This is a genomic window from Skermanella stibiiresistens SB22 (genome assembly GCF_000576635.1).
Taxonomy (GTDB): domain Bacteria; phylum Pseudomonadota; class Alphaproteobacteria; order Azospirillales; family Azospirillaceae; genus Skermanella; species Skermanella stibiiresistens.
Window position 1 is genome coordinate 171,029 of record NZ_AVFL01000005.1, and the last position, 55,675, is coordinate 226,703.

At 66.2% G+C, this 55,675-nt stretch carries 57 protein-coding genes (2 of these 57 cut by a window edge); 30 read left to right on the forward strand and 27 right to left on the reverse strand.

Annotated elements, in window-relative coordinates; translation table 11 throughout:
* The 5 genes from N825_RS08945 to N825_RS08965 all read left to right on the forward strand — a co-directional run.
* Positions 1–802, forward strand: the 3' portion of a protein-coding gene (locus N825_RS08945; RefSeq protein ID WP_037449883.1) for a zinc-binding dehydrogenase. Its footprint begins 215 nt before the window's first position; only the last 802 of its 1,017 coding nucleotides appear in the window; its start codon lies beyond the left edge, outside the window; its stop codon occupies positions 800–802.
* A 46-nt stretch (positions 803–848) separates the two neighbouring features.
* Positions 849–1,256 (forward strand): PaaI family thioesterase, encoded by a 408-nt coding sequence (locus N825_RS08950; protein ID WP_037449885.1) that lies wholly within the window; start codon positions 849–851, stop codon positions 1,254–1,256.
* 10 nt (positions 1,257–1,266) lie between these two features.
* Complete coding sequence (locus N825_RS08955; RefSeq protein ID WP_037449888.1) at positions 1,267–2,049, forward strand: VOC family protein; 783 nt, start codon at positions 1,267–1,269, stop codon at positions 2,047–2,049.
* Positions 2,046–3,545: a class I adenylate-forming enzyme family protein gene (locus tag N825_RS08960; protein ID WP_037449890.1), complete on the forward strand. Its 1,500-nt coding sequence runs from the start codon at positions 2,046–2,048 to the stop codon at positions 3,543–3,545. Before N825_RS08955 ends, N825_RS08960 begins: the two co-directional genes overlap by 4 nt.
* Positions 3,546–3,634: 89 nt before the next feature.
* Positions 3,635–4,762, forward strand: coding sequence for a PLP-dependent cysteine synthase family protein (locus N825_RS08965; RefSeq protein ID WP_051511780.1), 1,128 nt, complete (start codon positions 3,635–3,637; stop codon positions 4,760–4,762).
* A 1-nt stretch (position 4,763) separates the two neighbouring features.
* Here the strand turns inward: N825_RS08965 and aguA are convergent, their stop codons facing one another.
* From aguA to N825_RS08990, 6 genes are all read right to left on the reverse strand, one after another.
* The gene (gene aguA / locus N825_RS08970) at positions 4,764–5,777 is read right to left on the reverse strand and encodes an agmatine deiminase (RefSeq protein ID WP_037449895.1); all 1,014 of its coding nucleotides are present in this window, start codon (positions 5,775–5,777) and stop codon (positions 4,764–4,766) included.
* Between the two features lie 155 nt (positions 5,778–5,932).
* Positions 5,933–6,070 (reverse strand): hypothetical protein, encoded by a 138-nt coding sequence (locus N825_RS38765; RefSeq protein ID WP_157619064.1) that lies wholly within the window; start codon positions 6,068–6,070, stop codon positions 5,933–5,935.
* Positions 6,071–6,202: 132 nt separating this feature from the next.
* Positions 6,203–7,039, reverse strand: coding sequence for an ABC transporter permease subunit (locus N825_RS08975; RefSeq protein WP_037450299.1), 837 nt, complete (start codon positions 7,037–7,039; stop codon positions 6,203–6,205).
* Positions 7,039–8,025 carry an ABC transporter permease subunit gene (locus tag N825_RS08980; RefSeq protein ID WP_084164567.1) on the reverse strand — a complete coding sequence of 329 codons (987 nt, stop codon included), beginning with the start codon at positions 8,023–8,025 and terminating at the stop codon, positions 7,039–7,041. Before N825_RS08980 ends, N825_RS08975 begins: the two co-directional genes overlap by 1 nt.
* Positions 8,022–9,167 carry an ABC transporter ATP-binding protein gene (locus N825_RS08985; protein WP_037449897.1) on the reverse strand — a complete coding sequence of 382 codons (1,146 nt, stop codon included), beginning with the start codon at positions 9,165–9,167 and terminating at the stop codon, positions 8,022–8,024. Before N825_RS08985 ends, N825_RS08980 begins: the two co-directional genes overlap by 4 nt.
* Before the next feature lie 100 nt (positions 9,168–9,267).
* Positions 9,268–10,368, reverse strand: coding sequence for a polyamine ABC transporter substrate-binding protein (locus tag N825_RS08990; RefSeq protein WP_037449900.1), 1,101 nt, complete (start codon positions 10,366–10,368; stop codon positions 9,268–9,270).
* 556 nt (positions 10,369–10,924) lie between these two features.
* Between N825_RS08990 and N825_RS08995 the strand changes: the two genes are divergently transcribed.
* Both N825_RS08995 and N825_RS09000 read left to right on the forward strand, forming a co-directional pair.
* Positions 10,925–11,137 (forward strand): hypothetical protein, encoded by a 213-nt coding sequence (locus N825_RS08995; RefSeq protein ID WP_037449902.1) that lies wholly within the window; start codon positions 10,925–10,927, stop codon positions 11,135–11,137.
* The gene (locus N825_RS09000; RefSeq protein ID WP_157619065.1) at positions 11,134–11,610 is read left to right on the forward strand and encodes a hypothetical protein; all 477 of its coding nucleotides are present in this window, start codon (positions 11,134–11,136) and stop codon (positions 11,608–11,610) included. The genes N825_RS08995 and N825_RS09000 overlap by 4 nt, the downstream gene beginning before the upstream one ends.
* Positions 11,611–11,677: 67 nt before the next feature.
* Here N825_RS09000 and N825_RS09005 read toward each other — a convergent pair whose 3' ends face one another.
* On the reverse strand, positions 11,678–13,021 hold the full coding sequence (locus N825_RS09005) for a glutamine synthetase family protein (RefSeq protein WP_037450305.1): 1,344 nt from the start codon (positions 13,019–13,021) through the stop codon (positions 11,678–11,680).
* Positions 13,022–13,258: 237 nt separating this feature from the next.
* On the opposite strand from N825_RS09005, the gene N825_RS09010 reads away from it, so the two are divergent.
* From N825_RS09010 to N825_RS09025, 4 genes are all read left to right on the forward strand, one after another.
* On the forward strand, positions 13,259–13,612 hold the full coding sequence (locus N825_RS09010; RefSeq protein ID WP_037449908.1) for a hypothetical protein: 354 nt from the start codon (positions 13,259–13,261) through the stop codon (positions 13,610–13,612).
* Between the two features lie 98 nt (positions 13,613–13,710).
* The gene (locus N825_RS36320; RefSeq protein ID WP_051511781.1) at positions 13,711–14,541 is read left to right on the forward strand and encodes a phosphatase PAP2 family protein; all 831 of its coding nucleotides are present in this window, start codon (positions 13,711–13,713) and stop codon (positions 14,539–14,541) included.
* The gene (locus tag N825_RS09020) at positions 14,514–15,830 is read left to right on the forward strand and encodes an NAD(P)/FAD-dependent oxidoreductase (protein ID WP_051511784.1); all 1,317 of its coding nucleotides are present in this window, start codon (positions 14,514–14,516) and stop codon (positions 15,828–15,830) included. Before N825_RS36320 ends, N825_RS09020 begins: the two co-directional genes overlap by 28 nt.
* Before the next feature lie 70 nt (positions 15,831–15,900).
* Complete coding sequence (locus tag N825_RS09025; protein WP_037449910.1) at positions 15,901–16,683, forward strand: hypothetical protein; 783 nt, start codon at positions 15,901–15,903, stop codon at positions 16,681–16,683.
* 33 nt (positions 16,684–16,716) lie between these two features.
* Here the strand turns inward: N825_RS09025 and aptA are convergent, their stop codons facing one another.
* A complete protein-coding gene (aptA, locus tag N825_RS09030; RefSeq protein WP_037449913.1) occupies positions 16,717–18,048 on the reverse strand; it encodes an omega-aminotransferase AptA in 1,332 nt (443 codons plus the stop codon).
* A 239-nt stretch (positions 18,049–18,287) separates the two neighbouring features.
* Here aptA and N825_RS09035 point away from each other — a divergent pair, with 239 nt between their 5' ends.
* Entirely contained in the window at positions 18,288–18,836 is a 549-nt protein-coding gene (locus tag N825_RS09035) for a cupin domain-containing protein (protein ID WP_037450311.1), read from the forward strand.
* A 19-nt stretch (positions 18,837–18,855) separates the two neighbouring features.
* Here the strand turns inward: N825_RS09035 and N825_RS09040 are convergent, their stop codons facing one another.
* The 3 genes from N825_RS09040 to N825_RS09050 form a co-directional block, all read right to left on the reverse strand.
* A complete protein-coding gene (locus tag N825_RS09040) occupies positions 18,856–19,224 on the reverse strand; it encodes a DUF6481 family protein (RefSeq protein ID WP_037449916.1) in 369 nt (122 codons plus the stop codon).
* A 262-nt stretch (positions 19,225–19,486) separates the two neighbouring features.
* Positions 19,487–20,602 carry a SpbR family protein gene (gene spbR, locus N825_RS09045; RefSeq protein WP_037449919.1) on the reverse strand — a complete coding sequence of 372 codons (1,116 nt, stop codon included), beginning with the start codon at positions 20,600–20,602 and terminating at the stop codon, positions 19,487–19,489.
* A gap of 159 nt (positions 20,603–20,761) precedes the next feature.
* The gene (locus N825_RS09050) at positions 20,762–21,502 is read right to left on the reverse strand and encodes a DUF6969 family protein (protein ID WP_037449922.1); all 741 of its coding nucleotides are present in this window, start codon (positions 21,500–21,502) and stop codon (positions 20,762–20,764) included.
* Positions 21,503–21,748: 246 nt separating this feature from the next.
* Between N825_RS09050 and N825_RS09055 the strand changes: the two genes are divergently transcribed.
* Positions 21,749–22,531, forward strand: a complete 783-nt coding sequence (locus tag N825_RS09055; protein ID WP_198038242.1) for a DUF2927 domain-containing protein — start codon at positions 21,749–21,751, stop codon at positions 22,529–22,531.
* 17 nt (positions 22,532–22,548) lie between these two features.
* Here N825_RS09055 and N825_RS09060 read toward each other — a convergent pair whose 3' ends face one another.
* The 5 genes from N825_RS09060 to N825_RS09080 are packed head-to-tail and all read right to left on the reverse strand — an operon-like array spanning position 22,549 to position 27,079.
* Positions 22,549–23,532 (reverse strand): TAXI family TRAP transporter solute-binding subunit, encoded by a 984-nt coding sequence (locus N825_RS09060; RefSeq protein WP_245613059.1) that lies wholly within the window; start codon positions 23,530–23,532, stop codon positions 22,549–22,551.
* Positions 23,529–24,173 (reverse strand): ABC-type transport auxiliary lipoprotein family protein, encoded by a 645-nt coding sequence (locus N825_RS09065; protein ID WP_037449931.1) that lies wholly within the window; start codon positions 24,171–24,173, stop codon positions 23,529–23,531. The genes N825_RS09060 and N825_RS09065 overlap by 4 nt, the downstream gene beginning before the upstream one ends.
* A 7-nt stretch (positions 24,174–24,180) precedes the next feature.
* On the reverse strand, positions 24,181–25,134 hold the full coding sequence (locus N825_RS09070; protein WP_037449933.1) for an MlaD family protein: 954 nt from the start codon (positions 25,132–25,134) through the stop codon (positions 24,181–24,183).
* Positions 25,135–25,137: 3 nt separating this feature from the next.
* Positions 25,138–25,971 carry an ABC transporter ATP-binding protein gene (locus N825_RS09075; RefSeq protein ID WP_051511786.1) on the reverse strand — a complete coding sequence of 278 codons (834 nt, stop codon included), beginning with the start codon at positions 25,969–25,971 and terminating at the stop codon, positions 25,138–25,140.
* Complete coding sequence (locus N825_RS09080; RefSeq protein ID WP_084164571.1) at positions 25,931–27,079, reverse strand: MlaE family ABC transporter permease; 1,149 nt, start codon at positions 27,077–27,079, stop codon at positions 25,931–25,933. The genes N825_RS09075 and N825_RS09080 overlap by 41 nt, the downstream gene beginning before the upstream one ends.
* Positions 27,080–27,205: 126 nt before the next feature.
* Between N825_RS09080 and N825_RS09085 the strand changes: the two genes are divergently transcribed.
* The gene (locus N825_RS09085) at positions 27,206–27,721 is read left to right on the forward strand and encodes an adenine phosphoribosyltransferase (RefSeq protein ID WP_037449939.1); all 516 of its coding nucleotides are present in this window, start codon (positions 27,206–27,208) and stop codon (positions 27,719–27,721) included.
* Here N825_RS09085 and N825_RS09090 read toward each other — a convergent pair.
* Positions 27,718–28,932: an amidase gene (locus tag N825_RS09090; protein WP_037449942.1), complete on the reverse strand. Its 1,215-nt coding sequence runs from the start codon at positions 28,930–28,932 to the stop codon at positions 27,718–27,720. The genes N825_RS09085 and N825_RS09090 overlap by 4 nt on opposite strands.
* A 257-nt stretch (positions 28,933–29,189) precedes the next feature.
* Here N825_RS09090 and N825_RS09095 point away from each other — a divergent pair, with 257 nt between their 5' ends.
* The 5 genes from N825_RS09095 (at position 29,190) to N825_RS09115 (ending at position 33,186) form a co-directional block, all read left to right on the forward strand.
* Complete coding sequence (locus tag N825_RS09095; protein ID WP_037449945.1) at positions 29,190–29,972, forward strand: cysteine hydrolase family protein; 783 nt, start codon at positions 29,190–29,192, stop codon at positions 29,970–29,972.
* Between the two features lie 5 nt (positions 29,973–29,977).
* Entirely contained in the window at positions 29,978–30,430 is a 453-nt protein-coding gene (locus N825_RS09100) for a cupin domain-containing protein (RefSeq protein WP_037450317.1), read from the forward strand.
* A complete protein-coding gene (locus N825_RS09105; RefSeq protein WP_198038243.1) occupies positions 30,427–32,097 on the forward strand; it encodes a CocE/NonD family hydrolase in 1,671 nt (556 codons plus the stop codon). Before N825_RS09100 ends, N825_RS09105 begins: the two co-directional genes overlap by 4 nt.
* Positions 32,094–32,684, forward strand: coding sequence for an NAD(P)H-dependent oxidoreductase (locus N825_RS09110; protein WP_037449948.1), 591 nt, complete (start codon positions 32,094–32,096; stop codon positions 32,682–32,684). The genes N825_RS09105 and N825_RS09110 overlap by 4 nt, the downstream gene beginning before the upstream one ends.
* A 127-nt stretch (positions 32,685–32,811) precedes the next feature.
* Positions 32,812–33,186, forward strand: a complete 375-nt coding sequence (locus tag N825_RS09115) for a response regulator (protein ID WP_051511788.1) — start codon at positions 32,812–32,814, stop codon at positions 33,184–33,186.
* A 155-nt stretch (positions 33,187–33,341) separates the two neighbouring features.
* Here N825_RS09115 and N825_RS09120 read toward each other — a convergent pair whose 3' ends face one another.
* The 4 genes from N825_RS09120 to N825_RS09135 all read right to left on the reverse strand — a co-directional run bounded on the left by N825_RS09120 (position 33,342) and on the right by N825_RS09135 (position 40,287).
* On the reverse strand, positions 33,342–36,419 hold the full coding sequence (locus tag N825_RS09120; protein ID WP_037449950.1) for an efflux RND transporter permease subunit: 3,078 nt from the start codon (positions 36,417–36,419) through the stop codon (positions 33,342–33,344).
* 4 nt (positions 36,420–36,423) lie between these two features.
* Positions 36,424–37,533 (reverse strand): efflux RND transporter periplasmic adaptor subunit, encoded by a 1,110-nt coding sequence (locus tag N825_RS09125; RefSeq protein WP_037449952.1) that lies wholly within the window; start codon positions 37,531–37,533, stop codon positions 36,424–36,426.
* A 186-nt stretch (positions 37,534–37,719) separates the two neighbouring features.
* Positions 37,720–39,054 (reverse strand): cytosine deaminase, encoded by a 1,335-nt coding sequence (locus N825_RS09130; protein WP_051511789.1) that lies wholly within the window; start codon positions 39,052–39,054, stop codon positions 37,720–37,722.
* Positions 39,055–39,480: 426 nt separating this feature from the next.
* Positions 39,481–40,287, reverse strand: a complete 807-nt coding sequence (locus N825_RS09135; RefSeq protein WP_037450327.1) for a creatininase family protein — start codon at positions 40,285–40,287, stop codon at positions 39,481–39,483.
* Positions 40,288–40,565: 278 nt separating this feature from the next.
* Here N825_RS09135 and N825_RS09140 point away from each other — a divergent pair, with 278 nt between their 5' ends.
* The 8 genes from N825_RS09140 (at position 40,566) to N825_RS09175 (ending at position 47,427) form a co-directional block, all read left to right on the forward strand.
* Positions 40,566–40,892 carry a hypothetical protein gene (locus N825_RS09140; RefSeq protein ID WP_037449955.1) on the forward strand — a complete coding sequence of 109 codons (327 nt, stop codon included), beginning with the start codon at positions 40,566–40,568 and terminating at the stop codon, positions 40,890–40,892.
* Positions 40,893–41,081: 189 nt separating this feature from the next.
* A complete protein-coding gene (locus N825_RS09145) occupies positions 41,082–41,855 on the forward strand; it encodes a phosphodiesterase (RefSeq protein WP_037449958.1) in 774 nt (257 codons plus the stop codon).
* 40 nt (positions 41,856–41,895) lie between these two features.
* A complete protein-coding gene (locus N825_RS09150; RefSeq protein ID WP_037449960.1) occupies positions 41,896–42,666 on the forward strand; it encodes an SDR family oxidoreductase in 771 nt (256 codons plus the stop codon).
* A 386-nt stretch (positions 42,667–43,052) separates the two neighbouring features.
* On the forward strand, positions 43,053–45,008 hold the full coding sequence (uvrC, locus tag N825_RS09155) for an excinuclease ABC subunit UvrC (RefSeq protein ID WP_084164573.1): 1,956 nt from the start codon (positions 43,053–43,055) through the stop codon (positions 45,006–45,008).
* 66 nt (positions 45,009–45,074) lie between these two features.
* Positions 45,075–45,704, forward strand: coding sequence for a CDP-diacylglycerol--glycerol-3-phosphate 3-phosphatidyltransferase (gene pgsA / locus N825_RS09160; protein WP_037449963.1), 630 nt, complete (start codon positions 45,075–45,077; stop codon positions 45,702–45,704).
* A gap of 45 nt (positions 45,705–45,749) precedes the next feature.
* Complete coding sequence (gene moaD / locus N825_RS09165; protein WP_037449964.1) at positions 45,750–46,001, forward strand: molybdopterin converting factor subunit 1; 252 nt, start codon at positions 45,750–45,752, stop codon at positions 45,999–46,001.
* 4 nt (positions 46,002–46,005) lie between these two features.
* Positions 46,006–46,473 carry a molybdenum cofactor biosynthesis protein MoaE gene (locus N825_RS09170; RefSeq protein WP_037449967.1) on the forward strand — a complete coding sequence of 156 codons (468 nt, stop codon included), beginning with the start codon at positions 46,006–46,008 and terminating at the stop codon, positions 46,471–46,473.
* A 180-nt stretch (positions 46,474–46,653) separates the two neighbouring features.
* Positions 46,654–47,427 (forward strand): substrate-binding periplasmic protein, encoded by a 774-nt coding sequence (locus tag N825_RS09175; protein WP_037449970.1) that lies wholly within the window; start codon positions 46,654–46,656, stop codon positions 47,425–47,427.
* A gap of 72 nt (positions 47,428–47,499) precedes the next feature.
* Here N825_RS09175 and N825_RS09180 read toward each other — a convergent pair whose 3' ends face one another.
* From N825_RS09180 to N825_RS09200, 5 genes are all read right to left on the reverse strand, one after another.
* Positions 47,500–48,042, reverse strand: a complete 543-nt coding sequence (locus tag N825_RS09180) for a biotin transporter BioY (protein WP_037449973.1) — start codon at positions 48,040–48,042, stop codon at positions 47,500–47,502.
* Between the two features lie 17 nt (positions 48,043–48,059).
* Positions 48,060–48,701, reverse strand: a complete 642-nt coding sequence (locus N825_RS09185; protein WP_037449975.1) for an energy-coupling factor transporter transmembrane component T family protein — start codon at positions 48,699–48,701, stop codon at positions 48,060–48,062.
* On the reverse strand, positions 48,698–49,372 hold the full coding sequence (locus N825_RS09190; RefSeq protein WP_037450331.1) for an energy-coupling factor ABC transporter ATP-binding protein: 675 nt from the start codon (positions 49,370–49,372) through the stop codon (positions 48,698–48,700). Before N825_RS09190 ends, N825_RS09185 begins: the two co-directional genes overlap by 4 nt.
* A gap of 232 nt (positions 49,373–49,604) precedes the next feature.
* Entirely contained in the window at positions 49,605–51,278 is a 1,674-nt protein-coding gene (locus N825_RS09195; RefSeq protein ID WP_051511791.1) for a methyl-accepting chemotaxis protein, read from the reverse strand.
* A gap of 370 nt (positions 51,279–51,648) precedes the next feature.
* Positions 51,649–52,548: a branched-chain amino acid aminotransferase gene (locus tag N825_RS09200; RefSeq protein ID WP_037449978.1), complete on the reverse strand. Its 900-nt coding sequence runs from the start codon at positions 52,546–52,548 to the stop codon at positions 51,649–51,651.
* Between the two features lie 77 nt (positions 52,549–52,625).
* Between N825_RS09200 and N825_RS09205 the strand changes: the two genes are divergently transcribed.
* The 3 genes from N825_RS09205 (at position 52,626) to N825_RS09215 (ending at position 55,350) form a co-directional block, all read left to right on the forward strand.
* The gene (locus tag N825_RS09205) at positions 52,626–53,132 is read left to right on the forward strand and encodes a MarR family winged helix-turn-helix transcriptional regulator (RefSeq protein WP_037449981.1); all 507 of its coding nucleotides are present in this window, start codon (positions 52,626–52,628) and stop codon (positions 53,130–53,132) included.
* Positions 53,133–53,192: 60 nt separating this feature from the next.
* On the forward strand, positions 53,193–53,876 hold the full coding sequence (locus N825_RS09210; protein ID WP_037449984.1) for a response regulator: 684 nt from the start codon (positions 53,193–53,195) through the stop codon (positions 53,874–53,876).
* 106 nt (positions 53,877–53,982) lie between these two features.
* Complete coding sequence (locus N825_RS09215) at positions 53,983–55,350, forward strand: ATP-binding protein (RefSeq protein ID WP_051511794.1); 1,368 nt, start codon at positions 53,983–53,985, stop codon at positions 55,348–55,350.
* A 12-nt stretch (positions 55,351–55,362) separates the two neighbouring features.
* On the opposite strand, the gene N825_RS09220 is transcribed toward N825_RS09215, so the two are convergent.
* Positions 55,363–55,675 carry the 3' portion of a tRNA-binding protein gene (locus tag N825_RS09220; RefSeq protein WP_037449987.1) on the reverse strand. 41 nt of this gene lie beyond the right edge of the window, so the window shows 313 of its 354 coding nt (coding positions 42–354); its start codon lies off the right edge, out of view; its stop codon occupies positions 55,363–55,365.

A 55,675-nucleotide genomic window follows, 5' to 3' on the forward strand; every position in this document is an offset into this window, starting at 1 on the left:
TGAGATCACCGAACTCGGCGAGGGTGTCGAGGGCTGGAGGATCGGCGACCGGGTGCTGGTCAACCCACTGAACAAGAAGGTCGGTTTGATGGGCGAGATGCTGGACGGCGGCATGGCGGAATACTGCCAAGTGTCGGTGGGGCAGCTGATCGCGATGCCCGCCGACGTCAGCTTCGTCGACGCCGCCTCGCTGCCGGTCGCCTATGGCACGGCGCATCGCATGCTGGTCACCCACGAAACCATCAAACCGGGCGACCGCGTCCTGATCCTGGGCGCCAGCGGCGGTGTCGGAACCGGCTGCGTCATGCTGGCCAAGCATCTCGGGGCCGAGGTCATCGCCTGCGCCGGCAGCGAGGACAAGATGAGCCGCCTGCGGGATATCGGCGCCGACCACGTCATCAACTACCGGGAAACCGATTTTTCCAAATGGGCGATCCAGACCTTCGGCAAGCCCCAACGCCGGACCTATGAGGGCGGTGTCGACGTCGTCATCAACTTCACCGGCGGCGACACCTGGGTGCCTTCGCTGAAGTGCCTGAAGCGGGGCGGCCGCCTGCTGGTGTGCGGCGCCACCGCCGGTTTCGACCCGAAGGAGGACCTTCGGTACATCTGGAGCTTCGAGCTGAAGATCATCGGCTCCAATAGCTTCTACGACGACAACCTGTCGGCCTTAATGGATCTCATCCAGAAGGGCGACCTGAAGCCGGCGGTCGACAAGGTGCTGCCGCTGGAGGAGGCGGCGGCCGGCCTCAAGATGATCCAGGACCGCTCCGTCATGGGCAAGATCGTCGTCACCCCCTGAAATCCCCCCACACAGCCCTTCCCCAACAGCCCTGAGGAACCGAACGATGCTGGACAAAAGCGAAGTCGAGGCGATGCTGCTGAAGGGACCGTTCCACCAGTGGCTCGGTCTGCAGGTGATCTCGGTCGGCGAGGGCGAGATCGAGTTGAAGGCGACCTGGCGTCCCGAATGGGTCGTGAACGCCGCCGTCGGCTATACCCACGGCGGCATCCTGGCGACGCTGGTCGACCTGACCGCCGACTGGGCCCTGGTCTCGGAGACCGGCAAGGGGGTGCCGACGGTCGACCTGCGGGTCGACTATCACCGGGCGGCCATGCAGGGCGATTTGAAGTGCGTCGGGAAGGTCGTCAAATCGGGACGCACCGTCTCGGTCTCGGAAGCCCAGATCTTCGACGGGGACGGCAAGCTGCTCGCCAGCGGGCGCGGCGTGTACATGACACCCGTCGCGAAGTGACACCCCCGACATGGAGACGCTCGACCATATCGTCGTGAACACGCTGACCGGGATGGATGACGCGGCGGCGCTGTTCGAGGGCCTTGGCTTCACCCTGACGCCACGGGGGCATCACTCGCTCGGGTCCGTCAATCACCTGATGATGACGCCCGGCGCCTATCTGGAACTGGTGGGCGTCCCGCCCACCGGCCTCCAGCGGGCCGATGTCCTCGACAGCCCACTTGGTCTCAACGGCTTGGTGCTGAGGAGCGGCGACGCGGACGAGACCTTCGACACCCTCGCGCGCCGTGGATTGTCCCCCTCGGCACCAGTGTCGTTCTCCCGTCCGGTCACCGTCGATGGCCGGCGATCGGAGGCGCGCTTCCGCACCGTCCGGGTGCCGGCCGGGCTGTTCCCGGCGGGGCGGGTCTACTTCTGCCAGCACCTGACGCCGGACTTGGTTTGGCGCGAGGAGTGGATGGACCATCCGAACGGCTTCGACGGCTTCGGCGTCCTGACCGTCACCAGCCCCGACCCCGCCGCCCAAGTCGCCCGCTACGAGGGCCTGTGCGGCGGGACGGCCGCCGCGAGCGGAAGCGGCTGGCGCCTGGGGACGGACGGCTGTGAAATCGATCTCGTGCCGGGCGGTGGCGACGCCTTCGCCAAGATCGGCGTGACCTTCCGCGATCTGGATGCCCTCCGTAGCCGGGCTCTGGCGCTGGATGGGGTGGAGTGGCGGGACGAGACCCCCGATCGGGCCAGCCTGTGGATCCCCTCGCTGCGCCTTCACCTGGAGTGCGGGAGACGTCCATGAGTTCCGCCGACAATCTGGGCATGATCATCGATCCCACGATGGATCCGGCCAAGCCGCTGCTGATCGGCTATGGTTTCGATGGCAGCGAGACGATCCTGACCGCGGGCGACTTGGACCGGATGGCGGCGGCGGTCGCGCGCGGCTTGCGCCGGTGCGGGCTGCGGCGGGGCGACCGGATCGGCATCCTGGCGGCCAACTCCCCCGCGTATTTCACGGTGTTCCTGGGTGCGATGCGGGCCGGCATCGTCCCGGTGCCGATCAACCACAAGTTCCCGCCGGCGACCATCGCGTTCATCCTGGGCGACAGCCAAATCCAGCTGTTGTTCTGTGACGGCGAGCGCGCGCGGGAGCTTCCGCCCGAGGCGGGCGGCATCCCGGCCGTCGCGCTGGATGGGATTGGCCTGGATGCGCTGCTGGATTTCGGCTCCTTCGACGCGGTCAGCCCTGATCCCGACGAAGCGGCCATGATCCTCTACACGTCGGGATCGACGGGACGGCCCAAGGGCGTTCTGCTGTCCCACGCTGCGCACCGCTGGGTCGCCGAAACGCGGGTCGGCGAGTACAATCTCCGCGACGAGCGCGTGCTGATCGCGGCGCCGCTCTATCACATGAACGCACTGGCCCTGTCGCTGCTGGTCTGCGCCAGTGGCTCGACGGCGGTGCTGCTGCCCCAGTTCCAGGCGAGGCATTACATCGCCGCCATCCAGCGTTACCGCTGCGGCTGGTTGACGGCGGTGCCGCCGATGATCGCGATGATGCTTCGGGAGACCGACGCGCTGGCGGACGCCGACCTCTCCCATGTCGGGACGATCCGCATGGGATCGGCGCCGCTCAACGAAAAGCTCGTGGCGCAAACCCACCGTGTCCTGCCGAACGCCCGCGTCATCAACGCCTATGGCACGACCGAGGGCGGGCCGGTCGTCTTCGGGGAGCACCCCCAGGGCCTGCCGATCCCGGTCGGCGCGATCGGCTATCCGCATCCCGAGGTGCGGGTCCGGCTGGTTGGGCCGGGGGCTCCCAACCAGGGCGTCCTGCAGATCAGCAGCCCCGGGATGATGCTGGGCTACCTGAACCGCGCCGGCGCGAGCCCCATCACCGAGGACGGCTTCTACGACACGGGCGACGTGTTCCACCGAGACGGCGACGGATTCCACAGCTTCGTCGGCCGGGTAGACGACATGTTCGTCTCGGGCGGCGAGAACATCTTCCCAAGCGAGGTCGAGGCGGTCCTTGAATCCCATGGCGATGTCCTGCAAGCCTGCGTCGTTCCGGTCGATGACGAGATCAAGGGAACCAAGCCTATGGCCTTGGTCGTTCCCAAGCAGGCGCGCCCGAACCTCGAACAGGAATTGAAGCGGTATGTCCTCGCCAACGCGCCGGCCTACCAGCATCCACGCAGGATCTGGATCGTGGACAGGCTGCCGTTGGCTGCCACCAACAAGATCGATCGCGCGGCCGTGCGCCGCATCGTCCAGGAACGGCTGGCCGAGACTTGATTGGCATTTGGCCATTACACCGGGACATTACACTGGTATGACTCGGCGATGATCGCGCCTTAGGTTTGGCCCAGGTTTGGAGTGTGGTGATGACGGGATTTTCATCCTGTTCGACGTGCCCGCCGGTGATCCGGCTGCCCGAGGATCGGGACCGCGACTGGGCGCGGCAGGCGATCGGCGTCCTGCGCGGCGATGGACGGCGATCCGCCGACACCCATCTGGTCAAGCCGGTCTTCCCCGGCCTCGCCGGCATCTCGATCTACCTCAAGGATGAATCGACCCATCCGACCGGCAGCCTCAAGCATCGGCTGGCCCGATCGCTGTTCCTCTATGGCATCTGCAACGGCAAGATCAGGAAGGGGACGACCCTGGTCGAGGCGTCGTCCGGTTCGACCGCCGTCAGCGAGGCGTATTTCGCGCATCTGCTGGACCTGCCCTTCATCGCGGTGATGACCCGGTCGATCAGCCGGCAGAAGGTCGAGGCGATCGAACGGTTTGGCGGGCGCTGCCACTTCGTCGACAACCCCGGCGAGGTCTATGGCGTCGCGGCCGGGATCGCGGCTGAGACCGGCGGTCACTACCTCGATCAGTTCACCAACGCGGAACGGGCGACCGACTGGCGCGGCAACAACAACATCGCCGAGTCCATCTTTGACCAGATGCGCGACGAACGGCATCCGGAGCCAACCTGGGTCGTGATGGGAGCGGGCACGGGCGGCACCTCGGCGACCATCGGGCGCTATATCCGCTACCGCAACCTGCCCACCCGGCTCTGCGTGGTCGATGTCGAGCATTCCGCCTTCTACGAGGCCTATCGGAACGGCGACCCGAACGTCGTGTGCGAGCGGCCGTCGCGCATCGAGGGCGTCGGGCGTCCCCGTGTCGAACCGTCCTTCATCCCCGGCGTCATCGACCACATGATCAAGATCCCCGACGCCGCCTCGATCGCGGCCATGCACGTGCTGTCGGACCGGCTGTCCCGCCGGATCGGTGGCTCGACCGGCACCAACTTCTTCGGCCTGTGCTGGATCGCCAGCTGCATGATCGCGGCGGGCGAGGAGGGATCGCTGGTGTCGCTGATCTGCGACAGCGGCGACCGCTATACCTCGACCTATTACGATCCGGCCTGGCTGGAGCGGAACGACATCGACGTGGAGCCCTGGCGCAGGATGCTGGAAACCTTCCTGGACACCGGCGCCTGGTCGCCGATTGCCTGACTCAACCCGTCGGCTGCTGCTGGGTGATGCAGTGGATGCCGCCGCCGCCTTTGACGATGTCCAACGCCAGCACCTGGAGCACCTCGCGGTCGGGGAACACCTTGCGCAGGGTGCGGAAGGCCTCGTCGTCGGCGGCGTCCTCGTAGGCCGGCATCACGATGCCGCCGTTGGCGATGTAGAAATTGGTGTAGGACAGGGTCAAGCGGACGCCGTTGTGGTCGCGCCGCTCGGGCTGGCGGAGCGGGATCACCTCCAGCTCGCGGCCCTGGGCGTCGCGGGCGGACTTCAGTCGGTCAAGGTTGTCCTGGAAGATCTTGAAGTTGGCGTCGCCGGTGTCGTCGGTGGTCAGCGCCAGCACAACGCCGGGCCGGGCGAAGCAGGCGATCTCGTCGATGTGCCCATCGGTCTCGTCCAGCTCGTAGCCTTGGCCGAGCCAGATGACCTGACGGACGCCGAGGTATTCCTTCAGGTATTCCTCGATCTCGGCCTTGCCCAGGTTGGGGTTCCGGTTGGGATTGAGCAGGCATTCCTCGGTCGTGATCAGGGTGCCCTCCCCGTCCACGTGGAACGAGCCGCCCTCCAGGATCAGGGGCGCCTGATAGCGGGGCAGGCCCAGGTGCTCGAGCATGCGCTTGGCGAGGTCGGCGTCGACCTGATGGTCTGGGTAGTTGTTGCCCCAGGCGTTGAAGCCCCAATCGACACCCGCCACCTGTCCGGGTCCGCCGACGACGAAGGTCGGCCCGGTGTCGCGCACCCAGCTGTCGCTGATCGGCATCGGAAGCACCTCGATCCCCGGCCCGCAGGCCAGCGAGACCTCCGCGACATCGGCTTGGTTGCACACCATGGCGACCGGTTCGAACTGGGCGATCGTCTGGGCCACCTCGGCATAGGCGGCGCAGGCGGCGTCGATGCCGCCGGTGAAGGTCTCGGGGCGGCAGGGCCACGCCATCCAGCAACGGCTGTGGCGCTCCCATTCCGCCGGCATGCGGAACCCGTCAGCGGCTGGAGTGGACATGGTCTGGTAACCCCTTCAATGAATACGCCCCGGTGACATAACCACCGGGGCGCTATCTTGGCAACCTCTCGGAACGGGAGCGAACCCGGCCGCGATAATCGGGAAATGTTTCTTTGAATAACGAAAGGCGGAAAAAGAAGGGCGGCCGAAGCGCTCTAATCGCGGCGCTTGGTCGGAGCGGGCTGGGCCGGGAACCACTCGGACGTGGTCGCGGGATGATGGAAGCGGGTCTGGGCGGCGGGGCCGAGACGGAGCAGGCCAAGGAACACCAGGAAATTCACGATAAGCCTCATCAGCTGTTTCTACTGAGGAGGAAGATATTCAAACGCCGATCGAAAGACAACCCCCTCCGCCACTCCGCCGGGGCCGCCATGCGCGCCGCGCATGAAGACGAACCCCGGCTTCGCGAAGAAAAGCGGAAAAACTCAGCCGTTCGACGAGGCGGCCATTTGCTCGTCGATCCGCCTGATCCTTTCCTGCCGCGCCATCATGACTCCGGCGACGATGATGCCGGTGGTCACGAGTGCCACGATGATCGTCGCCAACGCGTTGATTTCCGGCGTCACGCCCAGCCGCACGCTGGAGAAGATCACCATCGGCAGCGTCGTGGAGGCGGGCCCCGACACGAAGCTGGCGATTACCAGGTCGTCCAGCGACAGCGTGAAGGCCAGCAGCCAGCCGGAGACGATCGCGGGCGAGATGATCGGCAGTGTGATGACGAAGAAGATCTTGGCCGGGCGGGCACCGAGGTCCATCGCCGCCTCCTCGATCGATTCATCCAGGCTGACCAGCCTGGACTGCACGATGACCGCGACGAAGGCCATGGTGAAGGTGACGTGGGCGATCGTGATGGTGGTGATGCCGCGTCCCTCCGGCCAGCCGATCAGCTGTTCCAGCGAGACGAACAGCAACAGCAGCGACAGGCCGGTGATCACCTCGGGCATGACCAGCGGAGCGGTGATCATGCCGCCGAACAGCACGCGCCCGCGGAACCGGCCGAAGCGGGCCATCGCCATGCCGGCCAAGGTGCCAAGCGCCACCGAGAAGGTGGCGCTGATCGCCGCGATGCGCAGTGACAGCCAAGCCGCCGACAGCATCTGCTGGTTATGCAGCAATCCCACATACCACTTGGTCGACCAGCCGCCCCAGACGGTGACCAGACGGCTCTCGTTGAAGGAATAGATGATCAGCAGGATGATCGGCACGTAGAGGAAGGCGTAGCCGAACGCCATCACGCCAAGGACGAAGCTGGAGCGCCGCATCATTGTTTCGCCGCCTCCTGTTGTTTGCCTTGGTAATACTGGAACAGCATGATCGGGACGACCAGGAACAGCAGCAGCGCTATCGCCACGGCCGAGGCGACCGGCCAGTCACGGTTGGCGAAGAACTCGTTCCACAGCACGGCGCCGATCATCAGCGTGTTAGGTCCGCCCAGCAGCGATGGGATGACGAACTCCCCGACCGCCGGGATGAAGACCAGCAGGGAGCCGGCGACGATGCCGGGCACCGACAGCGGCAGCGTCACGCGCAGGAAGGCGCCAAACGGCTTGGCCCCGAGATCGGCCGCCGCCTCCAGCAACGTGTCGTCCAGCTTCTCCAGGGTCGCGTAGAGCGGCAGGATCATGAAGGGCAGGTAGGAATAGACGATCCCGATATAGATCGAGACATCGGTGTAGAGGATCTGGAGCGGGGTATCGATCACCCCCAGCCACAACAACAGATTGTTGAGCAATCCCTCCTGCTTCAGGATGCCGATCCAGGCGTAGACCCGGATCAGGAACGAGGTCCAGAACGGCAGGATGATCAGCATCAGCAACGGTCCCCGCCATGAGGTGGGGGACTTGGCGATGCCGTAGGCCATGGGATAGCCCAGCAGCAGGCACAGCACCGTCGAGACGAAGGCTATCTTCAGCGAATTGAGATAGGCCACCGCGTAGAGGCTGTCGGTCAGCAGGAAGATGTAGCTGCCGAAATTCAGCTTGATGGTGAGGAAGGCCTCCTCGGTCCATTCCAGCAATGCGGTATAGGGCGGAATGGCGATGGCGGCTTCGGAGAAGCTGATCTTCAGGACGATCGCGAAGGGGATCAGGAAGAACAGCAGCAGCCAGACATAGGGGACCAGGATGACCAAGCCACGCCCCGTCAGCCCCAGCCGGCGCAGCAGGCCGATGGTCAGGCGGACCGGAAGCGGGCGGCCGGCGCCGGATCCGGGGGCCTGGATCTCCTTGCCGATCGGTGTGGCGGTCATTGGGTCAACACCACGCCGGCGAACGGATGCCAAGTGACGTACACGCGGTCCTCCCAGGTGATCGGCATCTCGGTCAGCCGGCTGAAGTTCGGCTGGGTGACGCGGACCATCTTACCGGAGTCCAGTTCGATCAGGTAGATCGACAGGTTGCCGAGATACGCGATCTCCCGCACGGTGCCCTGGCTCAGGTTGCGGCCGGTCGCCGTCGCCGGGGGCTCCTTGGACAGCGCCATCTTCTCCGGCCGGACGGCGACCGACACGGGCGTGCCGAGCGGCACCGGGACGCCGTGGTTGATGTAGAGGTCGCAGCCGGCCTCCTCCGACTGGATCAGCACGTGGTCGGGTTCGTCCTCCAGGATGCGTCCGGCGAACATGTTGACCGAGCCGACGAACTCGGCGACGAACTTGGTGGCGGGATATTCGTAGACCTCGGCCGGCGTGCCGACCTGGGTGATCCAGCCATTGTTCATCACGGCGATCCGCGACGACATGGTCATGGCCTCCTCCTGGTCGTGGGTGACGATCACGAAGGTGATGCCGACCTGCTCCTGGATGTTGACCAGTTCGAACTGGGTCCGCTCGCGCAGGCGGCGGTCCAGGGCTCCAAGCGGTTCGTCCAGAAGCAGCAGCTTGGGCCGCTTGACGAGGCTGCGCGCCAAGGCCACGCGCTGCCGCTGGCCGCCGGAAAGCTGGTGCGGCCTGCGTTTGGCGAACCCGCCGAGCTGGACCAGTTCCAGCACCTCCGCGACCCTCCGCTTGATCTCGTCGCGCGCCACGCGGTCCTGCTTGAGACCGAAGGCGATGTTCTGCTCGACCGACATGTGCGGGAACAGGGCGTAACTCTGGAACATCATGTTGACCGGACGGTCGTACGGCGGAATGTTCGACATGTCGACGCCGTCGATGAAGATCTTTCCCGAGGTCGGCATCTCGAAGCCGGCCAGCATGCGCAGCAGCGTGGTCTTGCCGCTGCCCGACCCCCCCAGCAGCGAGAACAGCTCCCCCCGGTAGATCGACAGGGAGACATCGTCGACCGCCGTGAAGTCGCCGAACTTCTTGGTGACCTTCTCGATCCTCACATAGGGCTGTTCCTTGGGGTCCTGCCAAGGTTGCAGCGTAATCTTGCGGTTTGGCTGGGCCATATCCGGTGTTCCCCCTGCGATCACGGCTTCCGGCAAAGAGAGGCCCCGGCGGTCCGCGACCGGCCGGGGCCTTGGTGGTTCGTGTCGCGATCCCTAAGGCTTACTGGCCGGTCTTGACCCGGGTCCAGGAGCGGGTCCGCAGCCGTTCCGCCGCCGGCGCCACGGCCGAGACGGTGAACATCTTCTGCTTGGCCTCCTCCGACGGGAAGACCGCCGGGTTGGACTTGACCGCCTCGTCGATGGCGTTCATCGACGCCGGGACGGCGTTGGCGTAGTTGGTGAAGTTGGTGATGCCGGCCATCACCTCCGGCTTCAGGACGTAGTCGATGAACTTGTGCGCGGCGTCGACATTGGGCGCGTCCGCCGTGACCGTCATCATGTCGAACCAGAGCTGCACGCCCTCCTTCGGCACGACGTAGTCGACCGTGACGCCGGCGTCGGCCTCGGCCGCGCGGGCCTGGGCCTGGATGACGTCGCCGGAATAGGCCAGCGCCACGCAGGCGTCGCCCGCCGCGAGGTTGTTGATGTTCTGTCCGGTCACGAAATTCTTCACATAGGGGCGGATCTTCATCAGCACCTCCTCGGCCTTCTTCAGGTCGTCCGCCTTGTCCGAGTTCGGATCAAGGCCGAGGTAGTGGAGCACGGTCGGGAAGGTGTCGGTCGCCGAATCGAGGATCGTGATGCCGCAGGGCGCCAGCTTCTGGGCGACCGCCGGATCGAAGATCAGCTTGAAGCTGTCGAGCGGCGCGTCGGGCATCAGGGCCTTGATCTTCTCGGCGTTGATGCCGATGCCGATGGTGCCCCACTGGTAGATGACGCCGTACTGGTTGCCGGGGTCCGACCGCTCGACCTGCTTCATCAGGGTCGGATCGAGGTTCTTGAGGTTCGGAATCTTCGACTTGTCCAGCTTTTGGAGCGCCCCGGCCTTGATCAGCCGGCTCATGGTCGGCTCGGCGGTCGGCACCGTGATGTCGTATCCCGAGCGGCCGACCAGCAGCTTCTGCTCCAGGATCTCGAGGTTGTCGTAGATGTCGTAGTTGTACGACACACCGGTCTCGGCCTTGAAGTCCTCAAGGGTCGTCTCGCCGATGTAGTCGTTCCAGTTGTAGATGTTGACCGTTTGTGCCGATGCCAAACCTGGCGCCGCGATGGCGACGGCTGCGACGGCGCCGATCAGGCTGCTTACGATCCTCTGCTTCATCCCGCTGAACCCCGACCTTTAGGAAATTTCATCAAGCCAGCCAAGCTGACACCCGGCCAAGCGTGCGCGCCCACCGCGCCGACCGGTTTGGGTATCGCCGCGTCGGAGGCTATTGCACCCATGGGCAGGGTGGTTGTCAACGTTGGCAACGGCGGTGCGGAAACTTTGGCGTCAAAGGCCCGGCGAAGCTCTCCGGGTGTGACCGAACGATGACGCCGACGGGGCGCCAGGGTGGAAAATCGGCTAGGATGAGGCGTGCGTCGGCACGGGGTGCCGGCGCGTATTGCATGAACGGAACGGCGGTGTCGGATCGAAGGATTATTTCCATCCTCATGCGGCGAGCGGATTTCCCAATGCCAATCCACATTGCGACATTCGAAGAGTTAACCATGAATCAACAGATATTTATCTCGAAAAAGAGGTACCTCCGCGCTATGGTCCCATGAGGCCAAAGCGTCTTCCAGGTCCAATAGGATTTGGGAGCTACGTTTGCTTAACTTTTCGCTAGACGCGCGCCCGGTCCCAAGTCGCGATTCAAGACACACGAGGTTACTCCATGCCAAACGTCGCCGTCATCGCCGAGAATGCCGAGGAGTTCCGGAAATCGATCGAGCGAATGAACGGCACCGTTTACAGCCGCGATGCCGTCAGCTTCAACCATGGCATTCGGACGGCCACGGAACTGGAGGATCTGGTTTGCCAGGAACCTTTTGTACCGACGAATCTCGACGGCATCGCCGCCCTCCTGCGGGAATCGAATGACGAATGAGCGACGGCGTTTTAGTGGATCGTGTCCTGTCGTCACATAGCAGGGAAAAATTGCTTGAGGCGTACACGCGATCGCTGATCAACGCCTGCAGAACAGTCGGTCTCGAGTTCAGGCTCGCCTCATTTTCGGAACGCGAGTTGCGACTGGCGCTCGATGAGTCCGACCTGGACCTGACCGCGTTGTTCAAGCGACGGTGCCCAAGCGATGGCTTATCGGCGGGAAAGATCGCGGGCATCATCGCGTTCCGCTTGGGACGCTTCAAGATCGTCCACATCGCCGAGGACGGACAAAGCCACGGCAAGATTCATCTGATCCAGGATTTGGCGGCCATTTATGCCGTGCAGTCGGCGCTTCTGCGCGCCGACATCCCAGCTACGCGGGTTCTCGAGATCGCTTACCAGATGTCGAGGCGCCACGCCAATCAAGAGACCCTGGGCATCGTCTTCGACACGATCACCAGCAAGGCCGCGTGACCCCCGTCAAGGTGAGGGAACCGGCGTCCGCCGGCTCCTCCCCAACAAGCCTCAGACACATTGAGCCTCAAACGTTGAGCAGCAGGTTCTCCCGTTCCCAGGAGCTGATCACGCGCTGGTAGGCGTCGTATTCGGCCTGCTTGACATAGGTGACGGCGGAGACGAAGCGGTCGCCGAAGATCTCGCGGAGCGGCTTGCAGGCGTTGAACTTGGCGATGGCGTCGGACTGGTGGCGCGGCAGGGTATAGGCCAGCCGGTGGGCGCTTCCCTTGACCGGATCGGTCGGCTCCAGGTTCTGGATCATGCCGATATAGCCGCAGGCCAAGGACGCGGCCAACGCCAGATAGGGGTTGGCGTCGGCGCCCGCGACGCGGTTCTCGACCCGGCGCGACTCGGGCGTGGAAACCGGGACGCGGAAGCCGGTCGTGCGGTTGTCGCGGCCCCAGTGGACGTTGATCGGCGCGTCGGAGCCCGCGATCAGGCGGCGGTAGGAATTGACGTTGGGCGCCAGCAGCGGCATCGCCGACGGCAGGAACTTCTGGAGCCCGGCGATGTGGCTGAGGAACAGCGGGGTATCCTCGCCCTCCTCGGTCGCGAAGAGGTTCTTGCCGGTGTCCTTGTCGATCACGCTCTGGTGGACGTGCATGGCGCTGCCCGGCTCGCCCTGCATCGGCTTCGACATGAAGGTGGCGTAGACATTATGCCGGATCGCGGTCTCGCGCACCGTCCGCTTGAACAGGAAGACCTGGTCGGCCAATTCCAGCGCGTCGCCATGGTTGAAGTTGATCTCGATCTGCGCGGCGCCGGCCTCGTGGGTCAGCGTGTCGATGTCGATCCGCTGCGCCTCGCAGTAGTCGTAGACATCCTCGAAGATCGGGTCGAATTCGTTGACGGCGTCGATGCCATATGCTTGGCGTCCGCTCTCGGTGCGGCCCGAGCGGCCGACCGGCGGCACCAGCGGATAGTCCGGATCCTTGTTGATCTGGACCAGGAAGAATTCCAACTCCGGCGCCACGATCGGCTGCCAGCCGCGCTCGTCGTAAAGCTCCAGCACGCGCTTCAGGACCCAGCGGGGCGAAATGTCGACCGGGCTGCCGTCGGCGTAGTCGCAGTCGCTGATCACCTGGGCCGTCGCCTCGGTGTACCACGGCACCAGACGGATGGTGTTGGCGTCCGGCCGCATGTAGATGTCGGAGTTGGCCGGGCTGGTGACGTCCTCGTCATCCGGATATTCGCCCGTCACCGTCTGGATGAAGATCGCCTCCGGCATGCGGAGACCTCGTTCACGCAGGATGCGGAGGAACTTCTCGGCCGGCAGGATCTTGCCCCGCGCGATCCCGGACATGTCCGGAACGAGGCATTCCACCTCGGTGATCTGGTGGCCTTTGATGAAATCGCTGAGGGCGTTCATGAATGTCACGGCGCGGGCGCACCCGGCCGGCTCCGCGTAGTTGCGCATTTGGGGGCATTATGGGTGCGAGGCGCTTGGGATGCCAGTGGGGCCGTGAGTGCCGGGTGAAAATACGCCCTGGTAAATACGCCCTGTCCGGATGCTCCCCGTGCGTCGGAGGGGGGCTACGGGTATTTGATGCTTGCGCCCGGCGCGCGAAGGCTTTAGCGCAGGGCCGTCAAGACTGAGGGATGATCCATGCGTATCGCGTTGCTGACCCTGCCCCTGATCCTGTCCGGGTTCCTGTCCGGCTGCGGTGTGGTCGAGATGATCGCCAGCGGCGTCGCCGACGGCACCAAGTTCGTCATCAACCAAGTCGAGAACGAACCCCAGGTGCGGGAGACCCGACGGCAGCAGGGGTATCCGTCGGCCCAGGAGACTGATCCGGCGGCGGTTGGCGCCACGACCCCCGCTCAAGGCTATCCGACCCAGACCAATCCAGCACAGACCTACTCCGGCCAGCCCGCTGGCCAATCCGGCGGAGCCACCGGCGCGCCGGCACCGCTGGCGGCGCCGGTCACGCCGGTGACCAAGGGCGAGCCGATCAACTGACCGCGACAAATCGTCCGCTCCTCCGGATCGATATCCCTGCCGGCGCTCTTCATGAGAGTGTCCACGCACTTTCCCCGACCTGACCGCGGAACGCGACGATGGACCTAGAGGAATCGATCCGGGCGAACGACGAGGTGGCGACCCCGCGGTCGCTCCGGGCACGCTGGAGCGCGCGGGCGTGTGGCGCCGTCCTGATCCTGCTGGTGCTGGTCCCGGCGATCGATCTTGGCATTTCCGCGATATTCTACAGTCACGGCCTTGGCTTCGTCTGGCGCAACCAGCCGGTGCCGGAGGCGATCCACGAGGCGATCCAGGTGCTCGCCCGCCTCATCGGCGTCGCGACACTGCTGGGACTGGTCCATACCAGCGGCCTTACCCTGTGGGACCGATGGAAGTCGCGCCCTAGCCCCGATCCTGTCGACATCCGCGCCGCGACACTGCTGACACTGGGGCCTAGAAGCTGGGCCTTCCTGTTCCTCGGCTTGGTGCTGGGACCGGGGCTGATCGCCAACGTCGTCCTCAAGGATATGTGGAGCCGTGCCCGCCCGGTCCATGTGGAGGAGTTCGGTGGTCATCAGTATTTCAGCCCGCCCATGGTGATCAGCAACCAATGTGAGAAGAACTGCTCGTTCGTCGCGGGCGACGCGGCGATGGGCTTCTACCTGCAGATTTTCGCCTATGTGGTGGCGCGGCGGCTGGCCGGTCCGTTGCTGATCGTCGGCATGGCAGCCGGGCTGTCGGCGGGGCTTCTCAGGATCGGCATGGGCGCCCATTTCTTCAGCGACGTCATCTATGCCGGAGTTTTCATGACCGTGACCATCGCCGGACTGCATGCGGCCATGTTCGCCCCCAAACAAACGCTCGACCTGTGGCGGCGTTGGACGCCCTGGTGCGACCGCCAATGGCCATCGCGCGGGGGACGACCCTAGTGGCGCCCCGCCACCATCCCCGTTCCTGGTATTCCGAAACCGCCCTGCCCCAACCCGACCATCCGCCGCTGGCGGGCGATCTCCGCTGCGATGTCTGCGTGGTCGGCAGCGGTTACACCGGGCTCTCGACCGCGCTTCACTTGGCGGAACGCGGCTATGACGTCGTGCTGCTGGAGGCCGAGCGGATCGGCTGGGGAGCGTCGGGCCGGAACGGCGGGCAGATCGTCACCGCCTTCAACCCGTCGATGGGAACCATGGCCGGCTGGGTCGGCCAGGACGACGCGCGCCTGCTCTGGGACATGGGCGAGGAGTCGAAGCGGATCCTGATCGACCGGGTGGAGCGCCACGCCATCGATTGCGACCTGCGCTGGGGCTATGTGATGGCCGCCCTGAAGAACCGGCAAATGACCGGCCTGCGCGACATGGAGGCCGAGTGGCGGGACGCCCACGGCTATCGGGACGCGCGTGTGCTGGACCGTTCGGAGATCCGCTCGATGGTCGCCTGCGATCGCTATGTCGGCGGCCTGTTCGATGGCGGCAGCGGACAACTCCATCCCCTGAACTACGCGATCGGGCTGGGACGCGCGGCGGCGGAGGCGGGTGTCAGGATCTTCGAGGGCACCCGGGTCGAGCGGGTCGACACCGGGTCCCATCCCGCCGCCCACACCACCTCGCGCGAGGGCGCCGGAATCGTGCGCGCCAAGCATCTTGTTCTGGCCGGCAACGCCTATCTGGGACGCTTGGTGCCGGAGATCGCGGCCAAGATCATGCCGGTGGCGACCTACATGATCGCGACGGAACCTCTGGGCGCCGAGCGGGCGACCGCCCTGATCCCCAGCGGCCACGCCGTCGCCGATGTCAATTTCGTGCTGAACTACTATCGGCTGTCGCCCGACCACAGGATGCTGTTCGGCGGCGGCGTCAGCTATTCAGGGCTCGATCGGCCCGACCTTCAGCGTATCCTGCGCCGGACGATGCTGCGCTATTTCCCGCGACTGGCCGATGCCAGGATCGATCATTGCTGGGGCGGGCACGTGGCGATCACCCTGAACAGGACACCGCATTTCGGACGGATCGGCGCCAACACCTGGTTCGCCCACGGCTATTCGGGGCATGGCGTCGCGCTGACCGGGCTTGCCGGCAAGCTGATCGCCGAGGCGATCTCGGGAATGGAGGAACGGTTCGACGTCTTCGCCCGATTGCCGCACCAGGGCTTTCCCGGTGGGCTCGCCCGCAAGCCCCTGCTGGTGCTCGCGATGGCCTGGTTCCGTCTGCGCGACCTCCTGTGAGGTTTGAAGAGCCTCATACCGTCGAGTTTACTCGGATGGATCGCGAAGATGCCCTATGGTGGGAGGCGGAATGCCAACCCGCCCCCTCACAGCCAAGTCCGTGTCCGTGCACCCCAGAACCCTTCTCCCGACGATCCTGCCGCCTCTGGCGTTCTGCCTGCTGATCGCCGTGGCACCGACAGCCGCCCTGGCGCAGTCCTGCGCCACGCGCCCACCGCCGCCGAAGGTGGAGGTCAAGACGGCCCAATCCGACGTGCTGGCGAGCGAGGAACTGAGCTTCAGCGAACTGACCCGCATGTTCAGGAAGCCCGGCGCCCATCCCGCCGGTCTCTACATCGGCGCCATCTCGGTCGCCCAGGCGATCCAGTATCGATGGGTCAACGATGGCCGCGAGATCTGCGTCTCGATCGACAAGATAGAGGTGACGCTGACGCTGACCGATCCGAAGATCTTCATCGGGCGCGAGCTGGAGGATGACGGGTGCAGCCGCGAATCCGTCTGGCGGCACGAGATCGTCCATTACCGGATCGATCAGGACGTGCTGGCGCGCTTCACGCCGGTGATCCAGCGGGCCGTCGAGTTCGCCGCCAAGCAGGCCGGCGGCCAAGTCGCCAAGCGCGAGAACGACGTGAACCGGATCGGCGAGAGGATGGCCCGGACGGTCCGCCAACACTTGGACCGGGCATCCCGCGACATGCAGGCCGACCGGGACAGTCTGCACGATCGCCTGGATTCTCGGGAGGAATACGCCCGGACGGGCAAGGTATGCACCGGGGGCGCGGCGTTGGGCAACTCCATGCCCGTGCTGTGCGCGTCCGAACCGCGCCTTTGCACGAACCTGGAGAAGCCCTGAAGCCCCGCCTTGGATCGAGAGTCCGCCGACGGCTTATTCGATGCTTTCCAGGACCTCGCGGATGGTCGTGAACAAGTGGTCGATCTCGGACTTCTCGATGATCAGCGGCGGTGACAAGGCGATGATGTCGCCGGTCGTCCGGATCATCACGCCGCGCTCGAAGCATTTCAGGAAGGCGTCGAACGCGCGCTTGGTCGGCTGGCCTTGCAGCGGCTCCAGCTCAATGCCGGCGATCAGGCCCAGGTTGCGCAGGTCGATGACGTGGCGCGCACCCTTCAGGCTGTGGACCGCGTCCTCCCAATAGGGCGCCAGATCGGCGGCCCGCTGGAACAGGCCGTCCTCCTGGTAGGTCTCCAGGGTCGCCAGGGCGGCGGCGCAGGCGACCGGATGGCCGGAATAGGTGTAGCCGTGGAACAGCTCGATGGCGCCCTCGGGACCGTTCATGAAGGCGTCGTAAATATGCTTCCGGACGAACACGGCGCCCATCGGGATCGTGCCGTTGGTGATGCCCTTGGCGGTGCAGATGATGTCCGGCATGACGCCGAAATACTCGGTCGCGAAGCTGGCGCCGAGACGGCCGAACCCGGTGATGACCTCATCGAAGATCAGGAGGATGCCGTGCTTGTCGCAGATCTCGCGCAGCCGCTGGAGATAGCCTTGCGGCGGGATCAGGACGCCGGTCGAGCCCGCCACCGGCTCGACGATGACGGCGGCGATGTTGGAGGCGTCGTGCAGGGTGACGATCCGCTCCAACTCGTCGGCCAGATGGCCGCCCCACTCCGGCTGGCCCCGGCTGAACGCCTGATGTGCCTTGTCATGGGTGTGCGGCATGTGATCGACACCGGTCAGCAGGCTGCCGAAGAACTTGCGGTTGGTGACGATGCCGCCGACCGAGATGCCGCCGAAGCCGACGCCGTGATAGCCGCGCTCGCGCCCGATCAACCGCTGGCGGGTGCCCTCGCCCTTGGCGCGCTGATAGGCCAGCGCGATCTTCAGGGCGGTATCGACCGATTCGGATCCGGAATTGGTGAAGAAGACGTGGTCCAGATCGCCCGGCATCAGGGTGACCAGACGCGATGCCAGTTCGAACGCGGCCGGGTGGCCCATCTGGAAGGCCGGCGCGTAGTCCAGCTCGAAGATCTGGCGCTGGACCGCCTCGACGATCTTGGGTCGCCGGTGGCCGGCGTTGACGCACCACAGCCCGGCGGCGCCGTCCAGGATCTTTCGGCCGTCCTGCGCGGTGTAATACATCCCCTCGGCCGAGACCAGCATGCGCGGAGCCTTCTTGAATTGCCGGTTCATGGTGAACGGCATCCAGAAAGCTTCGAGGTTGTTCGGCTGGCTGGGCGTCGTGATGCCGTCCATGACGGGCTCTCCTGTGGCGGTGACTGGCGATGGCGCGGGGGGATCGGGCGCTCTATTGGACAGAACTGTCCGGTCCAGATCCTGGATCAGCCTAAGCCACGCTCAAGAAAATCGACAAGTCCTTTCAGTGGCCGAGTCGGCCCAATATCGGCTCTTGCGGACCCACAGCGTTCCTGTTGAATATATTCAACAGGTTTAACAGCCTGATGACGTGGGGACGGCGATTGGAAGGGATGCCGATGGACTTCGATGTGGGCGCCAGACTGCGGGCGATCCGCGAGATGCATGGCCTGTCACAGCGCGAACTGGCGAAGCGGTCCGGCGTGAGCAACGCGTCGGTCTCGCTGATCGAGCAGAACCGGTCCAGCCCATCGGTCGGGTCGCTGAAGAAGGTGCTGGACGGCATCCCAATGAGCCTCGCCGACTTCTTCTCGATGGAACAGGCCCCGCGCGAGCAGGTCTTTTTCAAGGCGGACGATCTGGCGGTGATCAGCGACGGCCCGATCCGCTACGCCCAGGTCGGCCAGGACTTGACGGCCAGGGCGCTCCAGATCCTGCATGAACGCTACGAACCCGGCGCGGACACCGGGCAGAACATGCTGCGTCACGCCTCGGAGGAAGGCGGCGTGGTGCTGCGGGGCCGGCTGGAGGTCACGGTGGGCGACCAGCGCCGCGTGTTGGGGCCGGGCGACGCCTACTACTTCAACAGCAGGCTGCCCCATCGCTTCCGCACGGTCGGCGACGAGGTCTGCGAGGTCGTCAGCGCCTGCACGCCGCCCAGCTTCTAGACGCGGCTGCGTGGTCCCGTCACCGTTTCCGCGCCTTGCGGGCGGCGTAGCGGGCGTCACGGGCGGCTTTTTGCTCCGCCAGCGCGGCGGCGTCGCGCGCCTCCGAATCAGCGGCTTCCTGCAACATATTCTCGTCCCGCAGGGCCTTCTCGGCGCGCTCGGCGGCTTGCCGTTCGGCCTCTTCTACGGCCGCCCGCTCCTTCGCGGCCTTCCGCTCGGCAGCCCGGGCCTCCCGGGCGATACCCGCCTCCCGGCGGGCGGCCTCGCGTTCGGCAACCGCCGGATCGTCCGGGCCGGGCCTGGCGCGGAATTTTTCCAACTGGGCCTTCCGGGCTTCCGCGGCGGCACCCAGCCGGTCGTTGAAGCCCTTTTCCTTGAAACCGCTCATCGATAGTCCAATCCACGTTCCCTGGCTCCACCGTCGTCGCGGAGGACCTCGGCGCCTTTCGGTCGCCGTCGGCCCGCGCCGTACTCGGGGTGAAAACCATCTCTGCTTGGTCTCTTAGCGCTTTTCCCCGGCTCCCGTAAACGGTTTGTCGCGGAAAGCAGACCAGCCTCCCCCATGCCGCGGGACTGGAATCCGTCCCGGTCGTGGCGCGATGAACACGATGGTCATCAGCTTCCGGACCCGATTCCCAAAACGCGGCGAGCTACGCCGCCGCCGGCTCGACCAGATCGCCCAGCTTGTTGAGCAGATAATCGAGATCGTCGGAGGCGAGATCCTCGTACTGGGTCAGGATACGCTCGATCATGCGGCGGCGGTGGCGGTCCAGGTCGCCGGGTTCGCCATCGAACAGCGTCTCATGCGAGACATCGACCGCGACGCGGAACGCCGGCAGCAACCGCGCCGGCAAACCGGCCCGCTCGTAGAGCGACTTCAAACCCAGCCTGCCGGCGTCGTGGATCAGCAAGCGGGCATTGGTCAGTGGCACTTTGCCGAGCAGCGACAGGCTCGCCTCCAGGAAGGCCACGTCGCCCATGCACAGCGCCCTAAGCATCAGCGAGGGGGTCAGGCGCCCGGTGACGCGGAGCTGTTCGACCAGCCGCTCGACATCGGCGCCGTCCTTGCCATCGGTGAACAGCGAGACGGTCGCCCGCTCCCGGCTCTGGAGCACGAGGTCGCCGGCGATCCCGGCCGGCAGTTCATGATGGGAGACCAGGTAGTCGCGCAGCGTGTCCGAGACCAGCGCCACCAGACGCTCGGCGACGGTGACCGGCAACTGATCGCGGTGGACCAGCGGCTCGTGGATGGCGGGGCTGTCGCCGAAGCGGTCCAGCACGCGGCCCAGGCTCTCATCCGCGATGTCGGCGCCCGGATTGGCGATCAGCCGAGCCACCGCCTGTTCGGGAGCCGTCTCGACCAGCACGCCGGACACTTCGGCGCTGACCTCCGACCGGCCGGCGATGGCGGTCTGCTTAGCGACGGTGCCGCTCCGAACCAGTTCGATCAGGTCGTCGTCGGTCAGGACAGACGACGCGCCCAGGACCGGCAAGGCCACCGCCTCGACATCGCGCGCCAGCGTCAGCGCCACATCCCGAGGCAGGCTCAGCGATGATTTGAGGTTCTCGGCGAGGGCTTGGCGCACGCGCTCGGCCGCGTCGCGGGCCATCACCCTGACGATGCCCTCGGCTAGCTTCCGCTCGCCCTCCGTCAGTCTGACGCTTTCGAGGCTCGCCGCCACTTTGGCGGCCATCTCGGCCCTGGTCTGCGGGGAAGGGTCCGCCAGCAGCCGTTCGACATCCCGTTGAGTCAGGTGTTCGGTCATGATTCCAGTCGCGTTACGGCGCCGCTGGACGGTGCGGCGACAAGCCGGGTCCGCCTTTTCGTAGGTGTCCCATGATCCGTAAAAATGCTTAATCTTTGGTGAAGGGAATGGTCGGGGCGATCAAATCCAGCCTCGGCGACCCGCGCGCACGGGGCCACCCTAACGCGCGACAACCCCCTCGCGGCGGCGGGCCCGGGTCAGGGCCAGTTCGATGCGGGCGATCTGGTCCTCGATGGAGACCCAGCGCTCCGAAACCACCTCCAGCTCGCGATCCTCATGGATGTTGGTACCGGGGCGCATGTCGCGCCAGCGGGCGATCTCGGCGTCGCGGGCCTCCAGCAATTCGACGATCTGAAGGCGGAACAGGCGGATCAGCGCGGTGATCCAGCGATTGACCACCCAGGATGGCCGGGCGTGATCGATCACGAAGCAGTCCAGCATTCGGGCGACATCGCCCGACGCGTACCAGGTTTCGCCGGTGACCCAGCGGTTGGTGGTGAACAGGCGGATCGGCAGCCCGGCGCGGTCCATCGAGATGCCGACGAGATGGCATAGCGCGTCATTCTCGCCGCCACTCTCCACGACATCGAACAGCCGCGCGGGAACTATGCCGGGCGGCATGCCAAGGGGGCGCAGGAAGGTGTGGAAATGCCCATGCTCACCGGAGACGCGCTCCTCCTCGGGATGGGCGTGGTAATAGTACTGCGCGTGGAACTCGGCGTCGTAGACATCGCCGGACGGGTAATGCCGCCATTCATAGAAGGTGCCGGCACCCCGCAGGATCTCGCCCACGATGTTGTCGCCGGTCTTGGCCAGCACGCGCTGGCAGTTCATCACCTCACGCGCCGCCTCGGCCATCGCCTGCAACTCGCCCCGTGACAGCGAACCGAAATCGGACATCCCCGAACCATCCCGTTGCCCCGCCCGGCCCGTTCCCTGGACACCCCGGCCGGTGGTTCCGTCAGTTTAACCGACAAACCATGGAGGGGCATTCGAGATTTTCAGCCTATACCCGCGTGGCGGGACCGTGCCGGATTCCGCCCATCGGACGTGAAGTGGAACATGGGGCCGCGGCGATCGGTTACCGTGGTGGAGCCGAAAATCATCCGGCTCGGCCGGACGTCGGCCGGACAAAGGAGCCAACGCATGTCGGGGCGCTTCCTGGTACCACGGTCAACCATCGTGTCGTTGACCTTGCTGGCATACATCTGCCTTGGGCCGGCGGCGGCGGCGCGCGAGGCCCAAGCCAGCCCGATCGGCCTGCCGTCCCAAGTTCTCGGGGCACCTCCCGATCCGGCGGGAGACCGTCCGGACTGGCTGGGCCGCGCGGTGGCGCTGTTCGACCGGGGTGCGCTTTCCAACGAGAGGAATGGCGGCCGTCCGCTGACCAAGTGGACTGCGGAGATCGACATCGCGGTGCGCGGCGACGCCGCCGCCACGTGGCTTCCCAGGGTCGAGGAGATCGCGGCGGAACTGGCCGAACTGACCGGGCGGGTGATCACGGTTCACGACGATCCCCTATGGGCCGGCGACATCGACGTCCATGTGACCAACCACGCCGGTTATTGGCCCTTCCTGGTCGATCCCGTCGATGGCAGGCGTGACCAGCCCTTCACCTGCGTGGCGCTGCCCTCCGCGCTGGACGGCGAGATGCGGGGATCGAGGATCCACATCAACGCGGGCGTCCTGCCGCCCCGGACGGTCCGCGCCTGCCTGATGGAGGAGATATTCCAGAGCATGGGCTTCTTTGGGGAATCGTCAGATGAGCCGTCCTCCCTGCTGGATGACGACATCGGCTACCAGGAACTCGGCAGCCTGGATCGGTTGCTGCTGCGCACCCTCTACGATCCACGGCTGTCGGCGGGGATGGAACGGACCCAGGCGCTGACGGTGGCGCGGCGGATCATGGCGGAGCAGCTTTCCCGGTGAAGCCGCTTCGGTTGGGTTCAGCGGGTGCCGGACTCATCGAAGTAGCGCGCCGCGCCATCATGCGGCGGAACCGCCAGCCCCTCCGTGACGATCGACCGCTTGTCGAGCGCCCGGAGGGCGGGATGCAGGCTCTTGAAGGCGTCGAAGTCCTCGAACACCGTCTTGACGACCTCGTAGACCACGTCGTCGTCGACGGCGGCCGAGCTGACCAGCACCGCCCGGACCCCGAAGGTCTCGACGTCGTCGGGATTGCCGGTATACAGGCCGCCGGGGATGATCGCGCGCGCGTAGAACGGGTTGTCGTCGATCAGCTTGTCGACCCTTGGTCCATCGACGCCGATCAGCTTGACCGAACAGGTCGAGGCCGCCTGCTGGATAAGCCCATTGGGGTGACCGCCGGCGTAGACCACGGCATCGAGCCGATTGTCGCACAGGGCGTCCGCCTGCTCGGCGACCGGCAGTTCGGACGCGAGGCTGAAGTCCCGCACGCTCCACCCCCACGTCTTGAGCACGGTGTCGGCGAGGACGCGGTTGCCGGAGCCCGGCTCGCCGAGATTGACCCGCTTGCCCTTGAGGTCCTTGAACGCGTCGATCCCGGCCGAGGCGCGCGCGACGACGGTGAAGGGCTCGCCATGCAGCGCAAAGACCGACCGCAGCGCCTTGAACGGTCCGTGGTCGCGGAACCGGCCAGTCCCCTTGTGGGCGCTGAACAGCCAGTCGGACTGGACGATCGCCATGTCCAGCTCGCCGGCACGGAGCGAGACGAGGTTGGACAGGGAGCCATCGGTCGCCTCGACCGCGCAGCGGATGGCATGCTGGGTGCGGGCGCGGTTGACCATTCGGCAAACGGCGCCGCCGACGGGATAGTAGAGGCCGGTGATGGCGCCGGTGCCGATCGTCAGATAGCGCGCCTCCTGGGCGCTGGCGGGAGCCGTCGTCCCGAGCGCCGCGACGAGGATGGCGGCGGCGATGAGCCTGGAAAACAGCATTGCGATAGTCATGAACCCTGGCGTGGCCCTTCCCGGCCGAGCTTGGCGGCTTCCGCCAGCGACCACTCGACCAGACGACGGAGCACCTTGCCCAGCGCTTCGTCGTATGCGGTGATGATGTCGTCGAAGCCGCCGCTCCGGGCCGGCTCCAGTTGCTCGAAGGTCTTGCTGGCCTCGATGCTCCGGCGCGGCATGGCGACCAGCTTCGCGTTGATGCGGACATGGACGCGGGGCGGCGCGTTGTCCACCACCGTATCGTATTCGGCCTGGAACTCGCGCAACTCGCTCTTGAGGATGATGTCGGAACGTAGGCCGATGGTGTCGCGGCCGACCGAGATGATCTTGCCGGAGTTCTCGAACGATTCGACCATCAGCGTCTGGATCATGGCGGGCGCCCGGTCGGTCCAGGCGACATCGGCGAAATAATCGAGGCTGGTGACGGCGCGGCTCAGCGCGATCCGGGCGGTGTCGATGCCGGCCGCCGCGACCGGCGGTTCGATCAGGATCTGGGCGCGCACCGCCGGCAGGCTGTCGGTGAAGGTGTTCTTGGGCGTCAGCGTGTACAGCTTCGGCGGCGGCGCGAATCCGGGCAGCGAGCAGCCGCCCGCCAGCAGCGTGGCCAGAACGGGCAGGATAAGGAGGGCGCGTCTCATCGGTCGGTCACTCCACCCGGACGCCCTGGCGCGTGCCGCCGAGCAGGAAATCGCCGGGATCGCGCTCCAGGCGGTTGGTCACCCGGGTCAGGTTGGTCACCAATCCCCGCAATTCGGTGATCAGCAAGGTGAAATCGTACAGGCCGCTGCCGGTGAAATCGGCCAGGGGCTCGCGGTTCTCCTTGACCATGGCCTCGGCCTCCTGGGTCGCCCGGTTGAGCGAGACCGCCAGGGTCCGCAGGTCCCCGGTCAGCTTGGAGACATCGGCCGTCGCCTTGCCCGCTCCCTTGGTCAGCACCTCGGCGTGGTCCCGCAGGTCGAGGACGAGGCCGTTGACCAAGCCGATGGTGGTGCCAAGCTCGCCGACGGTGCCTTCGGCCCCCGCGGAAGCCTTCGCGAGATTATCGGACATGGTGCCGAGATTGGCCAGGATGCGGGCGACCTCCCTTTGGTTGTCCGGCGTGAGGAAGCCGGTGAGCTGACCGGACAGGCCGACCAACCGGTTGAGCAGTTCGGGCGTCGTCTCGGCCAGCGCCGCCAGCGACGACGGGCGGCTCTGGATGATCGGCGGGTCGCCATTCTCGGACTTCAGCAGCGCGCTCTCCTGGGTGCCTCCCGAGATCTCGACATAAACGGCGCCGGAGAGCCCCTCCAGCGCCAGGTAGGCCACCGCGTCCTCCTTGATCGGCGTGTTCGCCGCGACCTCGATGGTGACGCGGACGCGGCCGATGTTGCCGGGGTCGAGCCGGATGTCCCGGACCGTGCCCAGCGCTATGCCGCGATAGCGCACCGGACTGCCGTCCTGCAATCCCGCGACCGAGCCGGTGAACAGGATCTGGTAGCGCGACGAATCCGCCTCATCGAAGCCGGCCTTGGCGAGCCAGACGGTGAAGGCGAACAGGCAGCCCATCAGGAAGAGCGTGAAGGCTCCGACCAGAAGGTAGCTGGCGCGGGTTTCCATGTCTCAGCCCTCCGCCCGCCGTTCGTCACCCGCCAGCGCCGCGCGGCCGCGCGGCCCGTGGAAGTATTCCCTGATCCAGGGATGGTCAAGCAGGCGAAGCTTCTCCAGCGTGTCCACCACGATCCGTTTGTCAATCAGCACGGCGATACGGTCGCAGATCGCGCGCAGGCTGTCGAGGTCGTGGGTTACCATGAAGACCGTCAATCCCAGGCTGCGTTGGAGGTTGCGGATCAGAGCGTCGAACGCGGCGGCGCCGATTGGGTCGAGGCCGGCGGTCGGCTCGTCGAGGAACAGGATCTCCGGGTCCAAGGCCAAAGCCCGCGCCAGCCCGGCGCGCTTCCGCATGCCGCCCGACAGCTCGGAGGGGTATTTGCTCCCGGCCGACGGCGGCAATCCAGTCATGGCGATCTTGATGCGGGCGACCTCGGCGATGGTGAAGGGATCGAGGCTGGTATGCTCCTTCAAGGGAACCTGGATGTTCTCCGACACGGTCATCGAGCTGAACAGGGCGCCGTCCTGGAACAGCACGCCCCAGCGGGCCTGGAGCCGGATGCGGGCCGCGTCGTCCAGCGTGGCGGTGTCGTCCCCCAGCACCTGGATCGTTCCGGCGGCGGGGCGCACCAAGCCGATGATCGCCTTGAGCAGCACCGATTTTCCGGTCCCCGACCCGCCAACCACACCCAGCACCTCGCCCCGGCGCACGTCCAGGTCGAGACCGTCGTGGATGGTCTGGACGCCGAACCGGGTGACCAGGCCGCGCACTCGGATGACCGGCTCGCTTCGTGTCGCCACGGGCTCAGACGCCAAGATAGGAGAAGAGGATCGAGAAGAGGGCATCGAGCACGATCACCAGGAAGATCCCCACCACCACCGATCGGGTCGTCAGACGACCGACGCTCTCGGCGCTGCCGCTCACCCTCAACCCCTCATAGCACCCGACCAAGGCTATCACGAAGGCGAACACCGGCGCCTTGGACAAACCGACCATCAATGTCGACAGGGTGATGGCGCCGTGAAGCTGCTGGACGAACTGGCCGAAGCTGATGTCCAGCACGAAATAGCACATGACGGCGCCCCCCAGCAGGCCGACGACATCGGCGTAGAACGCCAGCAGGGGCAGCGTGATCATCAAGGCGAGGGCGCGGGGCAGCACCAGCAATTCCATCGGGTCGAGCCCGAGCGTGCGGAGCGCGTCGATTTCCAGGTTGACGTTCATGGTCCCGATCTGCGCCGTGAAGGCGGAACCGGAGCGGCCGGCGATGATGATCGAGGTCATCAGGATGCCGATCTCGCGCAGGATCGAGATGCCGAGCAGGTTGACCACGAACAACTCCGCGCCGAACTGGCGCAGTTGGTCGGCCCCCTGATAGGCCAGGACGACGCCGATCAGGAAAGACAGCAGCCCGACGATCGGCAGCGCGTTGAGGCCGGTCTGCTCCATGTGGTGGACCACCGCCGTCAGCCTCAGCCGGCGGGGCCGGAGCAGTGTCCCGACCAGGGCCGTCACCATCATGCCGAGGAAGTTCAGCAGGTCGCGCAGGTCCCGGCCAACCTGTACGGCGGCGCGGCCGGTGCGCTCGACCATCGCCAGGATCGGATGGGGATCCGTCGGCTTGGATGGCTCGCAGCTCCGGTCGGCCCGGTGGACGGCGTCGATCAAGGTGGCGTGCTCCGGGCGGGCGCCGGTCATGGCCACCGGGATACCGTCCGCCTCCAGGCGATCGACCAGCCGGAGCAGCAGCAAGGCGCCGACGGTGTCGACCGCGTCCAGCGCCGACAGGTCGAGACTGAGCGGTCGCGCCGCCGCTTTGGGCCGCACCGCCGCCAAAACGGGCGCCAGACCGCCGGCGGTCGCGATCACCCAGTGTCCACCGGCGGCTATGACATCGCCACCGCCATCTCCGCCACTCCCGTCCCATCGAAGCCAAGCCCTATCATCCGGCATGACGGGTCTCCCGTTTGCATGAGGGGCGCGCGGCGACTAGGATGCCGGTCGCGCCGCGAAAGGCATCGAGCCGATCCAGGCCACCAAGTCACGGGTCAAGAAGTCACCGGAACGCGTAGGACAGCGATGAACATCAAGGACCATATCCGAAGCATCCCGGACTTTCCAAAGCCCGGAATCATGTTCTACGACATTTCCACCCTGCTCGCCCACGCTGAAGCGTGGCGGGACACGGTGCGCCAGCTGAAGGAGGCGGTCGAGCCCCATAAGCCCGCGCTTCTGGTCGGCATCGAATCCCGCGGGTTCCTGGCGGCGGCACCGCTGGCGCTGGCGATGGGCCTGGGCTTCGTGATGATCCGCAAACGCGGCAAGCTGCCGGGCGACATCATCACCCACAACTACGACCTGGAATACGGCACCGACACGATCGAGATCCAGGCCGACGCGATCAAGCCAGGCACCCGCGTGGTGGTGCTCGACGACCTGCTGGCCACCGGCGGCACCATGGCGGCGGCCATCAGCCTGCTGCGCCGGGTTGGCGCCGACGTGGCCGCCGCGCAGTTCATCATCGAACTGGGCTTCCTGAACGGCGCCGCCAAACTGGACGTGCCCGTCCAGTCGGTGGTGCGGTACGAGTCCTAGGCGCCCTGGAGCGCCGCCGCCGCGAGTTTCGCCGCCGCCAGCAGCATGGCGTCCCCGCCTCGGCGGGCGACCAGCGACAATCCCACGGGGCAGCCGTCGACCTCGGCGGCGGGGATGCTGACCTGGGGCAGGCGGGCGAGGCCGGCGACGCAGGTCATGCTCATGACGCGGGCGCGGAACTGGTCCATTTCGCCCTGCGGCGTGTCCTTGAGCGGCGCCACGGTCGGCGAGGTCGGCATCAGCAGCAGGTCGCCATTGCACAGCAGGCTGTCCATCTGCTCGGTCATGCGGCGGCGGAAGTTGTCGGCCTGGGCCGCCGCGGCCTCCGTCACGGTCGAGGCCACCTGGAAACGTTCCGCCACACCCGGCCCGAACAGCGGGCGATGCCCGGTGATCCATGCCCCATGGGTGCTCCAGACCTCGCGCATCTGAAGCGTCCGGAAGGCGTCCAGCCAGCCCTCGTTCAAACCGCCGCCGCTGAGCGTCACGTCGCGCGGCGACCCCAGCGCCGCCGTCACGGCGTCAATCGCGGGCCCCAGCGCCTGCCTGACGGGGGGATCGGTCAGCGCGAAGGCGTCCTCGACCAGCAGGATGTTGCGGGGGCGTCCGCCCTCCTCCTTGAGATCGAGCAGCACGCGGCCAAGCCGCTCCAGCAGGTCGGCGTCGGGCGCGAACCAGCCGACGGTGTCGAAGCTGGGAGCCAGGAGCGCCACGCCGTCGAGCGGGACGCTGCCATGGGTCGGGCGGAACCCCAGGATGCCGCAGAACGAGGCCGGCACGCGGACCGAGCCGCCCGTGTCGGTGCCGAGCGCCATCGGCACGGCGCCGCCGGCCACGGCGGAGGCCGATCCGCTGGAGGAACCGCCGGGGATGCGCTGGGGAGCCTTCGGGTTGAGCGGCGTGCCGTAATGAGCGTTCTGGCCATTGATGCTGAAGGCCAACTCGTCGGTGATGGTCTTGCCGACCAGCCGCGCGCCCGCGTCCAACATCATCTGGACCGCCTTGGCGGTGCGGGTCGCCACCGGATGGGATGACAGCCAAGCGGGATTGCCGGCACCGGTTGGATGCCCCGCGACATCGAACAGGTCCTTGGCCGCGAAGGTCAGGCCGGCCAGCGGACCGTCGGCGGCACCCGGAATATCCACATCGACGTGGCGACAGAACGCGCCGAGCTTCTCCCAACCGGGCTTCCTGCCAGCATCGATTCTCATTTTTCACCCGGTCCATCAGCGACATAGAACATAAGTCTAACCATAGCCCGCGACGCCTCCATCGCAAGCCTATAAGAAGAGCAATATACCGCCTAAATCCTGTGCAGGAGAGAGCCCTTAACCGGCATCCCCGTGGCCACGCGGGGGTACATCCGGCTTTGGCGGCGGCCTTCAAACCGGGTCTGGGACCAATGGCACGCCGCGTGCGAGCCTCCGCCGACACGCTGATCCCATGTCCCATCAAGGGGGAGCAAGCAATGGTGATGAACCCGCTCGGCTCGGCGCCGGCGAACCGGTGGCGCGTCTCCCGCGAGACGGTCGACATGGTCCGTCCGCCGGCGACACCCCATCCGCTGGCGGCCAAGGCGGAGCCGCAGAACATCGTGATCGATCTGGCCCGGACGGCGATCGTCGTGATCGACATGCAGAACGACTTCTGCTCTCCCCACGGCTGGCTGGCGCATATCGGCGTCGACGTCACCGCCGCCCGCACCCCGATAGCGCCGCTCACCGCGTTGATGCCGCGGCTGCGCGCCAAGGGGGTGCCGGTCCTGTGGGTCAACTGGGGCAACCGGCCGGACCGGCTGAACCTCAGCCCGTCGCTGCTCCACGTCTACAAGCCGACGGGCGAGGGCGTCGGCCTGGGCGATCCCCTGCCCGGCCCGGCGGGACCGGCGGCAGGGGCCAAGGTGCTGGAACGCGACAGCTGGGCGGCGGCGATCGTCGACGGGCTCGCGGTGGCCCCGACCGACATCCACGTCGCCAAGTACCGGATGAGCGGTTTCTGGGATACCGAACTGGACAGCATCCTCCGCAATCTTGGCGTCAAGACGCTGTTGTTCGCGGGCGTCAATGTCGACCAGTGCGTGATGTGTACCCTGCAGGACGCCAATTTCCTCGGCTACGACTGCGTGCTGGTCGGCGATTGCGCCGCGACCACCTCGCCCAGCTATTGCCTCGAGGCCACCCTGTACAACGTCAAGCAATGCTTCGGCTTCGTCACGACATCCGACCACCTGCTGAACGGCATGAGGGATTGAGCGACATGGCACCCGTCCAGGAAACCGCCGGGGACTTGGTGGTCAAGACCGCCGCCGATTACCGTGCGTTCCGGATCAGTCCGGACGACACCAATTACATGGCCTGCGTGTTCGATCCGATTGGCGAAGGCGTGCCGTTCACCTGCGTGGTCGAGATCTACGATGTCGGCGGCAAGACGCCACCGAACAGCCACCAGCGCGCCCACGAGATGTTCTTCATCCTGAAAGGCGAGGGCCGCGCCCACTGCGATGGCCGGACCGTCGAGCTCCGGACCGGCGACGCGATCCTGCTGCCGCCGACCAGCGTCCACGTCATCGAGAACACCGGGGCGTCCAAGCTGTACGCGCTCTGTACGATGGTGCCGAACGAGGACTTCGCCGAGATGATCCACGCCGGCACCCCGGTGGCGCTCGATGACGAGGACAGGGCGGTCCTGACGGGCATGCGGTCGCCATGATCGCCCTGGCCGGCGGGCGCGACCGGAACACCACGCCGCTGCCGGTGCGGCCACCGCGCACCGTCTCGATGACGACGCGCGACGGTGTCCGGCTGGACGCCGACATACACGAACCGGACGCCCCCGGCCCCTTCCCCGTCCTTCTGATGCGCCAGCCCTATGGCCGCTCGATCGCGTCGACCGTCGTCTACGCCCATCCGCAATGGTACGCGGCCCATGGCTACATCGTGGTCGTCCAGGACGTTCGCGGCTGCGGCACCTCGGCGGGCGAGTTCAGGCTGTTCGACCACGAGGTCGAGGACGGCGCCGATTCCGTGGCCTGGGCCGCCGGACTGCCCGGATCGACGGGGGTGGTCGGCATGTACGGGTTCTCCTATCAGGGCAACACGCAGCTCTTGGCGCTGGCCGGCGGCGCCCCGGCCCTGAAGGCGCTGTGCCCAGCCATGGTCGGCTGGGACATGCACGACGACTGGGCCTATGAGGGGGGAGCCTTCCGGCTGGCCGACAACCTGGGCTGGGGCATCCAGATGGCGGCGGAGGCCGCGCGGCGGCGCCAGGACTTCATCGCGCATCAGGCGCTCTACGCGGCGGCGCGGGTATTGCCGCTGGACGAGGAACTGCCGACCCATCCCCGCGTCCTGCGCGGCTACGCCCGCTATTCCCACTACGACGACTGGTTGGGCCATCCGCAGCCGGGTCCTTTCTGGGACCGGATCTCGCCGCGCGCGGCGCTGACCGGCAAGCCGGTGGACGTGCCGATGCTCCATATCGGCGGCTGGTTCGACCAGATGCTGACCGGTACGCTGGGCGCCTTCAAGGAGATCGCCGCCCGCACCGACGCGCCGCAACGGCTGATCGTCGGCCCCTGGACCCACATGCCCTGGATCCGCAAGGTCGGGAGCGTCGATTTCGGCCCGGAGGCCGCCAGTCCGGTCGACCGCGAGCAGATCGCCTGGTTCGACCGCTTCCTGAAGGGCCAGCCGGCGCCGGACGCCCCGGCGGTCGACCTGTTCGACCTGGGGACCGGGCACTGGCGGAGCTTCGACGCTTTGCCCGACCCGGAGCCGAGCCACCTCCACATCGCCACCACGGGGCTGGCCGCCGTCTCGACCGAGGAAGGCAGGCTGGTCGAGCGGCCGAGCGGGACCGGCGTGGATAGGATCGTCCATGACCCGTGGCGTCCGGTGCCGACGGTCGGCGGCCACGCCGCCATCCAGGCCGGCATGCGCGACCGGTCGGAGGTGGACCAGCGCGGCGACGTCGCCTGCTACACGACGGAACCGCTGTCCTCCCCGGTGACCTTGGCCGGCCCAGTGGCGCTGGAACTGGCGGTGCTGTCCGACGCCGCCAGCTTCGACGTCTCCGCCGTGCTGTCCAGGGTCGAGCCGGACGGCCGGGTGCTGAACCTGACGCAGGGGCACGCCCGGGTCGAGGAAGGGGCCGCGACCCTGCCCTTGCGCGTTGCGATGCGCGCCGTCTGCGCCACGGTCCCAGCTGGTTGCCGCCTGCGCCTGAGCCTCGCCGGCGCCTGCTTCCCGGCCTTTCCGGTCAACCCCGGCACGGGTGCCGAGGCGGCGGAGACGCGACTGGTCGATTGCCGGACGATCACCCTGGCCTTTCACACCGCTGGAACGCGGCTGACGCTTCCGCTACTCAAGGCGGTATGAGGATACACGTCATTTTCGCCCACCCGGTCGACACCAGCTTCAACGCCGCGATCCACCGGACGGTGGTCGCGGCGCTGGAACGGGCGGGCCACGAGGTCCGCGATTTCGACCTCCACGCCCGCGGCTTCGACCCCACCCTGGGCGCCCGGGAGCGCGAGGACTATCACACGACCGGCGTCAACGAGGCGCCGGTCAGGGAGTACGTCGATGCCCTGCGCTGGGCCGACGCGCTGGTCTTCGTTTTTCCCACCTGGTGGTACGGCGTGCCCGCCATCCTGAAGGGCTATCTGGACCGCGTCTGGCTGCCGGGGGTGGCCTTCCACCTGCCGGAGGACGGCGGCAGGATCCAGCCGGGGCTGACCAACATCCGCAAGCTGGCGATCATCACGACCCATGGCTCGCCCTGGTGGTTCATGAAGTTCTGGATGCGCGACCCCGGCAAGGCGGTGTTCACGCGCGGGCTGAGGCCGCTGATGGCGCGCGGCTGTCGCGTGGTCCATCTGGCCCACGCGTCGATGGACAAATCAACGCCCGAGAGCCGGCGGCGCTTCCTTGCGAAGGTCGACAAGACGCTCTCGCGCTTCTGATCCGGCGCATCCGAGGTCGGGGCGGTCGCGGGCGGAACGCATATTACAATGACATATTAGGATTGAAAGTTTCATACAACACGCCTTAAATTCATTCTTCGAGTCCACTCGGTCCCAGCGGTGCCCCATGCAGATCCTGATCGCCGAGGACAACCCGATCAATCAGAAGCTGGTCGATCTGATCTGCCGCAGGGCCGGCTACCAGACACGCGTCGTCCCGGATGGCGAGGCCGCCGTCAAGGCCATGGCCGACGGCGGCATCCGGCTGATCCTGATGGACGTGATGATGCCGCGGATGGATGGCATCCAGGCGACGCGCCTGATCCGCGCCATGCCCGGCGAGGCGGGACGCACCCCCATCGTCGCGGTCACCGCCCACACCGACGGCGACAACCGGGAAGCCTGCCACACCGCCGGCATGGACGCCTTCATCGGCAAACCGGTCCGGCCCGCCGAACTGCTGACGGTGATGTTCGGGCTGCTAAAACGGGCCGAGGGCTGAAGGCCCTTCATGAGTGGTGGCATCTTTGGTGGAGGAAGTAGGTCGGCTATGGCGCAGCGGCAGCCGAAATCACTCCCGACGCGCCTGCTTGTCGGATGCCGCTTCGCTTTATCCGACCTACGGCTGAAGGCGTTTGCCCGCGACACTCCGCCCGATCACTCCGCCGGGTGCGGCTGAACGTGCGGGATGGCGGGGGCGTCTTCCTGGAAGGGTCTCTTGCGCGCGATGTAGGTGTAGACCGTCGGCACCACGAACAGGGTCAGCAGCGTGCCCAGCAGCATGCCGCCGACGATCACGGCGCCGATCGCCTGACGGCTCTCGGCACCGGCGCCGGTCGCGAAGGCCAGCGGCACGGCACCCAGGACCATGGCGCCTGTCGTCATCAGGATCGGGCGAAGCCGCAGCACGGTGGACTGGATTACGGCGTCGCGCACGTCGACGCCCTGGCGCTGGAGCTGGTTGGCGAATTCGACGATCAGGATGCCGTGCTTGGTGATCAGTCCGACCAGCGTCACCAGCCCGATCTGGCTATAGACGTTCATGGTGGCGCCGGTCAGCTGGAGCGCCAGCAAGGCGCCGGTCATCGACAGCGGGACGGTCAGCATGATCACGAAGGGATCGACGAAGCTCTCGAACTGCGCCGCCAGCACCAGATAGATGAAGGCCAGCGCCAGCACGAAGGTGACGTAGAGGCCACTGCTCGACTCGCGGAATTCCCGACTCTGGCCCGAGTAGTCGACCTGCGCCGCCGCCGGCAGCGACCGTTCCGCCGCGGCGGTCAGGAAGGCCAGCCCCTCGCCCATCGTGTAGTTCGGCCCCAGCGTCGCGGTGATCGTGGCGGAGCGGAGCTTGTTGAAGTGGTTCAGCTCCTTCGGCGAGACCCGCTCCTCGATCCTGATCAGGTTGGCGAGGCTGATCATATCGCCCTTCTTGCCCCTGACATGGATCCTGGCGATGTCGTCCGGGTTGGTGCGGTCGACGCCGCCGACCTGGACAATCACGTCGTATTGCTTGCCGTTGCGTTTGAACCGGGTGACCTGCCGGCCACCCAGCAGGGTTTCCAGCGTCCGTCCGATGGTGTCGATCTCCAACCCCATGTCCGCCGCCTTGTCGCGGTCGAGCGAGATCTTCAGCTCCGGCTTGTTCAGCTTGAGGTCGGTGTCGATGTTGACCAAGCCGGGATTGGTCCGTGCCTCGGCTATCATCTTATCGACCATGCCCTGGAGGTCGCGGTAGGGCAGCGAGGTTTGGATGACGAACTGGATCGGCTTGTCGGTCGGGCTCTGCCCCAGCGACGGCGGGTTGACCGGAAAGGCCAGCGTGCCGGGCACGCCGAAGAACTTCGGCGCCAGTTGCTGGACGACCGTCTGCTGCTTGATGTCGCGGTCCTTCCAGTCGATCAGCCGGACGAAGGTGATGCCCTGGTTGACCACTGGGAAGCCGACGACCATGAAGAACTTCTCGACCACCGGCACCTGCTTGACGAAGCCTTCGAGCACGCGGGCGTAGCGGTCGGTGTACTCCATGGTCGAGCCTTCTGGCGCTATCACGATGCCGACGATGGTGCCGCGGTCCTCGGTCGGTGCCAGCTCCGACTTGATCTGGCCGAACAGGACGTAGCTGGCCGCCGCGACGCCGAGCCCGATCAGCACGATGACCGGCCGGGCCCGCAGCGACAGCCGCAGGACCCAGCGGTAGCCGTTGGTCAGGCCGTTCAGGAAGCCCTCGATCAGGTTGTAGAAGAAGCCATGGCGCGCCTGATGCTTGAGCAGCTTGGAGCACATCATCGGCGACAGCGTCAGCGCCACGAAGCCGGAGACCAGCACCGCGCTCGCCAGGGTCAGCGCGAACTCGGTGAACAGCCGCCCCGTGCGTCCGGTCTGGAAGCCGATCGGCGCGTACACCGCCGCCAGCGTGATGGTCATCGCGACCACCGCGAAACCGATCTCGCGCGAGCCCTGGAGGGCCGCGCGGAACGGCGGCATGCCCTCCTCGACGTGGCGGTAGATGTTCTCCAGCATGACGATGGCGTCGTCCACCACCAGCCCGATCGCCAGGACCATCGCCAGCAGGGTCAGCGTGTTGATGCTGAAACCGAAGACGAACATGATCGCGAAGGTGCCGATCAGCGACACCGGGATGGTGACCAGCGGGATCAGGGTCGCGCGCAGCGACCGCAGGAAGAAGAAGATCACCAGCACGACCAGGACGATCGCTTCCAGGATCGTGTGGAACACGGCGTTGATCGACTCGGCGATGAAGACCGAGCTGTCATAGCCGATATCGACGCTCATGCCGTCCGGTAGGGTCGACCGGATCACCGGCAGGGTCGTCTGCACCGCCTTGGAGACATCCAGCGGATTGGCGGTCGATTGCTTGACGACGCCCATCGCGACGGCGTTGCGGCCGTTGAACCGCGCCAGCACCCGCTCGTCCCGCGCGCCGATCTCGGCCCGTCCGACATCGCCCAGGCGGACCAGATAGCCCGATTCGTCACGCAGGATGACGTTCTCGAACTCGACCGGCGTCCGCATGTCGGTCTCGGACACGACGGTGAACTCGCGCTGGACGCTCTCCACCCGGCCCGCCGGGATCTCGATGTTCTGGCGGCGGAGCGCGGTCTCGACGTCCTGCGGCGTCACCTTGTAGGCGGCCATGCGGGTGGGGTCGAGCCAGATCCGCATGGCGTATTTGCGCTCGCCGAAGATGCGGATATCGGCGACGCCGGGCAGGTTCTGCAACCGGTCCTTGACGAAGCGGTCGGCGTAGTCGGTGACGTCCAGCGGCGTGTGGCGGTCGCTGGAGAAGGCCAGATAGATGATCGGCTGGGCGTCGGCCTCGACCTTGGCGATGACCGGCTCGTCGATCTCGTCCGGCAGGCCGCCGCGCACGCGTCCGACCCGGTCGCGCACGTCGTTGGCCGCGACGTCGACCTCGCGCGTGATGCGGAAGCGCACCGTGATCTGGCTGGTTTCCGACCGGCTGATCGAGGACATCACGTCGATGCCCTCGATGCCGGCCAGACTTTCCTCCAGCGGCTGGGTCACTTGGCTCTCGACGATCTCGGCGCTGGCGCCCTGGTACTTGGTGGTCACCGTGACCACCGGCTCGTCGATCTTGGGATATTCGCGCACCGCCAACCGCTGATAGGCCACGATGCCGATCAGCAGCACCGTCAGGCTCATGACGGTGGCGAGGACCGGGCGCCGGATGCTGAGTTCGGAGATTTGCATGGGTTCAGCTCCCGGCCGCGGGCCCGACCGCTGGAACGATCGTGACCGGAACGCCGTCGCGGATCTTCAGATGCCCCGCCGTCACGATGATGTCGCCGGCGGACAGCCCGTCGACGATCTCGACCTTGGCGGCGCGGCGCTCGCCGGTGCGGACCTTGACCCGCGTCACCTTGCCGTCCACCACCTTGAAGACGAACTGGTCGGCCCCGACCGAGACCATGGCCTCCTCGGGCACCAGGATGGAGTTCTTCCGGGTGGTCAGGGTCAGCGTCACGCGGGCGAACAGGCCAGGCCGCAGGACGTCGTCGGTGTTGGGCACGCGGGCGCGGATGTTGACGCTGCGGCCATTGACATCAACCAGCGGGTCGATCGCGTAGACGGTGCCGGCGAACTGACGGTCGGGCACCGCGTCGACCGTGATCGCCAGCGTCTGGCCGTTCCGCACGGTCGGCAGGTAAAGCTCCGGCACCCGGAAATCCAGCTTGAGGGTATCGACGGCCTCGAGGTTGACGATCTCCTTGCCGGACTGGACCACGTCGCCGACACTGACCCGGCGCAGGCCGAGCACACCGTCGAATGGCGCCAGCAGTTCCAGCTTCGCGAGCTGGGCGCGGGCCAGCGACACCGACGCCTCGTCCGCCAGCAGCTTGGCGCGGGCCTGGTCACGGGCGCGGGCGCTGCCGGAGCCCTGGCGGTACAGCTCGTCGGCGCGGTCGGCCTCGGTCTTGCTGAGGTTGAGGCTGGCCATCGCCTGTTCCAGCGTCGCCCTGGCGATGGCGTCGTCCAGCCGCAGCATCACCGTGCCCTTGCGTATCCGCTGGCCCTCGCCGAATCGGATCTCGGTAATCCTGCCCGCCACCTCGGGCCGCATGATCACCGACTCGTCGGAGAACAGGGTGCCGACGGAGGTCACCGTGCGCGACACGTCGCCGATATCGACCGTCCGCGCCTCGACGGGGATGCCACCGGGCGGCCCGCCCCCTCCTGGGGCGCCACCACCGGGAGCCTTGGCGGCGGTCATGCCCGCGCCTTGGTGGACGGTGAAATACCAGTAGGCCCCACCGCCGAGCCCCAGCAGGGCGACGAGGATGACCAGACGCGCGAACAGCTTCATGACTCTCGATCCGGCCGCGCCCGGCCCGGTCCCTCTGCCGATGATACCCAAAAAGGGTGCGTACGAAACTGTCCGCACCTCTTTACTAAAATGATCATGGCTTTTTCGGAACACGAAGTCGAGCGCGCCGATCAATAATGAACTAACGCAACTATTGGCGACACGTCAGGGTTGGCTCCAGAGGCTTCACGTGAACAACTCGTCCAACTCGCGGTAGTCGGGCGGTCTGACGTCGAGCGGCGTTCCCGCGCGAAGCACCGTACGGTCGGATTGCGGCCGTGACAGCAGCTCGCTGTAGGTTCGTGCCCGGAACACGATCAGGTCGGCGGCACGGCCATCTCCGATCAAGCCCATGTCATCGAGTCGCATGATGTGGGCGGGGGTCGCCGCCGTGGCGCGCGGCCAATCGCCGAAGGGCCGATCCAGGTGCAGGATCCGGGTCGCCTCGCGATGGACCTCGACCATGTCATGGTCGCCATAGCCGTAGAACGGGTCGCGGCAATTGTCGGACGCCACCGCCACCGGAATGCCGCGCGCCCGCATTTCGTGAAGTAGGGTGACGCCGCGCCAACGGGGCGTGCGGCCCGGCACCCGATCCTGGAGATAGAGATTGCACATGGGCAGGGTCACCACCGCCAGCCCGGCTTCCGCCACCAGGTCGAGCGTGGCGAGCGCCTGGTCTGGATCCTGGGTGGCGAGGCTGCAGCAATGGCCGCACAGGACCCGCCCTTGGAATTCGGCGCGAAGGACCGCTTGGGCGATGTGGCGGAGGCTCTCGGCCGAGGGGTCGTCCGTCTCGTCCACATGGAAATCGACATCGAGCCCGCGCTCCGCCGCCAGCGCGAACAGCCGGTCCAGGGCGGTGTCGATCCCGGGGATCATGTAGCTGACACAGCCGAGCACCCCACCGTGGCGCGCCACCAGATCGGCGATCCGGACGCCTTCATCCGTCAGGTAGGTCTCGATCATGACCAGCGAGACCGCTTGGAGCGTGATCCTGCCGGCCCAGCGGTCGCGCGCCTCGGCGAACACTGGCCACGAGATGTCGGCTTGAGGGCCTTGCGAGTCGAGATGGGTGCGGATGGCCGCCGTGCCGTGAGCGTGGCCGCATTTCAGACCGAACTCCATGCGGGCGGCCACGTCGCGGGCGCTCCAATGGGCCTCGCGGTCGCGCGCGACGGCGTCGAGGGCACCTTTGAAGGTCCCGTCGGGGTTCTCTTGGCGCGGCCAGATGTGGCCCTTGTCGAGATGGGTGTGGATGTCGACCGGGCACGGCCAGACGATACCGTGCTCCAGGTTGAAGCCGGGACCGCAGCAGGGTGCGGTTCCTTCAGGCAGCACGGCGGCGACCGCGCCGTTCTCGATCCTGATGTCGACCGGTACCAGATCGTCGCGACCGGCCCCGGCCGCGATCCCAGGTAATGGATCGGCGAGCAGGGATAACGGCACGGTGGCCTTCTTCAGCCAGAACTTGGCGCCGGGAGATGGGCCGGCGAAGCATTTCTGGAAAGGGATCGGCATGATCGGCGACCGTTCTCTCAAGCGGATGCTGAAGCGCTCTCGGCATCATGCATATCACGATACCCGGCGAATTTCGGGAAAAGAGGGCCCGGAAGATCAAAACTGGGAAAAGAGGGGGACGGGTTCCAATGCGGAGGGGACCAAGATCCCGCCCCCCTAGAGTGACTGGTCAGGGATTGCCGGACCGTGGAATAATCCCCGCCTACCGGGGCGATCCTGTTTCCACGTGTCTGGCGCATGTCCCTAGTTCGTGAAATCCGGCGCGGCGCACTTGACGCCGCCATTCGTATTCTCAGCAAAAGCCGTACCACGACGTCTTCGCCGGCCGCTCTCGGGTGCACGCGATGCTTCCCCGCACCCAGCGCACGAAAAAGCGGCGCCGCATCAACGGTTGTGCAAAAATGAGGCACGCGCCCGCCCAACCGGTCACACCCGATCGCGCAACGCGTCCAGCGGAAAGCGCTCGACCTCACCCAGCAGCTCGACAAGGCAGCGGGCGGCGTGGTCGACCAGCTTGGCGCCACGCTCGGCGTCAGCGTCCGTGGCGTCACCGCAGACGCCGAACAGGTTGAGGTCCTGGCTTTGCCAGCCGAACCCGACCTTGCCCTCCGGCGTCAGGTATTTGAACTCCTGCTCCATCTCGATGCTCAGGCTATCGAACTTCCGACGCTCGGCGGGGCGGACCAGATCGGGGCGTAGGTGAAGCATCATCGAGGTTTCGATGGCGCCGCCATGGATCCCGTGGACCACCTCCGATGGCGGGAACAAGCCCTCCGGTAGGCCGGGGCTAAACCAGTCACAGGTCACCACGAACATCTTCAAACGGACCCGCAGGTCGCGCGCCACGATGGCCATGATCTGGGGCTGGCCACCATGGCTGTTGAACAGGACCAGCTTGCGGATGCCGGCGCGGTGGACGCTCTCGCCGACCTCGGTCCAGACGCGGATCAGCGTCTCGGCGGAAAGGGTCAGCGTGCCGGGAAAGGCTTGGTGCTCGTCGGATTTTCCGACCGGTAGCATGGGTAGGACAAGCACGGAGAGGTCCGGAGGGATCAACGGGACGGCGCGGGCGATGATACCCGCGTTTATGGCACTGTCGACCCAGACCGAAAGGTGCGGCCCATGCTGCTCCACGGCGCCCACCGGCAGCACGGCGATGGTGTGTTCGGCATCCAGCGCCGCGAATTCCTTGGTCGTCAACTCATGCCAGTAACGGCTCCGCGGCACCGACATGGTGCGTTCCTCCCCCATTCGAGATCGTCTTGGTCCCGTTCGTCTTCAAGGAGCATGCCAAAGGTGGAGGCGTCCAGCAGGGGGTGGCCGCGGGAGGCCGCATCGCGAGGGTGACTTGGTTCACACCGAAAACCCGCGCGGTGTGGGCTGGTTTACAGGCCCAAGCCCTGGGATTGGTTAGGGTTTGTTCATCGAGACGGCGACGGAAGACAACGGCAGCCGCCTCCAACCTGAACCTGAACAACCCAACCAAACCAACCCGATAAGGAGCCATCGTCATGATCCGCATCACCACCGCCGCCCTGGTCGCCGTCTCCCTGTTCACCGGTTCCCTGGTCATCAGCCCCGCGATGGCGCAGCAGCGCGGCGGCGTCCAGATCGGCGGCAACGCCACGGTCATCGGCCTCGCCAACAACGCGGTCAACGCCGCGACCGGCTTCCTGGCCAAGGCCGACCAGAACATCGGCTCGATCAAGGGCAACGTCGAGGTCAAGGGCAACGCCACCGTGATCGGCCTCGCCAACAACGCCGTCAACGCCTCCACCGGCTTCCTCTCCAACGCCTGCCAGACGGTCGGGGGCATCAATTCCGAAGCCGGCTGCTGAGCGGCGGAGGGCCCGCCACAGATCCCGGAAACCAAACCACCCAGCCAGGGAGCGGCGGAGGTCACACCTCCGCCGCTTCTTTTCCTTTCTTCGAACTCGACATCAGGGCAATCTGAGTCATCTTCGCCATCGAACGCACGCCTTGACCAGCATGGTCGCGGCCAAGGTGCCATACGCAAAGAAACCGGGATGCTGATCGCGCAGATCTCCGACCTGCACGTGACCGAGCCGGGCGAACTGGCCGCCGGCCGGATCGATACCGCCACCGCCCTGGCCACGACGGTGGCGCGGCTCAACGCGCTTCGGCCCCGGCCGGATCTCGTCGTCATCACCGGCGACCTCGCCAATGGACCCCATCCGGGAGAGTACGAGGCGTTGGCCCGGTTGCTGGCGCCGCTGGAACCGCCCTGGTGCGCCATTCCCGGCAACCACGACGACCGAGACGGATTGCGGCGTCTGTGCGCGGGCCAGCCCTGGCTGCCGCCCGAAGGGCCCTATTTCCAATACGTGATCGACCATCTTCCGGTGCGCGTGATCGCGCTGGACACGCTGGTGCCCGGTGAAACCTCGGGATTGCTGTGCGGGCGGCGGACCGAGTGGCTGGAGCGGAGGCTTTCGGAGTCGGACGGCAGGCCCACCGTGCTCCTGATGCACCATCCGCCGCACGAGGTCGGCGTGCGCTTCATGGACGCGCTGCGCTGCTTCGGCACGGAGCGCCTGGGGGCGCTGGTCGGGAAGCATCCCGAGATCGAGCGCATCCTGTGCGGCCATGTCCATCGTCCGACGCAGGTCCGCTGGCACGGCACGATCTCCAGCACGGCGCCCAGCGCCGCTTTCCTGTTCGCGCTCGATCTCGATCCCGAGGCGCCGGCGGCGGTGTCGCCGGAACCGCCCGCCATGGCGCTCCACCTGTGGCGCCACGGTCATGGCATCGTCAGCCATCTCGTTCCGATAAGCCCCTGAAGACGCTTGCCAGCCGGTGGCGGCGGGTTAGATTGACGCCATGGTAGCGATCAAGAAAAAGACCGTGTTGATCACGGGAGCCGGCAAGCGGATCGGCCGGGCCATGGCGCTGGATCTCGCCGCGCATGGCTGGGCCGTCGCCGTTCACTACTTCACCTCCAGGGACGACGCCGACGGCGTGGTGGCGGAGATCGCCAGTGCCGGCGGCAGGGCCGTGGCGATCCAGGGCGACCTGGGAGACGAGGCCGACACCGTCCGCCTGGTGCCGGAGGCGGTCGAGCGGCTGGGACCGCTGACCGCGTTGATCAACAACGCCAGCGTCTTCGAACGGGACGAGATCGGCACCGCCGACCGGACCAGCTGGGACCGCCACATCGAGACCAACCTGCGGGCCCCGCTGGTGCTCTCCCAGGCCTTCGCCCGGCAATTGCCGGACGACGAGCGGGGCTGCGTCGTCAACATCCTGGACCAGCGGGTCTGGAACCTGACGCCGCATTTCCTGTCCTATACCCTGAGCAAGGCGGGGTTGTGGACATTGACCCAGACCCTGGCGCTGGCGCTGGCGCCACGAATCAGGGTCAATGGCATCGGCCCGGGCCCGACCCTGAGGAACGACCGCCAGACGGAGGAGCATTTCGCGTCCCAGTGGGAGAACATCCCGCTCCAGCGCCCGACCTCGCCGGAGGAGATCTGCGACGGCGTCCGGTTCATACTCGACTCGCCGGCCCTGACCGGACAGATGATCGCGCTGGATGGCGGCGAGCATCTTGGCTGGGCCCAGCCAGGACGCGGATTCGTGCCAGTCGAGTGAGCCGCCGGGACAGTATACGGGTACTCGAAACTGTCACATCGACAAACTCAACTCTCGCGGCATTGAAGTTTTGCACAACGCTCGCACTCGCCGCGAGCCACGTCTTGTCAACCGTAAAAATGCGGCACAGCCCCATGTCGCAGCCGCTTGACAGGAAAATTCATGAGCAATATCAATTACTTGTCTTTTTTGCCTACTATTTGGGCAGAAGCTGGAAACCCTGAGAGATGCTGATTTCCCAGTGAGTCGTCCGCAGGTTATCGACATAGTTATCCACAGTTTCCGTGGATAGTCCTGAAGCCCTGTTCCGCCCGGGGTGAGTCGGCGCCCCATTCCCCGGGACGACGGTTGACCAATGGCCGAAAACAGCCAACATACCGCGCATCATGGCAGCTGATCAGATCACCACCCCCCTTCCCGGCTCCTCCGGACCGGCGGACCAGCCGGCATCGCCGGCCCCAGCACCGCCCGCGCCGCGCCGGCGGGTCACCGCGGGTAATCTGACGCAGGGGGCCGAGATCATCCGGGGTTACTTGCGGACGCTGCCCAACAGCCCCGGCGTCTACCGGATGATGAACGACGCAGGCGACGCCCTGTATGTCGGCAAGGCCAAGAACCTGAAGAAGCGGGTGGTCAACTACACCCATGTCCAGAAGCTGCCCAACCGGCTCCAGCGCATGGTGGCCGAGACCACCAACATGGAATTCGTCACGACCCACACCGAGGTCGAGGCGCTGCTGCTCGAGTCGAACCTGATCAAGCGGCTGATGCCGCGTTACAACGTCCTGCTGCGGGACGACAAGTCCTTCCCGTACATCAAGATCACCCGCGACCACGACTATCCGCAGCTGACCAAGCATCGCGGCGCCCGCGACCAGACCGCCGACTATTTCGGTCCGTTCGCCTCGGGCAGCGCGGTCAATCGGACGGTGACGGCGTTGCAGCGCGCCTTCCAGCTGCGCAACTGCGCCGACACGGTCTACGCCACCCGCACCCGCCCCTGCCTGCAGCACCAGATCAAGCGCTGCACGGCGCCTTGCGTCGGCCGCGTCACCCCGGCGGAGTACCAGGCGCAGGTGGCCCAGGCGCGCGCCTTCCTGGCGGGCAAGAGCCGGGACATCCAGGCCGATTTCGCCAAGCAGATGCAGGCGGCGGCCGAGGCGCTAGACTTCGAGACCGCCGCCCGGTTCCGCGACCGCATCCGGGCGCTGTCCGATACCCAGGCCCACCAGGACATCAACGTCGAGGGAATCGAGGACGCCGACGTGATCGCCTGCCATCAGGACGGCGGCTCCACCTGCATCCAGGTCTTCTTCTTCCGGGGCGGCAGCAACTATGGCAACCGGGCCTATTTCCCCAGCCACGACAAGAACCTGGAGACCGCCGAGGTCCTGGGCTCCTTCATCAGCCAGTTCTACGACAACAAGCCGGCGCCGCGCCTGATCCTGCTCAGCCACGAGCCGGAGGAGCGGGAACTGATCGCCGAGGCGCTGAGCCTGCGCGCCGGCCATCGGATCGAGCTGTCGGAGCCGCGCCGGGGCGACAAGAAGCGGCTGGTCGACCATGCCCTGGTCAACGCCAAGGAGGCGCTGGGACGGCGCCTGTCGGAGAGCGCGTCGCAGGCGCGCCTGCTGGAGGGTGTCGCCGAGGTGTTCGGGCTCGACAGCGTCCCGGAACGGATCGAGGTCTACGACAACAGCCACATCCAGGGCACCAACGCGATCGGCGGCATGATCGTGGCGGGTCCGGACGGGCTGATGAAGAACAGCTACCGCAAGTTCAACATCCGGTCCGACGTGGCGCCCGGCGACGATTACGGCATGATGCGCGAGGTGCTGACCCGCCGGTTCTCCCGCGCGTTGAAGGAGGATCCCGAACGCGAGCGCGGGATGTGGCCCGATCTGGTGCTGATCGACGGTGGCCAAGGGCAGCTGAGCGCCACGATGCAAGTGCTGAACGAGCTGGACATCACCGACTTGGCGGTGGTGTCGATCGCCAAGGGTCCCGACCGCAACGCCGGGCGCGAACGCTTCTTCATGCCGGACCGGCCGCCTTTCGGCATGGACCCGAAGGACCCGGTGCTCTATTTCCTTCAGAGACTGCGCGACGAGGCGCACCGTTTCGCCATCGGCACCCACCGGGCGCGCCGCACCAAGGCGATCGGACAGTCGGTGATCGACGAGATCCCAGGCATCGGGCCGTCGCGCAAGAAAGCGTTACTGCACCATTTCGGGTCGGCGCGGGGGGTCGAACGCGCTGGACTGGCGGATTTGGAGGGAGTCGAGGGAATCAGCCGCACGGTGGCTAAAAAGATTTATGATCACTTCCATCCGGACGGCTAGAATGCCGCTCCAGCCGCCGGGTCCCCTTCGACCCGCCGGGTCGTCGCAAATCAGAGCCTTCAAGTCATGCTGACCAGCCTGCCCAATCTCCTGACACTCTCGCGGATCATCGTCATCCCGATCATCATCGGGCTGTTCTTCGTCCGCGAGCACTGGGCGGCCTGGACCGCGTGCGGATTATTCGCGCTGGCGGCCATCACCGACTACTTCGATGGATACCTGGCGCGCAGCTGGTCGCAGGTTTCACTCGTCGGAAAATTCCTTGATCCGATCGCCGACAAGCTGCTGGTCGCCGCCGTCCTGTTCATGCTGGTCGCGGTCGACAAGCTGAGTGGTGTGGCTGTGCTGCCCGCCGTCGTCATCCTGCTGCGCGAGGTCCTGGTCTCGGGTCTGCGGGAGTTCCTGGCCGGTATCCGGGTCGGCATGCCGGTCAGCAAGCTGGCCAAGTGGAAGACCGCGATCCAGATGGTGGCGCTGGGCATCCTGATCGTCGGCGACGACGGCCCGCCCAACTTGCCGGTGCAGGCGATCGGCGAGGCGGGCCTGTGGGCGGCGGGCCTGCTGACGCTGATCACGGGTTGGGACTACATGCGGGCGGGGTGGAAGCACATGAACGAGGAACGCGAGCCGGAGCCCGATCCGGTGGCGCGCCCGGTGGAGCCGCACGCCGCCACCACGGCGCGCGGCGCCGGCTGAGTCCCGCCGGCGCCGCGCGTTCGGCAAACCTGAGGAACCCTGATCATGAAGCTGCTGTACTTCGCGTGGCTGCGGACCAAGACGGGCGTCGCCCACGAGGAGGTGGCGCCGCCGGAGCATGTCCGGGACGTCGCCTCGCTGATCGAGTGGCTGCCCACGCGCGGCCCCAATTTCGCCGACGCCTTCAAGAACACCGCCGTGGTCCGCGTCGCGGTCAACCAGCAATACGCCCGCCCCGACCACCCCCTGAAGGCCGGGGACGAGGTCGCCCTGTTCCCGCCGGTGACGGGAGGCTGACGTCATGGCGATCCGCGTCCAGCGGGAGGATTTCGATGTCGGGGCCGAACTGGCGGCCCTGACCGAGAACAACCACGGCATCGGCGGCGTCACCAGCTTCGTCGGACTGGTGCGCGAGATGGGCGGCGGGCCCAGCGCCATGACGCTGGAGCACTATCCGGGGATGACGGAGCGCCAGCTGGCCGAGATCGAGGCCGAGGCGTCGCGGCGCTGGAAGCTCGACGCGACCCTGATCATCCACCGGTATGGCCGGCTGGAGCCGGGCGACAGGATCGTCCTGGTCGCCACCGCCAGCGCGCACCGCGAGGCCGCCTTCGAGAGCTGTCACTTCCTGATCGACTGGCTGAAGACCCGGGCACCGTTCTGGAAGCTCGAGGAAACCGCCAAAGGCAGCCATTGGGTCGAAGCCAAGGAAGGTGACGACATCGCGGCATCGCGGTGGGCGGAGACGACGGCAAACGAAAAGGGTTGAGTGTACACGCGTATTCTGAAGCACCTTTTCAACATAACCCAGTATTCATTCGCCATCTTCACATCCATCATTGCGGAATTATCGTCGCACCCTAATCATTATTAAAAAATTTCTAACTATTTCACCTGAGTATCCGTCGCGACAAACCGGGAACTTCCCACGGACTGAAAGGAATCAGCCATGTTCCAGCGCGATGGTGCGGGCGATAAGAACAGTTTTTTCAAGAAGGCCCTCCAATCCGCCGCGGCCCTGGCGCTTTGCGCCGGCCTGTTCGCCGCTGGTCCGGCCAAGGCCGATCCGATCCGGATCGTCACCAGCGTCGTGCCTCCCCTGACCAACGACTCGGAAACCGAACGTGGCCTCCTGTACGACGTGATGGAGGAGCTGAAGAAGCTGGTCAAGGTGACCGCCCCGATCGAGGTCATCCTGTGGACCGACGCGTCCAAGATCGCCCAGAACGAAGCCGATGTCCTGATCTTCCCGCTGACCCGGACGCCGCAGCGCGAGAACAGCTTCCGCTGGATCACCAAGATGTTCGACATGAAGCGGTCGTTCACGACGCTGCCTGGCGCCGCTCCGGTCAACTCGCCGGAGGAGGCCAAGAAGGTCGCCTCGATCGGCGTGCTCGAGCGCAGCTCCTCGCAGACGTTCCTCAAGGAATACGGGCTGACGAACACCGTCGAGTTCCCGTCCAACAAGGCCTTGGTCGAGGGCTTGGCCGCCGGCAAGGTCGCGTCGATCTACGGCATCAACCCGATGACTGTCAGCGAGTGGCGTGGCATCGGCCGCAATGACCAGCTCGTGTTCGGAACGCCGGTCGAGATCACCGGGTCGTTCATCGGGGCGAGCCTGAAGGGCAACCTGATCAAGGTCGACGAGTGGCAGTCGGCGTTCGAGGTCATCCAGCAGGACGGCACCTTCGACCGTCTACTGGTCAAGTACGGCCTGAACTGATCCCGGTCCGATGGCGCGTGGAAGGCGACCGGCTCCGGCCGGTCGCCTTTTTTGTCGCGGCAGCGGTCCCCGCTATCGCCGGATCACCGGATAGGATCGCTTGACCGTCATGGCGATCATCGAGGCCAGGACGCATTTGACGATGTCACCCGGGATGAAAACCGCCGACCCATACAGGGCCTTGTCGATCGGCACCCCGGAGACCAAGGACAGCCAGGCGATGCCGATGCCGTAGACCACGACGATGCCGCCCAGGACGTTGAAGGCGATCAGCCGGGCCAAGGTCAATCGGGACCAGGACCGTTCGGTCAGGTGGCCGATCATGAAGGCCGCGACCGCCCAGGACAGGATGAAGCCCGCCGTCGGACCCATGAACACCCCGAAGCCGCCACGCCCGCCGGAGAGGATGGGCATGCCGATCATCACCAGGGCGATGAAGACGACCAGTGCCAGCCCACCGCGTCGAGCGCCCAGGATGGAGCCCGCCAGCATGGCCCCCATGCTCTGCGCCGTGATCGGCACGGGGATGACCGGCAGCGGTATCGGCGGCATCAGCCCCAATGCCGCGACGATCGCGGCGAACAGCGCGATATGGACGACGTGCTTGACCACCATCTTCTTGCTCTCATCCCTTATTTTCGATTGGCGCGGGATCTTCCCGCCGGACCGTCCGGCGGCGCGGGATCGCCACGCGCCTCGATCGCCTCGGAAACCTCGTGCGCCATCTTGAGTGTCCGGATGAGCAGCGGCGCGAAGAAGGCGAGAGGGCTTCGTTCCAGCCCCCGCGCCCGTTGCGCGTCGCGGATTTCCGTCATCAGTTGGAACAGGACGGGGATGAACCGAATGGCTAGCGTCAGCGCCAGGGCGACGGCGGCCGGATCGAAGCCGATCCGGGCCAAGGGAGCCGTGATCCGCTCGATGAACTCGATCATGTCGGAAACGCGCGACGTGAAGGTGACGAGGCACGCCAGCGGCAGCAGCGCGCCGAACCGCAGCCCAAGTTCCAGCGCCTCCCGTCCCGAGGCGAAGATCGCCTGAACGGCGACCAGGATCGCCAGAATCACCAGGGCCGGCGCCATCTGGCGCGCCATGACGCTGGGCGGAATCCGCGCGACGATGACCAGGATCGCGACTCCCGCCAAGGCCAACGCCAGCCAAGCCGGATCGGAGACCAGGAAGAGGCCGGTGCTGGCGAGCAGGAGGCAACCGATCTTCCACCCGACCGGCAAGCGGTGGATGACGCTGTCGCCGGGCAGGTGGAGGCCGAGCGTCATGACATCAGGGAAACGTAGTGGGCCAGCGCCGGAGCGGGATCGTCGTCGGCGACGATCCTCCCGCCATCGAACACGATCACCCGGTCGAAATCGCGGAACAGGTCGAGGTCGTGGGATACCACGATGATCCGTTGCGGCAGGTCACCCAGCGCTTCGACCACGCGGTTGCGGTTGCGGAGGTCGAGCAACGTCGTCGGTTCGTCGAGAATCACGTGACGCGGTTCCATGATCAGGACGGAGGAAAGGGCCAGGAGCTGCTTTTCCCCACCGCTCAAGTGGTGGCAAGGGTGGTCGCGGTACCGCTCCATGCCATAGCGCCGCAAGGCGGCGTCGATCCTCGCGTCCAGCTCGGCGCGCGGCAGTCTCAGGGGCTTGAGGCCGAAGGCCAGATCCTCCGAGACGATGGGAAAGACGATCTGGCTGTCGGGGTTCTGAAAGACGAACCCGACCGCGCGACGCACGGCCTTGCCGTCGGTCCTGGTGTCCAGCCCATCCACCAGCACCCTGCCCTGGGTTGGCACGAGCAAGCCGTTGAGCAGGCGCGCGAAGGTGCTCTTGCCCGAGCCGTTGGCCCCCACCACGCCAATGCGCCGCTGATCCAGGCGCAGGTGCACGTCGTGGAGGATCATGCGCCCATCGAAGGCGTGCGACACGTCGCGCAGTTCAATCATGCCGCGGTTCAATCATGCCCAACGGGTCATGCCAAGTGTCCATGCCGAGGGGCGATCCAGATCGACGGGAGGGTCCAGGCTTCGGAAGCCGGCAACGGTGGCGAACTTACCAAGATCTCCGCGCAAATCAATGAAGGGCGCCGGATGAACCATCCAGCGCCCTTCATTTCAGCGGCTCTCGTTCGCAATGGGCATCGGCCACAAGCCGCCCTGGGACGGCCGGCCGGGTGGATCAGGCCGCGCGCATGTCGTTGATGAACTGTGCCACCTGGGAGCGCAGGTAGTCGAACTGCTTGGAAACCTCCTGGCTGGCGTCGAGCAATTGGCGGACCGTCTGCGTCGCGTCGACCACGCCCAGCGTGACCATGTTGATGTTGCTGGCGACAGCCTGGGTGCCATTGGCGGCATGGGCCGCCGCCTGCGAGATGTCCTGCGTGGTGATGTTCTGCTCCTCCACGGCGGCGGCGATGCCGGACGCGATTTCCCGCGCCCCGTCGGCCACGGCCGAGATCGTGCGGATCTCCTCGACCGCCCTGTTGGTGACCTGCTGGACCCCCATGATCTGGTGGGTGATCTCCTCGGTCGCCTGCGCCGTCTGGCTGGCCAGCGCCTTGACCTCGGACGCCACGACGGCGAAGCCCCGGCCCGCCTCTCCCGCCCGCGCCGCCTCGATGGTCGCGTTCAGCGCCAGCAGGTTGGTCTTGCCGGCGATGTCGTTGATGAGTTGGACGATGTCGCCGATCTTGAGCGCCTGGGCCGCGAGATCGGCGATGGTCTTGCTGGTCTGGTCGGCCGCCGTTGCGGTCTTGCGGGCGACGTCGACGCTCTCGTTGATCCGCTGGGCGATCTCGCTGGTGGTCGCCGAAAGCTCCTCGGTGGCGGCCGCGATGTTGCCGACGTTGGAGATCGTGTTGTCGGTGGCGCGGGTGATCTCGGCCGTGCCCCGCTCCGCCTCGTTCATCTTCTCGGACATCGTCCGGGCGAAGGCGCCCATCTGGTCGGCCGAACTGGACACCGAGTCGAGCACGGACGACAGCTTGCCGTCGAAGTCGTCGGCCATCTTGGCGACCATGGCGACACGGTTGCGTTCGGCCTCCACCTTCTGGATCTCCTGCTCCCGGGCGAAGTCGAGCACCTTGATGGCGTTCTCCCGGAAGACGCCGACGGCGCGCGCCATGGTGCCGATCTCGTCGCCCCGCCTGACTTGGTCCAGCTCGAAATTCAGCTCGCCGCGCGTGATCTTCGCCATGGCCTCGGAGATGATGCCGGTCGGCCGGATCACCACGACGCGCAGCAGGAGGTAGAGGGCCGTCACCAGCAGGATCACGATGCCGATCGAGATCAGCGCGGATGTCAGCGTGTCCTCGGCGATGGCCCGCATGACGTTGGCGCGGCTCCACGCCACCGCCAGGGTTCCGATCCGCTCGCGCTGGGCGCCGAACGAAACCGGGATGATCATGAAGGTGTGATCTTCCGTGGACACGGTGATGTTGTTGCGGTCCGCCGGCAGCTTGTTCTTGTCGGCGAAGGCTTGGAGCATCGCCTTGTCGAAGCCGGGCTGCGCGAAATCGTTGAGCGGCTTGCCATCGGCGGCGTGGACCAGGACGCCGTCCAACCCGGCGCGAGCGTTCTGCGCGATTTCCTTGTAGGAGTTCGTGAGGGCTTCGGTCCTGGCGTATTTGACGGCGCTCGACATGTTGTCGCCGAGCATGGCGGTGAGGATGGCGTTGCTGTCGTCGAAGGTGCTGAGCGCAAGGACGCGCGAAGCGTAGCTCTGATAGGCGACGAGACCGCCCAATCCGCCGATCAGCAAAAGGGTGACGGACAGAATGACCTTCTGGTTGATGCTCTTCAGCGAGAACCTGCTTCCGGTCCGTTCAGTGCCTTTCCCCTGACGATCCCCCATTATCACTCTCCTTGAACCGCCAAGCCGATTTGGGCGGATTGCGCACGATGAGATGGCAAGCCATAAATCGTTGCATTGCTACGTCATATTCATATTAGAATAGCCCAACCCCGTCGATGGCATACGAGCAAGTTGTCGCAGTACGGTATCAAAAACTTCAACGGACGCCACGGGCTTGTAATATTCTATTAAAGCCATTCGCTGGAGATCACTACAATCAAGAGGCGAATCGGGACTCGATACTTCCCAACCGCATAGCGGAGGAGGGAGGCGAACCAGCGCCGAAGGCATGACGCGGACAGCGAAAGGGCGGCGGCGGCCATCGCCACCGTCGCCCTGGAGCCGCCACGCGGGGAGTTTCGCGACAGGCCTATTCAGCCGCCGCCGCCGATGCGGTGGCTCCCCGCACCAGGGAGTCGTAGTCGGTCATCAGGATCTGACACATCCGACCCGGCGTGAAGGTCAGATCGTCAATCCGACCCACCGGGGTGACCTCGGCGGCGGTGCCGGTCAGGAAGATCTCATCGGCGTTTTTCAGTTCGTCCGGCATGATCGCCCGCTCGATCACCTCGATGCCGCGGCGCTTGGCGAGGTCGATCACCGTGCGCCGGGTGATGCCGTCCAGGAAGCAGTCGGGGATGGGGGTGTGCAGCTTGCCGTCGAGCGCCATGAAGAAGTTGGCACCGGTCGCCTCGGCCACCCAGCCGCGATGGTCGAGCATCAGCGCGTCGTGGAAACCATCGTTCTCGGCGGCGTGCTTGCTCATGGTGCAGATCATGTAGAGACCGGCCGCCTTGCTGTTGGTCGGCGCGGTGTTGGGTGCCGGGCGGGCCCATTTGCTGGTCTGCAGCTTGATGCCGGCCATGCGCGCCTCGGGCGAGAAATAGCTCGGCCATTCCCAACAAGCGATGGCGACGTGGACCGTGTTGTGCTGGGCGGAGACGCCCATCATCTCGCTGCCACGCCACGCGACCGGTCGGACATAGGCGTCGGTGAAGCCCTGGGCCTTGACCACCGCGTTGGTCGCGGCGTCGATCTCCGCCACGCTGTAAGGTAGCTGGAAGCCCAGCACCTCGGCCGATTTGACGAGGCGTTCCGAATGTTCGGTCAGCTTGAAGACGGAACCGTTGTAAACCCGCTCTCCTTCGAATACACAACTCGCGTAGTGCAGGCCATGGGTCAAGACATGGACCTTGGCATCGCGCCAGGGGATCAGCTCGCCATCGAACCAGATCTGGCCATCACGGTCATCGAAGGGAAGCATGGACATCACAAACCACTTTCATTGTTAGATTATGTCTCAACAAGGTGGTCCAAACGTAACATTCGCATCGCGGTTGTGTCAACATGGCTGACGTAAAAACCGGGGTCAATCCCCTGTTCCTGCGCGAGGAGGAACTGCGCCAGGGCATGGAGCTGCTGTTCTACGCCTACCGCGACTTCACCGCCGAACCCGATGCGATCCTTGGGAAAATCGGCCTGGGGCGAGCGCATCACCGGGTCATCTACTTCATCGGACGCAACCCGGCGATCACCGTCACAGAGCTGCTATCGATCCTGCGCATAACCAAGCAGAGCCTCTCCCGCGTGCTGAGCGAACTGGTCCGGTCGGGTTTCGTGACCCAGCGACCGGGCGTGCGCGACCGGCGCCAGCGGCTGCTGGAATTGACCGAGAAGGGCGTCGATCTGGAACGCCAGCTGTCGGAAAGCCAGCGCCAGCGCATCGCCAAGGCCTACCGCAAGGCGGGAGCCGTCGCCGTCGAAGGCTTTCGCGAGGTCATGCTGGGCATCATCGACGACGAGGATCGGCCCAAGTTCACCGCCAAGCTGGATCGCGCCGCTTTGAAGCGCTGACCGGCCACCCGCTCCGGAAGATCCGGGGCCAAGACAGCCACACTAGCACGGGATGCCGCCATGACCGAGGAGATGCCCCACATCCTGGTGGTCGACGACGATCTGAGGCTGCGCGAGGTCCTGCGGAAATACCTGGTCAAGAACGGCTTCGTGGTGACCACCGCGCAGCACGCCGCCGACGCCCGGAGCAAGCTGGGCAGCCTCGCCTTCGACCTGATCGTGCTGGACGTGATGATGCCGGGCGAAAGCGGTCTGGAGCTGACCGAAAGCCTACGGCGCGACAGCCAAGTGCCGATCCTGCTGCTGACCGCGCGCGGCGAGTTGGACGACCGGATCGCCGGCCTGGAGGCCGGCGCCGACGACTACATGAGCAAGCCGTTCGAGCCGCGTGAACTGGTGCTGCGGATCACGTCGATCCTCCGCCGGGTGCCCCGTCCCGTCGAGCCGATGGCCGACATGCGGATCGGCAAGTGGACCTTCGTGCCCGACCGGGAGGAGTTGCGGACGGGGGACGAGATCGTCCGGCTGACCAGCACCGAGGCGGCGCTGCTGAGGGTTCTCGCCGGGCAGCCGGGAGCCATATTGACCCGGGAGGAGTTGGCCGACCGCGCCGGGATCGTCGGCAACGCCCGGACCGTCGACGTCCAGGTCAGCCGGTTGCGCGGCAAGTTGGAGGACGATCCCCGGCTGCCACGCTATCTCCACACCGTGCGTGGCGAGGGATACGTGCTGAGGCCGGAGTGAGGGGACCAGAGTGGGGGAAAAAGTGTTGGTGGAGGGAGCGGGGGATTTCGGAAGCTCATCGGCGGCCCGAAGCCCAGCCTCGACCAAGCGAACCAGGGCGGAATCGATGACCGCGATCCATGAACTGACCGCGCGCAGCTATGTCCCCGATCGCCGCGGGCCGCGGGGGCTGATCAAGCGGCTGCTGCCCCAGACCCTGTTCGGGCGGTCGCTGCTGATCATCGTCACTCCGGTCATCCTCTTGCAGGTGGTCGCGACCTGGATCTTCTACGACCGTCACTGGGACACCATGACCAACCGGCTCGCCTTCGCCGTGGCCGGCGAGATCGGCATGGTGATCGAGCAGTTGGAGCGCGACGGCTCCATGGCCGATCGGACGGACACCTTGGCCATGGCGGCGCGCACCATGGACCTGATCCTGACCTTCGAGCCCGAGGCGGTCATCCCTCCCCGGCACAACTCGCTGAACGGATTGCTGGAGCGCACCCTGGGCATGGCCCTGGACGAACGGGTACGGAAACCCTTCAACGTCGACAGCCGCGTCGCCAGCAACTGGATCGAGATCCGCGTCCAGCTGACGGATGGCGTGCTGTCCGTGATGGCGCCGGAGCGCCGCCTTTTCAGTTCCACGACCTACATCTTCCTGCTCTGGATGGTCGGCGCCGCCATGGTGCTGTTCGCCATCGCGATCATCTTCATGCGCAACCAGATCCGCCCAATCCGGCGGCTGGCCGCCGCGGCCGACGCGTTCGGCAAGGGGCGCGACGTGACCCGGTTCAAGCTGGAGGGGGCCACGGAGGTCCGCCAGGCGGCGGCCGCCTTCCTGGTCATGCGCGAGCGCATCCAGCGGCAGATCAGCCAACGGACGGAGATGCTGGCGGGCGTGTCGCACGATCTCCGGACACCGCTGACCCGGATGAAGCTCCAGCTCGAGCTTTTCAACGACAGCCCGGATGTCGAGGACCTGAAGGCCGACGTCATCGACATGGAGCAGATGATCGAGGGCTATCTCGCCTTCGCCCGCGGCGAGGGCGCCGAGGCCCCCGTTCCGACCGACCTCAACCGGCTGATCAACGAGGCCGTGAGCAGCGCGCGCCGCGATGGCGCCATCATCGACGTCCACCTGGAGGGCGAGTTGAACCTGCCGCTCCGGCCGAACTCGGTCAAGCGCTGCCTCGCCAACCTGATCGGCAACGCGCGGCGCTACGCCGACCATGTCTGGGTCCAGGCCGGCCGGCGGGAGGACGCGATCGAGATCACCGTGGACGACGACGGTCCAGGCATCCCCACCGGCTCCCACGAGGACGTCTTCCGCCCCTTCTTCCGGCTGGAGGGCTCGCGCAACCGGTCGACCGGCGGTGTTGGGCTTGGACTGACCATCGCCCGTGACGTGATCCGCAGCCACGGCGGCGACATCACGCTGGCGGAAAGCCCGCGCGGCGGTCTGCGCGCCCTGGTGCGCCTGCCGGTTTGAGGGTGGGAGCGGTCAGTACAGCCGGCCGCCGTTGGGCACGCCGCGCGCCGGGGTGACCAGCACGACCTCGCCGTCGGCGTCGGGAAAGCCCAGCACGAGAACCTCGGACATGAACTTGCCGATCTGCTTGGGCGGGAAGTTGACGACACCCGCCACTTGGCGTCCGACCAGGGAGTCGAGCGTGTAATGCCGTGTCACCTGGGCGGAGGTGCGGCGCGTGCCGATCTCCGGCCCGAAATCGACCCGTAGCTTGTAGGCGGGGCGGCGCGCCTCCGGATAGGGCTCGGCGGCGATGATCGTGCCGACGCGGATATCCACCTTCAGG

Coding starts and splice junctions, on each gene's coding strand:
- N825_RS08950 (WP_037449885.1), top strand. CDS start 849: ATGCTGGACAAAAGCGAAGTCGAGGCGATGCTGCTGAAGGGACCGTTC.
- N825_RS08955 (WP_037449888.1), top strand. CDS start 1,267: ATGGAGACGCTCGACCATATCGTCGTGAACACGCTGACCGGGATGGAT.
- N825_RS08960 (WP_037449890.1), top strand. CDS start 2,046: ATGAGTTCCGCCGACAATCTGGGCATGATCATCGATCCCACGATGGAT.
- N825_RS08965 (WP_051511780.1), top strand. CDS start 3,635: ATGACGGGATTTTCATCCTGTTCGACGTGCCCGCCGGTGATCCGGCTG.
- aguA (WP_037449895.1), bottom strand. CDS start 5,777: ATGTCCACTCCAGCCGCTGACGGGTTCCGCATGCCGGCGGAATGGGAG.
- N825_RS38765 (WP_157619064.1), bottom strand. CDS start 6,070: ATGAGGCTTATCGTGAATTTCCTGGTGTTCCTTGGCCTGCTCCGTCTC.
- N825_RS08975 (WP_037450299.1), bottom strand. CDS start 7,039: ATGCGGCGCTCCAGCTTCGTCCTTGGCGTGATGGCGTTCGGCTACGCC.
- N825_RS08980 (WP_084164567.1), bottom strand. CDS start 8,025: ATGACCGCCACACCGATCGGCAAGGAGATCCAGGCCCCCGGATCCGGC.
- N825_RS08985 (WP_037449897.1), bottom strand. CDS start 9,167: ATGGCCCAGCCAAACCGCAAGATTACGCTGCAACCTTGGCAGGACCCC.
- N825_RS08990 (WP_037449900.1), bottom strand. CDS start 10,368: ATGAAGCAGAGGATCGTAAGCAGCCTGATCGGCGCCGTCGCAGCCGTC.
- N825_RS08995 (WP_037449902.1), top strand. CDS start 10,925: ATGCCAAACGTCGCCGTCATCGCCGAGAATGCCGAGGAGTTCCGGAAA.
- N825_RS09000 (WP_157619065.1), top strand. CDS start 11,134: ATGAGCGACGGCGTTTTAGTGGATCGTGTCCTGTCGTCACATAGCAGG.
- N825_RS09005 (WP_037450305.1), bottom strand. CDS start 13,021: ATGAACGCCCTCAGCGATTTCATCAAAGGCCACCAGATCACCGAGGTG.
- N825_RS09010 (WP_037449908.1), top strand. CDS start 13,259: ATGCGTATCGCGTTGCTGACCCTGCCCCTGATCCTGTCCGGGTTCCTG.
- N825_RS36320 (WP_051511781.1), top strand. CDS start 13,711: ATGGACCTAGAGGAATCGATCCGGGCGAACGACGAGGTGGCGACCCCG.
- N825_RS09020 (WP_051511784.1), top strand. CDS start 14,514: ATGGCCATCGCGCGGGGGACGACCCTAGTGGCGCCCCGCCACCATCCC.
- N825_RS09025 (WP_037449910.1), top strand. CDS start 15,901: ATGCCAACCCGCCCCCTCACAGCCAAGTCCGTGTCCGTGCACCCCAGA.
- aptA (WP_037449913.1), bottom strand. CDS start 18,048: ATGGACGGCATCACGACGCCCAGCCAGCCGAACAACCTCGAAGCTTTC.
- N825_RS09035 (WP_037450311.1), top strand. CDS start 18,288: ATGGACTTCGATGTGGGCGCCAGACTGCGGGCGATCCGCGAGATGCAT.
- N825_RS09040 (WP_037449916.1), bottom strand. CDS start 19,224: ATGAGCGGTTTCAAGGAAAAGGGCTTCAACGACCGGCTGGGTGCCGCC.
- spbR (WP_037449919.1), bottom strand. CDS start 20,602: ATGACCGAACACCTGACTCAACGGGATGTCGAACGGCTGCTGGCGGAC.
- N825_RS09050 (WP_037449922.1), bottom strand. CDS start 21,502: ATGTCCGATTTCGGTTCGCTGTCACGGGGCGAGTTGCAGGCGATGGCC.
- N825_RS09055 (WP_198038242.1), top strand. CDS start 21,749: ATGTCGGGGCGCTTCCTGGTACCACGGTCAACCATCGTGTCGTTGACC.
- N825_RS09060 (WP_245613059.1), bottom strand. CDS start 23,532: ATGACTATCGCAATGCTGTTTTCCAGGCTCATCGCCGCCGCCATCCTC.
- N825_RS09065 (WP_037449931.1), bottom strand. CDS start 24,173: ATGAGACGCGCCCTCCTTATCCTGCCCGTTCTGGCCACGCTGCTGGCG.
- N825_RS09070 (WP_037449933.1), bottom strand. CDS start 25,134: ATGGAAACCCGCGCCAGCTACCTTCTGGTCGGAGCCTTCACGCTCTTC.
- N825_RS09075 (WP_051511786.1), bottom strand. CDS start 25,971: ATGCCCTCTTCTCGATCCTCTTCTCCTATCTTGGCGTCTGAGCCCGTG.
- N825_RS09080 (WP_084164571.1), bottom strand. CDS start 27,079: ATGCCGGATGATAGGGCTTGGCTTCGATGGGACGGGAGTGGCGGAGAT.
- N825_RS09085 (WP_037449939.1), top strand. CDS start 27,206: ATGAACATCAAGGACCATATCCGAAGCATCCCGGACTTTCCAAAGCCC.
- N825_RS09090 (WP_037449942.1), bottom strand. CDS start 28,932: ATGAGAATCGATGCTGGCAGGAAGCCCGGTTGGGAGAAGCTCGGCGCG.
- N825_RS09095 (WP_037449945.1), top strand. CDS start 29,190: ATGGTGATGAACCCGCTCGGCTCGGCGCCGGCGAACCGGTGGCGCGTC.
- N825_RS09100 (WP_037450317.1), top strand. CDS start 29,978: ATGGCACCCGTCCAGGAAACCGCCGGGGACTTGGTGGTCAAGACCGCC.
- N825_RS09105 (WP_198038243.1), top strand. CDS start 30,427: ATGATCGCCCTGGCCGGCGGGCGCGACCGGAACACCACGCCGCTGCCG.
- N825_RS09110 (WP_037449948.1), top strand. CDS start 32,094: ATGAGGATACACGTCATTTTCGCCCACCCGGTCGACACCAGCTTCAAC.
- N825_RS09115 (WP_051511788.1), top strand. CDS start 32,812: ATGCAGATCCTGATCGCCGAGGACAACCCGATCAATCAGAAGCTGGTC.
- N825_RS09120 (WP_037449950.1), bottom strand. CDS start 36,419: ATGCAAATCTCCGAACTCAGCATCCGGCGCCCGGTCCTCGCCACCGTC.
- N825_RS09125 (WP_037449952.1), bottom strand. CDS start 37,533: ATGAAGCTGTTCGCGCGTCTGGTCATCCTCGTCGCCCTGCTGGGGCTC.
- N825_RS09130 (WP_051511789.1), bottom strand. CDS start 39,054: ATGCCGATCCCTTTCCAGAAATGCTTCGCCGGCCCATCTCCCGGCGCC.
- N825_RS09135 (WP_037450327.1), bottom strand. CDS start 40,287: ATGTCGGTGCCGCGGAGCCGTTACTGGCATGAGTTGACGACCAAGGAA.
- N825_RS09140 (WP_037449955.1), top strand. CDS start 40,566: ATGATCCGCATCACCACCGCCGCCCTGGTCGCCGTCTCCCTGTTCACC.
- N825_RS09145 (WP_037449958.1), top strand. CDS start 41,082: ATGCTGATCGCGCAGATCTCCGACCTGCACGTGACCGAGCCGGGCGAA.
- N825_RS09150 (WP_037449960.1), top strand. CDS start 41,896: ATGGTAGCGATCAAGAAAAAGACCGTGTTGATCACGGGAGCCGGCAAG.
- uvrC (WP_084164573.1), top strand. CDS start 43,053: ATGGCAGCTGATCAGATCACCACCCCCCTTCCCGGCTCCTCCGGACCG.
- pgsA (WP_037449963.1), top strand. CDS start 45,075: ATGCTGACCAGCCTGCCCAATCTCCTGACACTCTCGCGGATCATCGTC.
- moaD (WP_037449964.1), top strand. CDS start 45,750: ATGAAGCTGCTGTACTTCGCGTGGCTGCGGACCAAGACGGGCGTCGCC.
- N825_RS09170 (WP_037449967.1), top strand. CDS start 46,006: ATGGCGATCCGCGTCCAGCGGGAGGATTTCGATGTCGGGGCCGAACTG.
- N825_RS09175 (WP_037449970.1), top strand. CDS start 46,654: ATGTTCCAGCGCGATGGTGCGGGCGATAAGAACAGTTTTTTCAAGAAG.
- N825_RS09180 (WP_037449973.1), bottom strand. CDS start 48,042: ATGGTGGTCAAGCACGTCGTCCATATCGCGCTGTTCGCCGCGATCGTC.
- N825_RS09185 (WP_037449975.1), bottom strand. CDS start 48,701: ATGACGCTCGGCCTCCACCTGCCCGGCGACAGCGTCATCCACCGCTTG.
- N825_RS09190 (WP_037450331.1), bottom strand. CDS start 49,372: ATGATTGAACTGCGCGACGTGTCGCACGCCTTCGATGGGCGCATGATC.
- N825_RS09195 (WP_051511791.1), bottom strand. CDS start 51,278: ATGGGGGATCGTCAGGGGAAAGGCACTGAACGGACCGGAAGCAGGTTC.
- N825_RS09200 (WP_037449978.1), bottom strand. CDS start 52,548: ATGTCCATGCTTCCCTTCGATGACCGTGATGGCCAGATCTGGTTCGAT.
- N825_RS09205 (WP_037449981.1), top strand. CDS start 52,626: ATGGCTGACGTAAAAACCGGGGTCAATCCCCTGTTCCTGCGCGAGGAG.
- N825_RS09210 (WP_037449984.1), top strand. CDS start 53,193: ATGACCGAGGAGATGCCCCACATCCTGGTGGTCGACGACGATCTGAGG.
- N825_RS09215 (WP_051511794.1), top strand. CDS start 53,983: ATGACCGCGATCCATGAACTGACCGCGCGCAGCTATGTCCCCGATCGC.